Source organism: Acinetobacter sp. YH12255, from assembly GCF_013417355.1.
Lineage (GTDB): Bacteria > Pseudomonadota > Gammaproteobacteria > Pseudomonadales > Moraxellaceae > Acinetobacter > Acinetobacter pseudolwoffii.
The window spans coordinates 1-57,203 of record NZ_VPEC01000016.1 but is presented as its reverse complement, the minus strand read 5'-3'; the positions used below and the strand labels follow the sequence as shown (position 1 = coordinate 57,203).

Genomic DNA, 57,203 nt, shown 5'->3' with positions numbered 1-57,203 from the left:
GCCACTTAATACCGGCATGACCGTAATGTGCTGATGCTAGTTCATTAATGCGGTTACCAATATCTTGAGGTGCTATACCGTAGTTAATGCAATCAAATACGCCGTAGCCTTTACCTGCATCACTTGGAATATGTGCAAAGCGAAGCAACAAGCCTGCATCAAGCTCAATATTTCCACGGCGCAAATGCTCCTCAAGTGTTACTTCACCAGTAGAGGTATACATAAGGCTAAATTGCTTGGCATCTCGGTTTTTACCTGATTTTGTACTTCGTGCCTTTCCTTGTCCACCTGTCAGCATATAGACAATATCTGATACGGCTTTCGGCGCAGCTTGGCGTAGCTCATCAAGATTCAGAAAACTATCATTTCTTAATTCAGCTTCATTTTCTAAAGCGTTATCTGTAGTCCTCCAAGACCTGGATATATGCTTAGGACTTCCCCATACACTACAAGAAGCCTTGGTAATCGTACTTTTTCCATCGGTTGAGGATCCATAGATATGAAAGCCGCCACTTTCAGCACCTAAAGGCAAAACCAGTTGCCCTGAAAATGCACATGAAAATGCCAATACTGCTAATGCATGAGGTTCAATTAATCTACTAAGATCCTGCCACTCTCCAAAGCTTCCAGCAACTGTGTAAGGACTTGGACTTTCACTATGAAAAAGTAGTTCCTCACCTTCACTATTACCATAGGTTTTATTAGGTGTAGCAAAACAATATCCATGCCATCCGGCCCGATCTACACATCTAAAACGCTGTTCTATTGGATAGTCCTGAATATAGCTGATAAATACACTTTTCTTATGGGCTTGGCGCGGTGGCATCAATCCGTGACTGGCAATAATCTTGAACACTTCCTGCGCTTCACCCATAAAATGCTCGTAAGGAATAAGCAGGCGGTGCAACGTATTGTCTTTATCGTAGAATTGAATAACACGTTTCCAGTTATCATTATTCAAGCTTCGCGCTTCACCTAGAATAGTTACCGAATAACAGATAAATGTCCGTGTTTGTTTGAGTTCGCCGTTTTCATCTCTCTTTTCCTTTACAAGGTATAGGCCATTGTCCATGATGTGTAAAAATGAATCATCTTCCATCTTGAACGGTTTGGCTAAATGGCCTTTGGGTAGATTAGTCTTTTCTGGTAGGGCCTCAATAGCTAAATCAAGAAAATACAGCACATCACTTAAACTTTCATACTGTGTCAATTCAATCAGAAATTCACTTACACCAATTTTTAGATACTGGCTAAGCAATCTAACCGCCGTGTTTTGTTCCAATGCCTTGAATGACTCAAGGTTTATATGCTCAGGTCTGACAGGTAGATATAACTTTGTATAGCCTGCCTTCGATAGCTGATTAATCACAAACTGGATTTGCTCAAAATCAAATGGCTTGAGTTCTGTTTGATGTTTATTGCATAGGGTAGGTAGTAGCACCAATACAACGGCGTAACCAGTCTGTGCGACCTTAAAAAATGATTCTAGGTTGCAGGTAATAATGACAGGCTTAGCATGGTCAAAATCACCATACCTTGCAAAGCCTTTAGCTAATCCATCAGGCATGACAGTCACACGCTGACCATCCTGCATGACGGCGCACTGTACAAGCTCCAATTGCCCATCATAGATAGGCAGAATCAAAGGCTGTTCATAGGTAATGCCGTTTATATCCACACTGCCAGTATCAACATGGATTGGCTGTTCTGGGCTGCCAAAACGCTGTACTAAGGCATGTGATAAATAAGCATCATCAAACGATACAAGTTGCTCACAGTGCGCTAGAATGTCAGCAGGCTTATCGGAGTCTTGCTGCAAGTTTTGGGCGGTGTTATTCACAGTAACACCGCCTTTTTATTATCTAATAAATAAATACGTTCATTATGTTTCTTCTGCCATTTATCCCAAAATACACAAGAGACATTTTCCATTGCTTTGTCAGTATGCAAGGCTCCAGTAATAAAATCAAAATTAAGATCTGGGTATTTTAACTGAGCGGCATTCTTAAACTGATCGGCTTCCTCAAAAGAATAAAAAGGGATATTCCAATTACCTAAAGGATAAGCAATTTCACTATTTACAAGGCCAATAGCCACATAAGAGCAATAACTTCTGTCATCGGACATTACCTTAATCCATGTTTGTATTTTTTCTTTTGATTGGGATTCAAGATTAACAATCGATTCAGTATTGATTTGATTAGGCATGATTAATGCGCTCCTTGTGTTTGTTGAGGAGCTTTACCATTCACGACCAAGTGAGGGTGGCAAAGCTGAAAAGGGTTGGTCGACAGGTACACAAGAGACCTGCACACTCGAAGGTGTCCCTCTCCAGCTTCACCATAAAGATGCAGAAGCATAGAGATTTTACGCATAAAAAAAGTCCGAAGCGGACTGTATGCGCTTGTGTATTCATAGCCGACCAAAGCTAATTCAGTGATTTTGCACTGAACGGAATCAATATAGCCAAAGATTATTGATTTGAAAAGCCGTAGGGCGAAAATATTTTGAAGATTTATATTCACTCTCCAAACCTCTTAGCCAAGATTTGCATACCTTTTGGCAATATGAAGAACTCAGTCTGTGTGTAGCTATATGGCTGCCCCGAGGCTTTTACACCTTCTTTGAGTGAGTATTTGGTTTCACAGTACCCACGGTTTTCACTGTAATAAGTTGAAGCCCTGGCATTGTTTAGATAGCGGTCCCAATTATGTTTTCTAAGCCATTCAGCTAATACTTGTTGCTTAACATCCAAAATCTTACATGCCTGCTGGAACTTCACGCCATGTTCAGTATGAGTAATTGTTTCGATTGCCTTCGATAACACCATATTTTCAGTACTGAGCTGAATGTTTTGTTCAGCATAGCCCAGCAATAGGTTCCGCAATTGCGCTGGATTATTAAGATCCGGTAGTTGTGGCTGCGCTGTTACAGTATCAAAGGTGCGAATAACTTTGAGATGAAAGGCTGCACTAATCCACATGGCATATGCATAGACCAATTCTTTTACAACATATGTCCCTTGTTCTGAACCACCCCTAATTGTGGATACCGGCTCAATATTTACCGATGATGGATTTCCATCATCGACCAATTCAGCAATAAGTTCTTGTGTCTTGTCATTTTGTAGAAAATTAGATGGCTTGTTTTTTACGTCACCACCACTTGCCTTATGTAAATCATTCAGGCTGTAACGACCATATTGATCTTGGTGAATTAAAGCGCCGTCAATATTGATTTGATGTACAGAGGATCTGGTTAATAAATTTGCAGAAGCATTCATAATTAAGCCTCCAATCCTTTTGAAGCCATCCATGCTTCAATATCTTCAATGCGCCATGCGGTGATGCGCTCGGTTAGCTTGATCGGGGCAGGGAACTCGCCAGCACGTACTTTGTCCCAGATTGTTGTTTCTCCCATTGGGAGTAAGCCTTGACGCTCAGGACGTGCCTTGATTATTCGAGTTGTTCCATCTTTGGCAGTGTACTTGCGTTCCTTGCGTGGTGCAGTAGTCGCAAGGTGCGACATGCGGTAAAAACCTTTTGGTGCTGTAGTTTGTTGATGGGTAGACATAAAAAAACCTCTAACTATGTACCGTATTGCAACGGCGTTAGAGGTAGTTTGGTTTGGATTTTATTTGATTAGTATCAATGTTCTAGCTAACTTAAATATTTACTAGCTGTTTTTAATATCTGCTAGCAAAAATCATTTTTTTGATTTTATATAGCTTCTTAAATGGCTGTATACAGTGTTGTAAGGTAATTTAATTTCCTTCAAATTAAAAATATCCTCTGCACATTTGGAGGCTTTCCCCCATTTTTCTGTATCCCATAATTCTTCAATGTGCTTAAAGGCTTGCTCATTATCTTTCTTATAATTATCAGCTTTTGCCTTGCCTCCAGCAGAAGCCACATTCTTATGATATTTTTTTTGTAATTCTGGATTGCGAAGAAGCTTGTTTCTAATTGATTTTGAATCATTTAATAGGTCATGTAGATAACGAGTTAAATCAATGGATTGCTCTACCATTTCGAAAATTGCATTAATTGAACAGTACTTCCAAAACAACATATTCAGTCCCATTAAATCAAATCTCAGGCTAGAGTAATCTAATGTGGTTATACCATTCGTAAGTGAAGGGGGAATTATTCCTTTAATGAATCCTTCACACATCTCATCATAGAAGTTTTGATATTCTGCAAAATTAAAAGCATGTTTACCTCTCTCTTTAATATTAATTTTTGTGCTGTAATCAATCAAGAAACTAGACGTATAAAGCTTTTCTAAATCCTTAAAACTCTCTTTGTTTTTTAACTCAATTAAATTTGAATAATATAATAAATAAATTAAGTATTGTAATTCGCCAAAGGAGTCATGAACCCTCAGCATTCCTTTGATTTTTTTTCTTTCTTCATCTAAAGAATAATATTGAAAACACTTTTTTGTATATTTTTCTATTAATACATTTAATTCTTTTGGAGTTAATATCTCGAATTGACTATCTGGCTTGCACAAATGTGTATTCTTTCGGTTTGATGCTTTCGCAATACCAATAATTTCATTTAGAACTTGAGTCTTCAAAGAAAGATTATAGGTATATATTTGATTTAAATATTGCACTTTGCCTCCCACGGCGCACCCAGAAGCAGTCAGGTAAACAAGTTGGGTACTTGCTTGTCGGATGCCTCCTATACCTGACTATTCAATAATACCAAAAATTATGCTGTCTTGGCGTTCGGTTTGAATTGAATCAAATTTTCACCATCATTATTTGGCTTAAACCTTGATACATCTCCGCCTTGACGAAGTGTGTCCAGATAATCCGACCATAGCTGCATCATTTCGCGTCTACGGCGTAAAAACTTAGTGCGGTTGTAAGCTGTACCATTTGGGTCTTTAACCTTGTGTGCAAGCTGGTGTTCCACAATGTCGGTTCTGTATTCTATTTCCTCATCGAGCAGCGTTCTCGCCGTTGCTCTGAATCCATGTACTGTGTGCTGCCCTTTAAAACCTACTCGTTTTAATACTTGGGTCAGAGTGCCGTCACTCATGCACTCAGATGAAGTTTTGACGCTTGGAAATACATATTTTGAAGTCGTCCGCAGTTCCTCAAGTTCCTTGAGAATGTCATAAGCTTGAATTGATAGAGGCACTATGTGGTCTTGATTTGTTTTACTTGCTGCAAATGATAAGCATCTGTTTTCAAAATCTACCGATTCCCACAATAAGGTTCTGACTTCCCCTGGGCGCTGATAGATATATGCTGATAACTTTATTGCTAACTCGGTTCTGATCCGTGTACGTGGAAAGTCTTTGGTTAAGCGCCATGTTTTGCGAAGTAGATCGGCTAACTCTCTCTCGTCAGTCACAGCATTATGATTGCCCTTAGTTGGCTGAGGTAGGCTAATGTCGGGAGCAGGGTTATAAGTGATGATTCGGCGCTTTAATGGAAGTTTAAGTACCATATTTATAATTGACTTCACACGTCTAGCCGATTCAAGCGCACCACGTTCAACAAGTGCATCGGTCACATCACGCTCCAGTTGCTCAGTGGTTAGTTGTACTACTGGCAACTTACCAATAAAGGGGAGTATGTCTTTATCAAGTTTGCGTATTGTTTCACTGTCTACCTTTCCCTCACGTCTGCGAAGCTCTAACCATTCCGTAGCAAATTTATGAAAAGTGTTCTCTAAGGTTTCAAGCTGCTCGCGTTTTTTATTATTCCGTTGCTCGGCTGGGTCGATGCCATCTGCCAGCAGCTTTTTAAATTCTTCTCTCTTTATTCGAGCTTGTTCAAGGCTAATGGTTGGATAAGTACCAATTGCAAGGGTGTTATATTTTTGCGTCACTGGTCGACGGTAATCCATGCGCCAATACTTCGCTTCGGTATCATCAATCAATAAATACAGGCCACCGCCGTCTGGGTGTCTTTGCTTCTTTGCACCATTTACATCAAAGCTAAGGTTCTTAACCCCTTTAGCAGTCAGCTTATTAGACTGTTTTGCCATTCTGATTTCTCCTAGTTGTCGGTACAAAATCAGCATTTCTTTGGATTGATGGTCAAAATTTAGCTGAATTGAGTTTATACCGACAAATATACCGACAAAGTTGTCGGTATACTACCGTTATCCATCGTAGTGTATCGGGCATAAAAAAAGACTCAACCCCTTTGGAATCAAGTCTTTTACACTACGGCGGACTACCGTAAACATCGAATTTGGCGGTGAGAGAGGGATTCGAACCCTCGAAACGCTATAAACGTTTACACACTTTCCAGGCGTGCTCCTTCAGCCACTCGGACACCTCACCATAGGCCGAGGATAATAGCGAAAAAAACCAGCTGTGCCAAGCTGAAACAATTGATTTGCAGAAAAACTTTTAATGTGGTGCTATGATTCGCAAAAATGCTTGTTAAAAACGAAGACAATATATGCAAAGCACTGCACAAAAAGCAGCTCTCCCGGTGATTACACTGGCTGCGCTTGGGGTCGTTTTCGGAGATATTGGCACCAGTCCACTCTATGCACTGCGCCAATGCTTCCTCACTGCACATCTCGCCATTAGCGAGGCCTCTGTACTCGGGATCCTGTCGCTGATTTTCTGGTGCATGATGCTCACCATCAGCTTTAAATATGTCACGGTCATCATGCGTGCCGATAACAACAGCGAAGGCGGGATCATGTCATTATTGGCATTAAATCTGCGTACCACACGAATTGCCGATCAAAAGAAAATTTTCCTGATTGCCTTGGGTTTTATTGGTGCATCGCTATTCTTTGGTGACGGTATTATTACTCCGGCAATTTCTGTGCTGTCTGCCATTGAAGGCTTGAGTATTGCGACACCTATTTTCAATCAATGGCTGGTACCGCTATCGATTGGAATTCTGGCGGGGCTGTTTATGGTGCAGCGCCACGGTACAGCCACCATGGGGAAATTTTTCGGGCCTTTAACCATGCTCTGGTTCCTGTCCATTGGCGGTTTTGGTTTGTGGAGCATTATCCAGACCCCGTCTGTCCTCTGGATGGTGAATCCGTACTGGGCATATCACTTTGTGGTTGATCAGCCCTACGTGGCTTTCCTGACCATGGGCGCGGTGATTCTGACCATGACCGGGGGGGAAGCAATTTATGCCGATATGGGGCATTTCGGTCGTCTGCCAATTCGTCTGGCCTGGTTTATTATTGTCTTGCCCTGTTTATTGCTGAATTATGCCGGACAGGGCGCATTGTTGTTGCGCAGTCCAGAAGCGCTGGCCAATCCTTTCTATATGCTGCTGCCAGAATGGGCTTTATTCCCGATGATTGGACTGGCCACGGCTGCAGCGGTCATTGCCTCGCAGGCGGTGATTACCGGGGTATTTTCGATGGTCAATCAGGCCATTCAACTGCGTTATTTGCCGCGTCTATCGGTCAAGCATACCTCGGCAGTCGAACGTGGCCAGATTTATCTGCCCTTTATTAACTGGCTGCTGTTTATTTCGGTCTTGATCCTGATTTTACTGTTTGAAAATAGTGCCAATCTGGCCAGTGCTTATGGTGTTGCAGTGACCATGACCATGCTCTGCGGTACTATTCTGATCTCGATTCTGGCTTATGGTTTATGGCGTTGGCCGGTCTGGAAAGTGGCATTGTTTGCTGTGCCATTTTTGGCTCTGGATTTGGTCTTTGTAGCCTCAACTTCTTTAAAAATCACCTCGGGTGGCTGGGTGCCGATTCTGATTGGTGCCGTGCTGTTTACCATTTTGATGACCTGGAAAGATGGACGCGCTTTGGTTTTGAAGCGTCTGGAACAGGATGCCTTGCCGATTGATCTGTTTATTAAAAGTATCTCAATGGGGGAAGGTACCAAATATGTGCCAGGTGAGGCCATTTTCCTGACGGGTACACCGAATATTGTCCCGCATGCCATGCTGCATAATATCAAGCACAACAAAGTCTTGCATGAACGTAATATTATGCTCACGGTCATTACCCGTGATGTTCCCTTTGTAGCTAAGCAAGATCGGGTTGAACTGGAACAATTGAGTGAGCATTTTTATCGGGTATTTATCTATTATGGTTTTAAGGATCAGCCCAATATTCCAGTAGCTTTACAACAGGCTTATCGAAAATGGGGTTTTGAATATGATCTGATGCAGATCAGTTTCTTTATTTCACGTGAACGGATTATGCATACTGTGGGTGAGGGTATGGCACCGTGGCGGGAAAAACTGTTTATTTCCATGCAGCGCAATACCAGTCCGGTCAGTGATTTCTATCAGATTCCACCCAACCGTGTGGTCGAGCTGGGCACCCAGATTCAGATGTAAATAAAATTAAAAAGCATAAAAAACCAGAGACACACTCTGGTTTTTTATGGGAGAAACAGTAAATAACTGAGCTTCGGATTATTGCTCAAGTTCTACGGCAGCCGGCACTTCAGGTGCAGCATTCAAAGGCTGCTCCATCAGCACTGGTTCTGCATCGGCTTGAGCTGCAATTTCAGTTTGTGCATTCATTGCATTGGCTTCAACTACAGCAGCTTGCTGTTGCTCTTCAAGCACAGGCTGTTGTTCTGGCGCAGCCATAGATGTGGTTGCTTCGACTTCGGTACTGTTGGCCGGTTCAGCCAGATTGGCCGGCATGTCTGATTGATTCATACCCGGTTCTGCCACAGGAGGTTGTGGCGAAACCATGTCTGAATTACCTGGTGCCTGCATCATGGACGGATCATTTGGCATCGCTGGCTGGGTATTTGGCATTGATTGCTGTGGCGCTGCGGTACGCGGATCGACCAGGCGCACTTGACCAGAGTTGACGAGAGTTTCCAAAGACGCTTGCTGACCATTCACCGTGGTACTAATTTTAGCTTTAGACAAGCTTTCAAGTGTTTCACCCGGTTGAACCGGTGGCTCGGCAAATGCGCCTGCGCTGATTACACTTGTGAATAATCCTAAACCTAATATTTTAGAGAGTTTGGAATTCATGATTGACACCACTGCTAATAATTGTACGAATTGGGATAGGCGCTTAGCTTTACATACTCATCCGGCAGCTCCAATCAAAGCTACTCAAAGACTGCGAAACCTCATTTAAAATGAAATAAAAAATAGACAGTTTGTTACAGCTTTCGTGGCTTTTAAGCCATTATTGTTTATTTGTTAAGCGAATGGCGGGGTCAAGATATACTTCATATACACAGCTTGTTAAGCTCGGGAAAAATCGGTATTGATCTAAAAAGTACGTGTAATAATGGCCAAGAAGCAGCGTAAATCCAAGAACTCTCTTTTTCAGTTTTTAAGTAACAATAGTACTAAAGTCATTCTGGGTGTGGTGGCTTCGAGTAGTTTTGCCATCGCCTTTGGTCAGGAAAAAATCAGTCAATGGGTGTCTCTGCCATCTTCATCCGATTCCGCCTGTCTGACACAGTTTTATCGTGATGTTCCGCCGTATCTGATGAAAGACAGCCTGAAAAAAGACAGTTATTCACTGTGCTTTAATGGCTTTAACGTCGGTTATTCCGGTGTTTCGAAAACCCCACTTTGGGTGGCTGAAGCACTCACACCGGCACGCTTAAGCCAGAAAATTCCGCGTCAAGATAATTTTCATGAAGAGACCCAGGTTAAACCTGCGCATCGGGCGACGTTGGCGGATTATCGTGGTTCCGGTTATGATCGCGGGCATATGGCACCAAATGCGGATATGCCCAATAAGGCTGCACAGTCAGACAGTTTCTCACTGGCCAATATGGTGCCGCAAGCACCGAAAAACAATCAGCAGGTCTGGCGTGAACTGGAAGAAGCGACCCGTGCCATTGTAACCAAACAGAAGCAGGATGTTTATGTGGTTACCGGGCCGGTATTTGCGGCGAAAAAACTAAAAACCATTGGTAATGGCGTGATTGTACCGACGGCGGTGTATAAGGCAGTTTACCTGCCGAAAACCGGTGCGATTGGTGCTTATTATGCGCCGAATGATAATTCGCTCAAAGTGCGTATTGTTAGTGTCTGTTATCTGGAGGAACAGCTCGGAATTAACCTGTTCCCACAATTGACCGAAGAGCAGAAGCGCAATACCTATCGTTTGCCATTGACGGCCAAGGCGGTCAAAGCCAATCAGAAAATCGAATATTCTAACTGGGATGCAGAAAGCCAGTGTGCGGAAGACGTCTCTAAAGAAAACTTGCAGGCACTGCAACGTGAGTTTAAATCTTCAGGTTCAAATACCTCGACATCCTCAGCGACTGGTGGTGCAATCGATAACGACACCCAAAATACGATTGTAAAACAGCTGATAGATGCGCTATTGCAATATATTTTGCAGTTATTGAAATAAACTTGCTGAAAAAAGTGGGATTCGAGTAGCATCGATCTCGCCCATTATTGAAAATAACAAAGACAGGTGGAGAGGATATGTTTAAAGCATTTGAAAATGGCAGTGAATCCCACGCCATTCATGATCTGACCTTGGAAAATGATCTGGATTGCGTCAGCCTGTATGGAAACTTGCAGATCACCAAGGATCAGGAAGGTCTTAAGGCTGCCAAGGTTTTGCAGGCTTTTGTAAATGATGTGGTGCAGCAACTGGAAAATACTGTAGATCTGCCAGAAAAGCTGCAGCGGGATGATCTGGACGAAATTGAAAATCCATTTTTATAAGATTTTTTCATTTGTTGGAGAATGTTCCATCTGGAACCAGACACAAAGCCCAATATTCCTATTGGGCTTTTTACTGTTTTTAGTCTCAGCATTGCAGCGTCTCAAGCTGTCTGAGCCAAAGATTCTAAGCGCCATTGTTGTGGCGTCAGCTGGGTCCATTGCTTAAATGCCCGCTGAAATGCACTCTGCTCGGAGTAACCAAGCAGCATGGAAATTTCCTGTAAGTTTAAATGCGGATCTTTCAGATATTGCATTGCCATCATAGAGCGGATTTCCTGCATGCATTGCTGATAGGTTTTACCCTGCTTTTGCAAATGTCGTTGTAACTGACGGACAGAGAATTTTATTTGCTGGGCAATATGTTCAATCTGGAACTGGTTTTTTTGCAGGCCCACCAGAATCGCCTGCTGTAACTGCTGGTCAACTTGGGTGGAATTGGGGAATTTTTCCAGTAAAGCTTCAGCTTGTTGTTTCAGAAGCTTTTGTAGGGTCTGATCACCCTGTTTTAAAGGCGTAGACAGCTCGCTGACCGGCATCAGGACTTGAGTCTTGGCTTGACCGAAACGAACCTTGCAGCGGAAATACTGTTCATACAATGCTATATTTTTGGGTGTTGGATGCTGAAAATGCACTTCATGCAGATGCAGATGATTATTATCCAGAATATTCGATTTAATAAATTCGATCATGAGTGCAATCGCGATTTCATCGGTCAGTTGCGTACTCATCTTAAAAGGAACCTCACCCCAGGCAATCGAAAGATGATCTCCTTGCCCCTGGATTTGTAGCGGGCTACCATCATAGATCAGGCGATGGTAGTCATGATAGCGCATGAAGGCTTCACCCAGCGTGTCACTGGAAAGTGCCAGATAACCGATAATCCCGAGATGTTTAGTCTCGACCAGTTGCGCAATTTCCAGGCCCAAAGCCGGGCGCTGCAGCTGTTGATCAAGTGTTGTCAGCAGATCACGCCACAGAGTAAAATCAAAGCGTTCCAGATTTTGAATGGCCAATAATTTCTCAGGGACTTCGAGCTGTTTCAGCTGATAATAGTCCAAAAGTAAATGTCCTAAACCACCGTATATCGAGCCTACGTAGTTTTTTAGAACCAGCATTTTTTAATTCTTTTATTTTGTCGTATTTTGTCAATCATATTGAATATTTTGGTCAATATCTAGTCTTTTACTTAGCCTATATTGAAAAATAGACCAAGAGGTAAAAGATCATGTGGATAGGTTTTCTGGCAGGACTCGTCGTTGCCAATGGATTTGAATGGTTTGCGCATAAATATGTGTTACATGGAATTCACCGCCAAGGACAGAGCCGCTATAGTCCGGTTCCAGAAAGCATGTGTTCGCATTGGGAACATCACCGCATTGTGCGTAAAACGGAATTTTCCGATTTCGGTTATGTAGAAGGACTGAACAACTGGCGTACCCGCAATGAAATTGCTTCTCTTGCCGTGGTTGCTACAGTCTTTGGATTGACGTTTTATCCTTTTTCCAAAGGGATGACGCTGGCCGTATTATATAGTGCAGGCAATTATTATTATCGGCATCGTCGTGCCCATCTGGAGCCAGAATGGGCCAAAAAAAAGCTGCCTTGGCATTATGATCATCACATGAATAGTAATCAGGATGCCAACTGGTGTGTGACCAAACCCTGGTTCGACTATCTGCTGGGTACCCGGGTGATTTCCTCCGCAGATTTACAGGAGCAGAACCCTTTAGGTATGGTATTGCCTGCACCGATCTCGAAAAAACTGAACTATTGGGCAGACCGTTATTTTCCAGCCAAGTGGGCAGAAACTCCGGCTAAAATTGCTAAAAATCCTGCGACCAATCACTTAAATAGGCCATTAAATCGCTAAAACCCGGTTCTTGTCGTGATTTGTCAATAAAATGCAGATGTATTGTCAATATTGTCCTTTTGATTTGGCCTATATTCACGGTTGTTGGTGAGTGAAGCCACATACTTATATGTTTTAGGTGTAATGAATTATTTTGAATACCAAGCGCTGTGGTCTAATCTTGGTTTTTACAGGGAGTCGCGAGACTCCTTTTTTTTATTTAATTTTTACTTTTGAATATCGGTCAAAATAGAGCGATCTTGTTCATCCTCATACTGGGGTGAATATTGAAAGAAAATAACGTCCTTTATATTTAAGCTGCTCAGCACTGGAAAGCTTCGCCTTGTCCGGCGGCTATTGATCAATAACAATCCCTAAACATCATTTTGAACATACAAGTCCTTTTCTATTAACTCTTTTTTGTCGTGTTTGCTGTTCTACTTTAATCCACAGAACGATGGATATACTTTTTCAAAGCAGTCATCATTAGAGCAAACCCGGATGTACCACAGATGATGAGAATATTTTCCAAATGATTTATTGCCTAGGCTTATCCTGTAGAAATAAAAAAGAGCATCGTTGTGATGCTCTTTTTTTAAATAGGAATTCGTTTTTGAATTAAAGGCGCATTTCAATGCCTTGCGCTGCCATATAGGCTTTGGCTTCAGGAATGGTATGTTGACCAAAATGGAAAATTGACGCTGCCAGTACCGCATCAGCACCGCCATGAATAATCCCGTCTGCCAGATGTTGTAAATTTCCTACACCGCCAGAGGCAATAGTCGGTACAGTGACGCGGTCATTGATGGCACGCATCAGGGCGATGTCATAACCGGCTTTGGTGCCGTCAGCATCCATTGAGGTAATCAGGAGTTCACCTGCGCCGTAATTGGCCATTTGTTCTGCCCATTCCAAGGCGTCAATGCCGGTCGGTTTGCGGCCGCCGTGGGTGAAAATTTCCCATTTATCTTCGCCGGTTTTTTTGGCATCAATGGCGACCACGATACATTGTGCGCCAAAACGTTGTGATGCTTCCTGGACAAATTCCGGATTAAATACTGCTGCCGAGTTGATGCTGACTTTATCTGCACCAGCATTGAGCAGCAAACGGATATCTTCGACTTTACGCACACCGCCACCGACCGTCAGGGGGACGAAAACCGATTCAGCCATACGTTCTACAGTACGGTAAGTGGTGTCGCGTCCATGATGTGTAGCGGTAATATCAAGGAAAGTAATTTCATCGGCACCTTGTTCGTTATAACGACGTGCGACCTCAACTGGGTCACCTGCATCACGAATATTAAGGAATTGAACACCCTTGACCACACGACCATTATCAACGTCGAGGCAAGGAATAATACGTTTAGCTAGCATAAATTTTTCCAATTATTACAGCCGATTATGAAACTCACCCACGCAAGCGCTACACCTTGGCAGATGGAAACGGTATTCTAGCAAAATTATGTAAGTTTTTTCGCAGGTTTTCTATGTCGGTTTATACCACTTTGACTTTAAAGGAAGTTCAGGATTTTGCAGCGCCCTACGGTTTAAAGGCGGTTGATCTGATTCCGATTCAAGGCGGTATTCAAAATACCAACTATTTTTTGGTCTGCGAAGACGCACACTATGTGCTGACCGTGTTTGAGGATATGGATGAACAGGCGGCAGGGGAACTTGTGCCTGTATTACAACATTTGGGCAAAGCAGGCTTGGCCGTTCCGGTGCCTTTATCGCATTCAGGCAAGGCTATTCATAGTATTAAAGATAAACCGGCACAGATTGCACCGCGCCTATTGGGTGAGCATCCCATGCCATCGACCGTGGCACAAGTTGAAGCAATTGCAGTGGCGCAGGCAAAAATGCATGTGGCATTGCAGGACTTCAAATTAGAACGAAATTTCGTGCGTGATCATGCGTATTGGCTGGCCGTGTCCCAAGAAATCAAACCAAGTTTAAGTCCGGCCGATAAAGTGTTGCTCGGCAAGCTTTTAGGCCTGTATGACGCTTTAACAGCAGTCTATCCAGATCGTCCACGTGGCTTTATTCATTCCGATCTGTTCCGGGACAATACCTTATTTGAGGGTGATCAACTCAACGGTATTCTGGATTTTTATGAACTGAATAAAGATGAATTTTTATTTGATATCGCGATTACTTTAAATGACTTTTGCACCAACTATCCGGATGTCACTTTAAACGAAGAAAAAGCCATTGCCTTTTTAAATGCCTATGAATGCGTCCGCCCCTTAACAGCAGATGAAAAATCATGTTTAGAGTTGTACTTGGCCATGGCCGCAGGACGTTTCTGGATGATGCGTTTACAGGTGGCACAGCGTAACGCGGCACTGGGTCGTACTGGCGAAGATATTTTGCAAAAAAATCCAGTCGAGATGCGTAATATGTTGATTGAGCGATTAAAATTCGCTACAGCTTAAATATTTAAAATTTATAAAGACAAAAGGACAGGGGATATGCGCGATCAGGGACGTTTAGTAGAGTGGTTTGATGACAAGGGTTATGGCTTTATTCAGCCCAATGATTCGGCCAAAGATCGCGTATTTCTGCATATCAAGGACTTTGCCAAGCAAGGTCCGCGTCCGATCGTCGGCTGTGCCTTAGATTACACGGTCATTTTAGATGAGCGCGGACGATACAAAGCACAGCAGGTCATGTATCTGAAAGCATCGCAAACCAAAACGTCTCAGGCTAAATTCAAACCCTCCAAGCAACAGCAGTCACAGAAATTACAACCGATGCAGATTGCCTGTGTGGTTTATATTCTGTTGCTGACCGCATTGACTTTGGGCGGTCTGCTCAGCGGACTGGTCTTGTTGCTGATCAGTTTGATGAATGCATTGAGTTACTGGTTGTATGCGCAGGACAAGGAAGCGGCGCAATCGGGTAAGCAACGTATTCCGGAAAATACCCTGCATCTGGTGGCTTTTTTAGGTGGTTGGCCAGCAGCCTGGTTAGCCCAGCAAAAACTGCGACATAAAACACAAAAACAACCGTTCCGGCAGATATATTTTTGTACTATAGCCTTTAACATCATTTTGATTATATGGCTAATTTCCCCATTTAACAGTTTAAATATTTAGGGGAAAGATCAGGAGGGGACGTGAACTATTCCATTGATAAAGACCCAAATCGCACACTGACTTTTGCACTGTACATTTTATATATTGTGGCCATTTTTAGTGCTGGCCTCTTGGCTGTCGTGGCGTTGATCATTAACTATGTCAAACGTCGCGATGTGCGTGGTTCAATTTTTGAAAGCCACTTCACCTGGCAGATCCGCAGTTTCTGGTGGTATCTGGTCTGGAATATCATTGCCTTTATTCCATTTTTGTTTCTGTTCTTTACTGGCGAAGATCCGAACCTGTTTGCAGGCGTGGCATTTGGCGCATCCGCTTTCTGTTTGTTAGTGGTGTTTCTGGCCTGGATCTGGATTGTGTATCGGGCGATTCGTGGCATCATGCGCTTGAATGACAATCGACCGATGTATAAATCCTAAATTTTATTGTAGAAAAAGCAGCCAAAGTGCTGCTTTTTTATGCCTCATGCAATAGAACGGATTCCATCTGTCTGCATAGGCTGAAAAAATTACCAACTCGCACCACTTTTATTCAAGCTTGCTCCATTTTAGGGAGCAATTCTTATCATCATTGAACATAATGACGAACATTGCTAAACATTTTTAATTTTATAAATTTACATTTTTAATATTTAAACTTTACTTTTTTAATAAATATAATTTACGTTTTTAATAAAATAAACTTACATTAATGTACATTTATTTTTTTAAATTTAACAGGTCAAATTATTTTATTGTCGGGCTCATTTTTAACTTAAGAATAAAAGCGACCACGACGGCGACGCATGCCTAAAACATGAATAGCACGCACCAGAACCGCATAAGAAACTGCATAACCAAAGCGCTGTTCAAATATTGGAACCAAATCACTAATATTTTGAAATTTTACAGATCTTACAAACACTTGAAATTCATTCCAATCTTTAATATGGCCCGGTGCGCCGCGGTTTTTTACAGGTTTCTGGACCAAGTCGCCAGTTTCTTCTTCAAGGCGGATCCATGCATCCAGAGTCACCCGAGAGATGCCAAATTCTTTACAGACAGCCACCTTGTAATCGGTCTTTTTATACATCTGAATGGCTGCAATTCGAGTTTCTAAATTGTACTTTGGCATTTTCTATCCTCACTCAATTTATTTATATTTTTATTATATGGCATAGTCATTGCAATTGAACAAATAACGAAAATAAATAATGTTCAGGTGACATCAATGGAAAAAGCACAAGTTGCTTTCAAAAAAATGTCTTTGTGGCAGGTCGTGATCATTGGTGTGGCATATATGACCCCGATGGTTGTTTTTGATACCTTTGGGATTGTTTCCGGCATCACTGAGGGACGTGTTCCACTCGCGTATATCCTTGCCTTAGGTGCCATGCTGTTAACGGCATTCAGCTATGCGCGATTTAGTCGCCAGACAGAAAAACCGGGCTCGGCTTATACTTATACGGCGGAATCTTGCGGGCCGAAAGCCGGTTTCTTTGTTGGCTGGTGTGCCTTAATGGATTATATATTGCTGCCGCTCGTGAATGCTTTACTGGCCGGGATCTATTTGGAAGCTCTGATTCCAGGCGTGCCATATTGGGTGTGGGTCTGTATCTTTACCGGTTTGGTGACCCTGATTAACTGTTTCCGCATTAATATCTTGGCGAACTTAAGCCTGGTTTTTGTGGTGGCTCCCTTGATTTTAATGCTGCTGTTTATCTATCTGGTGATCAAGGGTATTGGTACGGAGCAAGGTTATCATCACGTCCTGACCATGACGCCATTATTGAACGGCGATAGCAGTATATTGCCGTTAATTACCGGGGCATCAATTTTATGTTTCTCGTTTCTGGGCTTTGATGCCGTGACGACGATGTCACACGAAACTAGAGACCCGAAAAAAAATATTCCACGTGCTGTAATGCTGACCACGTTGACAGGCGGGGTGATTTTCTTCTCGGCATCGTGGTTTATCCAGTTGTATTTCCCCAGCAATGTCCGCTTTAACAACCCCGATGAAGCATTGCCTGAAATTGTGATGTATGTCGGTGGGGCACTGTTTCAGGCGGTGTTCCTCTGCGCGCAAATCATGAATACCTTTGCTTCAGGTTTGGCGACTCATGCCAGTGCCTCGCGTTTAATCCATATCATGGGACGTGACGGAATTTTCCATAAAGGCACATTCGGTCAAGTGCATAACAAGTTGGGTACACCACTTTATGCCGTGCTGTTCATTGGCTTAACTTCACTCCTCGCCATCAGCCTTGATCTTGCGACAGTGGTGAGTATGGTGAGTTTTGGTGCCCTGATTGCCTTTACTGCAGTGAATTTCTCGGTATTTGTAAAATTCTTTGTTCAGGACAAACAGCGTCAAGGCTTAAAAAATATCTTCCTTAACTTGGTTTTGCCCCTGTTTTCGGTGGGCGTGATGTTGGGTTTATGGATCAACCTGGAAATGTCAGCCTTGATCTGTGGCTGTATTTGGCTCGCAGTAGGTGTGCTGCTCTATATGTATAAGCGTTTGCGTAAACAGAATATTGTGATTAGTAGTGCTTACTAAGATCGAATCAATTGTATTGAAGTAATAGTGAGAAGATGAAATGAATAAGCCAAAATTTATTGAAGATGTCGAGTTTAAAGCCAGTATTAATACACAGAGTGGCAAAGAGTGGAACTGGATTAATCCCAAACATGGCAATTTTGAACATCCTGCCAATTACTATGAAAGCTCACTCGAAACTGGGCATGCGTTTCCAGGTTTAAATGCCGATCTTGAATGTGATGTGGTGGTGATTGGTGGTGGGCTACTTGGAGCATCGACAGCACTCCATCTGTCTGAACATGGCATAGATACCATTTTGGTAGAAAAAAATCGCATTGGTGGCGCTGCTTCAGGACGTAATGGTGGACAGCTCACACCAGGGCTAGCGCGTTGGGAAGCGTCAGAAATGATTGAGCATTTCAGCTATGCAGATGCGAAAAAACTCTGGCACTTTAGCTCTACTGAAGCGATGTCTTTAATCGATGACATTGCAGCAAAATACCAACTTGAGCTACAGCGTAAACGTGGACATATTACCGCAGCAGTGCATGAAGGGCACTTGGTTGGTTTAACTCAAGGGGCAGATGCACGTAAATTTTTAGGTGAAGACCACACCAAAATTGTCGGTGAGCATGAGCTGAAACAGCATATTGCTTCAGAGAATTATTGTGGTGGTCTAATTGACTCGCTGGGGGGACATATCCATCCACTCGCACTGAACCGTGGACTGGTTTATGGCTTCTGCCAAAACGGTGGACAGGTGTTTGAGCAAACTGAAGTGGTGTCAGTAGAAGAGCGTGAAGATGGGATTTATGTCACGACCATAAGTGGCGTAATAAAAGCGCGTAAGAGTGTGGTCATGGGCGTACATCATGCTTCGTTTAAACTGCTGCAAAAGAACAATCGAACCACAATTCCATTTTATACTTATGTATGTACCACAGCGCCTTTAGAAGTAAATTTAAAAGAGCTATTGCCAACCGATGCGCCTGTCTACGACACCCAGTTCCAGATTGATTATTACCGGGGTGTGTCTCAAAACCGAATTTTATTTGGTGGTGAAGGGACAGGTTCGTGTTGGAGTCCTGAAAAAACCCATCAGTATTTGTTAGGTCGAATTCAGCATGTATTCCCACAATTAAAACAGGTTGAGCTGGATTTTGTCTGGAGTGGAACCACGGATCTGACCATGAATGGTGCAGCCGACAGCCGTAAATTTGGCCATAAATTCCCGATTTATGCCGTGCAAGGCTGGAGTGGGCATGGTGTGGCGCAAACGGTGCGTATCGGTAAAGCGATTGCAGATGATTTCTGTGGCAAGGCAGATGATTTCAATATGCTGACCACTATTTAGCATCAGGATATGTTGTTTGGTCGCACACTTGCCCCTGTGGTGATTCCAATTGCCAAAACTGCCTATGGACTGGGAGCATTGGTGAATCCGGGCAAGATGGTATCTTTCTAAAATTAAATATAAAAAATTCCCCTTTCTTAAAAGGGGAATTTAGGGGGGATTAAAAAGAGGAAATTAAGTGATTTGTTCTTTTACTTTCCGCTTTAAAAACTTCGGTTTCCATTCACTGGCAATTACGCCCAGTACCACCATCAATCCGCCCAACAGTGCCAGTGCAGGTAAGCGTTCTCCTGCAAGTCGGCCAAAAAGTGCTGCCCATACCGGTTCACCGGCATAGATAATTGCTGCCTGTGATGGATCTACCCTACGTTGTGCCCAGTTCATGACCAGTTGAATCATCGCACTGGCAATGCCTAAACCGACTAAAATGCCTGCCAGATGCCAGTGAAATTCAGGTAGCTGAGATTCACCTAAAACAGGTGCAATCATAAAGCAGAACAAGGACACAAAAATCAGTTGCAGCACTGTGACCCGGCGTACATTCACCTGCTCAGCAAAATAACTGATCAAAATAATCTCCAGGGCAATGGCAATGGAGCCAAGTAAAGTCAAAGTTTGTCCAAAACTGAGCTGAATTGCTGCAAAGCCATTACCAGTCAAAAACACTAACCCGATAAAGGCAAACAATGCCCCGATCCAGGTCATCACCTGTGGTTTTTGACCAAACAGCAGCCAGAGCAGGATTGGTACCAGTGGAACATACAAGGCGGTTAAAAAAGCAGACTCGCTGCTGCTAATCGTTTGCAATCCCACGGTTTGGGTGCCGTAACCGATGGCGATCATGATCCCAATCACCGCGCCGGCAATAATCTCCTTGAGGGTCATACCTTTTAAAGATTTTAATGAGATCAGGGTCACGGCAATGGCAGCTGCAGCAAAACGCAGCCCAACAAACATAATCGGACTGCTAAAATTCAGCCCGTATTGTACGGTAATAAAACTGCCGCCCCAGATCAGGGTAATCAGAATTAAAGCAAGCTGCGGAAGTTTGGCTGCCAGAGCGGGAGAGCGAAAAGTGGAGATGAGGGTCGACATATCAGGAGATCGGAAAATAACAAATAAAAAAGAGGCCCGAAGACCTCTTGTGCAGCAGGCTTAATTATAGCGCCTGTTGTTCATCTAGCAATAACTGCGCTTCACGCAGGCTTAATGTACCTTCGTAAATGGCACGACCAGTAATGGCACCTAGAATGCCCGGCTGATCTTTCAGGTTACGGACGTCATCCATATTGGTTACGCCGCCTGAAGCAATCACAGGTAAACCTGAATATTGTGCCAGATTTACGGTTTGCTCAATATTCACACCCTGCATCATGCCATCACGGGCAATATCAGTATAGACAATGCTGGATACACCTGCATCGGCAAAACGCTTGGCCAGATCTGTCGCTTTGACATCCGTCACATTGGCCCAGCCATCGGTTGCCACCATGCCATTCATGGCATCAATGCCGACAATGATATGACCCGCGAATTTTTTGCATGCTTCTTCTACAAATTCAGGATCCTGAACTGCTTTGGTACCAATAATCACAAAAGATACGCCTGCTTGCAGATAATGCTCGATGGTTTCCATCGAACGGATACCGCCGCCAATCTGGATCGGTAAATCTGGCTGCGCTCTGGCAATGGCTTCAACCACTGGCTTATGGATAGGCGTACCTGCGAAAGCACCGTTTAAATCCACTAAATGCAAGCGGCGAGCGCCTTCATTTACCCAATGCTGTGCTGTTGCGACCGGATCGTCAGAAAATACGGTATCGTCTTCCATACGACCTTGTTTTAAACGGACACATTTGCCATCTTTCAGGTCAATTGCAGGGATGATCAGCATGCTTTCGCTCCTTGCTTAATCTTTAGAATGAATTTGAGTGAGTTCATCTTAGCAAATAAAGTCGAAATTTCTAACTCTTAAACAGTATCAATAAAGAAAACCTGTCCGAAGACAGGTCGCAGTCAGGTAATTTATTTTTATCCTTTTAATGATTCAGCGACTGCGCATACGATCTGCTTTATTTTCACTGGCACACTGATTAGACATAGCTATAAGTTTGAGACAGATGGTCTAGTGAATTGACTTGGCCCAGCTGCGCTCCCAACTCATAAAGTCCCTGATTGACTGTACTGACAGTTTCACCCACTAAACCGACCACCGTACCTGCAACTGGCAGGCTGGTCGCGACGTCCGTGACCGGAACCAGGTCATTGAGCAGGGCATCCAGTGTGCCCGATACATCCTGAATTACGCCGCCGACACTGGCGACCGGATTTTCTAGGGTATTGTTAATCAGCTCAAGTGGATTGATTGCTGCCACATATTGTCCGGTTTCATCGACCAGACCACTTAGATTGCTGCCAGTCTGCCCAATCGCGGTCACCACATCACCCAGGATCGGTAAGTTAGCCAATGGAGCAGTCAATGGAGCCGTAGCGGCAAGCACACTGTCCAGAATGTCAGATACACCCCCTAGACCCTGACCCAGCAGATCAGTCGTACCATTCAAGGCAGTATTAACACCGCCTGCTAAGTCTCCTGCAATCCACTGGTCCGAGATGGCATGTACACCTGCGCTGACGCCACTGACCAGACCAGTGCTGACATTCAGGACGGTCGATAGCAGATCTCCGACAACGGGCAGTGCACCGAGCTGAGCGCTAAGAGGCGCAGTCAGATCCGATACGGTTGATACCACTTCATCTACCACGGTGATCACCGTTTTAGTCAGCACACCCAGTGCTGTCGTAATCCCTTGCAGTGCCAGACTCAGCACGCCACTGATTTTTTCATTCAATAAACTGAACATGTGTATTAACCCTCTAGAACATGCACATCCTGATCGGATGATGAATAAGATGGCTCATGTTTTAGCAAATTTTTTAATAAAAAACAGAACGGAGAAACTGCAAATAGATCATGAAAAATAAAGAAATTATAAAAAGTTGAATATATTCAAATTGCTAAGTTTGAAAATGGTTATTGTTTTAAAATGTAAATAAAATCAGTAAATTAATTTGAATTTTATGGTGCTTTTTGAGATTTTATGCCTCAAGATTGGGCATGATTCTATCTGAAGTTAAGTTCCAAGTTAAAGAGACGCTGAAAGTTGCTAAATTCACTTGGGATGGGCATTTAAGCAGTCTTAATATTGCCAACTTTTGGGGCAGAATCTGATTTACACAAAGTTACATTGTTGCGGTGTGCTGAAGACATTAAAGCCTTGACGAAGGGCGTAGACGTAATTTCAGTGATGTATTCGGAATCTCTTTGGGGAGTAGATTTCGGCGCAGCAATTCTTCAAATACCAACACTGGCGCATAGGCATCTGCAGCTGCATAGTCAATCTGGGCTGCACTTAAGTTTTTACTGGCCCAATTGGAAGTGCTAATCCGTTTCGATTTAGGGAAATTTAGTCCAAATAACAGGGCGATGGCATTTTTCAGTCCGACCGGATTTTTTAGACCAAAATGACCGAAGCATTTCGACAGCTCAATCACGCTATTCAGTTCTATGCCTCGTTTACGAAACAGATGCGCATCATTTTTCAGGCCAAAACCAACCTTGATCTGATCACGATTGGCAAAAATTGGTGCAAGAAAAGCCCAGATGGCCGGGTTCATTTGAAATAAATAGGCTTTGTCTAGAGTGGCCAGCTGAATTAGATGTGGCCCGGTAGAGATTTCACCGACTTTAAAGGTCGGTTTGGATTCAGAATCAAAGCCAAATAGTGCACAGCTTTTCAGCTCCTGTTCAACAGCCAGACATTGTTCTAGACTATGAATAAGTTGAATCTGCTGCATGGGAAGATTTTGAAATACAGGAAAGGCCTGGATCTGTTCTTTGCTCGGCAGTATTGTCGGCTGGAGCGCTTCCATAATTATCAATAGTTCACTGGGCTTGGGCACTCAGCTTAATTACTTTTCTACGTTTAAGCAAAAATAAAGCCTAGATTGACCAGCGGAATGAGGATCAGGAGCGACAAGGTCATCAGCATGTTCCAGCCAGATAAGACAGGCGGTCAAAACATCCATTTGGGTTTAAGGCTGATTCACGAGTGTGAGAGTATTGATACATTATTTTATTCCCATATGCTTTAATTATTGTTTAAATATAAGGGCTTGACTAAGCAGAATAATAATTCTAGTGACTAAAAAATAGTCATGATTCTGGTGGTAGATTAATCTGAACGAATAAAAAAGCCCGCAATCTGCGAGCTTTTTAAGTGAAAGGAAAATCAGATTTTCCAGTCCACAAAGTTTTTCAGTAATTGCAAACCTGCGGTATGGCTCTTTTCCGGATGGAACTGGGTCGCAAACAGGTTTTCTTTATGAATTGCGGTACAGAACTCGATGCCATAGGTACAGCTGGCAGCTACCAGCTCTGAATCTTGTGGCTCGACATAGTAGCTATGTACAAAGTAGAACCGCGCATCCTGTTCAATATTGTTCCACATCGGATGGTCTGGATTGGCCTGATGTACCTGATTCCAGCCCATATGTGGCACTTTTAGACCGGCCATTTCCGGGAAATGCTTGACCGCACCTTTGAAAATACCCAGCGCATTTGTGCCACCATTCTCTTCAGAATGCTGCATCAAGGCCTGCATACCGACACAGATTGCCAGTACCGGTTTGTTAAACACTGCATTGCGTACCACTTCATCGATACCTGCTTCATGCATACCTTGCATACAGTCACGCATGGCGCCTACACCCGGAAAGACAATTTTGTCTGCTTGCGCAATCAATTTGGGATCATTGGTCACATCAACCGTGGCACCGACATGTTCGAGTGCTTTTGCTGCAGAGTGCAAATTTCCCATGCCATAATCAAGAAGGGCAATACGGGTCATTACAGCGTTCCTTTGGTTGAAGCGACCGTGTTCGCAGCACGCGGATCCACTTCACAGGCCATACGCAGCGCACGCGCAAAAGCTTTAAATACGCTTTCGATCTGGTGATGGCTGTTTTTGCCTTTCAGGTTGTCGATATGCACGGTCATCAATGAATGATTGACAAAGCCCTGGAAGAATTCAGAGAATAAATCCACATCAAAACGGCCGATCATGGCACGGGTAAATGGAATATCCATAAACAGGCCTGGACGACCGGACAGATCCACCACAACACGGCTTAAAGATTCATCGAGTGGTGCATAAAAGTGACCGTAGCGTTTCAGGCCTTTTTTATCGCCCAGCGCTTGTGCAAAAGCCTGACCCAAGGTAATACCACAGTCTTCTACGGTATGATGGTCATCAATTTCCAGATCGCCTTCACAATGAATATCAATATCAAACAAACCATGACGCTTGATTTGATCAATCATATGGTCTAAAAATGGAATACCCGTGTTTAAGGTGCCTTGACCAGTACCGTCGAGATTCAAACGAACTCGAATTTTGGTTTCGTTGGTATTTCTTACCACTTCACTGATACGATCTGTCATAGACACGTTCCTCAAATACGTCAAAATGATTGATGTAGAAAATATTTTCGCCGTGACGACGTCACTGCATATTAGATTGCTCAGGAGGGTTTATCAATGCCTATTACCGTACATGCTTATACTTCTTTAGAAAATGATGAAGTGCGCAGCCAGCTTGAGCGACTGTATGACACTAGCCCTGAATTTAGCGATGGGGCAGATGCCATGGAACAACTAGAGCAAAACCTTACACAGTATACTTCAGTTTATAGTGCAGAATTTAATACCAAGATTATCGGGGCAATCTGGTGCACCGGACAGGGAGAAAGCCGGATTCTGGAAAATATCGTGGTGCATCCGGCCAACCGCGGGCGTGGCGTTGCAGAAAGGCTGGTCAGTGAAGTCTGCCGCATGGAAGAAGAAAAAGGGGTCAAGAATTTTGTGCCGGGGTGTGGTGCCATCCATCGTTGTCTGGCCAATCTGGAAAAAATCTAAAAATAGATCAAGCAGTCGCAGCCTTCGGGCTGCTTTTTTGTAAATAAGACCGCAGATTTGTTTTATTGGTGAAGTCTTTGGTAAAAACTGTTTAATTTATGACTCAAATTGATGCGAGTTGATGGAAAAGTAAACATTTGATGAAAATTATTCTCTGCGCTCTTGACGATTTAAAGCTGAAACTGTTTAATACGCGACATCGGCGTGATAGCTCAGTAGGTAGAGCAACGGATTGAAAATCCGTGTGTCCCCAGTTCGATCCTGGGTCTCGCCACCATATTTTAAAACATTTTAAAGTTTTCAATCCCTGATCCCATCAGGGATTTTTTTTAGACCAAAATTCAGTCATTCAATTATTTTTTTTATAATTTTGATTGACTAATGCAGCCAGATACGGCTTAATACACCGCATCGGCGTGATAGCTCAGTAGGTAGAGCAACGGATTGAAAATCCGTGTGTCCCCAGTTCGATCCTGGGTCTCGCCACCATATTCAAAAAACCTCAAACATTGTTTGAGGTTTTTTTTCGCCTGTCATTTTGTCTTTCAGCTGAAAACAGTGGTTTTGCCTCACTATTCGGCTTTCAGACGATGAGTCTGTGCTCTGCTATTTCCGGGATGATTCACATGAGTTGCCATTCATCTGAGCAAGCATGAGTTATCCAATTAATCAATGTAATCTAGTAGATAAGAATATTGAAAATAGACTGGATCATCGTCAGTTGCAGTATTTGGGCCATCAATAATAGGGGAAAGGCAAACCAATGAATATCATGAAAATGTCTATATTCGGACTCATGCTCGGTGTTTACAGCATCGGAGCGCAAGCCGAGGACGAGCAAGCGGTGGTGACGCTACCAACCCTGACCGTGATGGCTGAACCTGAAATGAGTAATGAAACCGGCTATGTACCTTTTGTACAGGAAGAAAAGAATCTGCGTGCCTTACAGCATCAGGTGATTCGTGGTACCCGGGATGCAGAGAATTTTATGGTCAATCCTGATGTGGTGGCAAACCTCGAGATCCAGCCCATAAAAGCACCTGATTTAGATTCATTGTCACCGGCACTACAGCAGTACGTGCTCACCATTGCCCAGGGACTGCAATCCAGTGATCCAACCCAAGGGCTGTATACCATTCTGGAGAATTTTGGCATTGATCGGAGTAACAGCCTGCAGCCAGATCGCAATATGAAAATCCAGATCAATCTGGACAAGGTGAATATCGACCTGCTTGAAAATCACCTTAATGTACCTGCTGTCATACAATTACCGAAACAGCCCTGAAATACTGTCCAATGCTACCTATCCATCCCCGCCAGTCGGGGATTTTTTATTGCTAAAATTTACGGTAAAAGGAGCATTAATTTCTAATCGCCCGCTTAAAACCAGCTCGAAATATGCGCCAGTGATCAGGCTGACATGACCGTGTATCAATCCTCACAGTAATACTGATCATATTTACACAAGTTTAAGGAACAATAAGGTATCTCCCCCTGAAATGAAGATGCGGAGGTTTTCCTTATGCGTCCCCTTAGCACAACTTTCCTTGTATTAATAAGCCTGTTTTCTGTGCTGCATCTGGTCAATGCACATGCCGCACCAGAATCTGTCACTTTACCGACACTGACCGTGATGGCAGACCGTGAATTGCGTGAAGAAACAGAGTTCATGCTTCCCCTGCAACAACAATCCAGCCAGAAAAAAGCGTTAAAGATGCGGATGCTGAAGATTGAACGCGAATTGCAGGACTACACGGTTAATGCTGATTTCGCGGGTGATCTCGACATTCTACCTAGCAGCAATCCGGCACGACTGGATAGCCTGCCACCGGGGCTGCAACAGTATGTGCAGGCGATTGCGGATGGTTTACGCTCTGCTGACCCACGTGATGGTATTTATCTGATGCTGGTGCCATTTGGTATTAACCGTAATGCAACTTCGGTTCAGGCTGCCCGAGAACAATTCAACCTGAATAATATTGACCGGACGCTGCTGAATGAATGGTGTGCTGCGAATGGTTGCTAGATAAAGTCAAACGATACAGCGCGAGCTTAAAACAGCAATGGTGATCAAATTTCCTTTTGGAACAGTCCGTGCCTTTGCAGAGGTTTTGTATAGAAGAATTGATTTTTGTTTAAAAAATAAGCATATTGATAAAAAGGAAATCTATACATAACCTGCAGCAGGAGAGCATGTGCATGCCGCGTGTTTTTATGATTTTAGCCGCTGTGACACTGGCAATTTTTATCGGGCTGTTTTATCAAAACTCTGCCCAGAAAAAACATCAGGCTGATTTGCTCGAATATGAAACTGTGCTTGAAGAAAAAACCGAGAGCATTGCGCAGCAAGCACAGGACTGGTCTAAGCCGATTGAGCTTGAGCTTGAAGATGACCGTCTGGATGGCGACTATGCCATCATGGCTGAATTCATGCTGGGTCAATTGCGCGACAGTGCCGAGGAGCGGAATCAGTACCTGCGTGATTTAAAAGCGGCCAACTGGCAGAATTTTCTGGATATCGACCGTCTGGCCAAAGATCAGGCACAAGACTATAAAGAAACTGAAGCCATGCTCAAGCAAGTGCATCAAATTGTGAACAGCTATCAGCAGCAAATTCAGCAGCGTGATGCCGAGCTGATCAATAAGGCACAGCAACTGGATATTAAAAACCGTTATCGCCAGCAGCTGACCGCGAACCTGCAAGCCGATCAACAGCAAAGTAATGCCCATGCGATCTTTGAGATTGAGAAACAAAGTCTGGCCAAGGCAGATGCCTTATTTGCCGTATTGAAAAAGCATAAATGGCAAAAGAAAAATAAAACTTTCATGTTTTATGAAGATAAAGCAGTGAAAGAGTTTAATGCGCTGTATAAAGAAATATTAAATCTGAATAAACAGATGCAACAGATTGCGACAGCAAACCAGAAAGCGGTTGAAAACAAGTTATAATCCTGTAGGCGATCACAGGATTGCCATAGGACTGTCATCTGCTGTTCAAACTCGCTTGCTAAGTTGGAGGGGTCGCACAGATCACGACATAACATTCAGGCAGGTGAGTCATGCAAACAATTCAGGTTTTTGCTGATATTCAGCAGATGTACGGTGAGTTTGTCGCAAATAAAACAGATCCAAAACTACAAAGTCTGAATAATGAGGGCAGGAGCCGATTTTTCTTGAATCAATATTTCAAGCTGATAGAAGACTGGCACTATACCGAACAGATTGTCATCCAGTTTAATCAGCAGTATTTCAGTCTGGATCTGGGAGGCGCGCCGGATTTTATGGATCAGGAAAATTATATGCGCTGGCTACAATCAGAACTACTGCATTAATCCAGTCACCCTATTCATTCTCTGGCTAAACTCAAGCTGTCGATCGAGGCAGCTTTTTTATTTTCCAGATTTGGTCTGCATCTTGCTGCTGTATTGGCACAGCGTAAATAAGCGCTGATTCCAATTCCGGCCTGAACCAGCTATGCTGAAATGAATAAAACCGTCGCTATAAGCATGACAGGCGGCGCATGCATGAGATGGAGGGCGATATTGATGCAAGAACTGATTTGTTATAAGCAACTTCCGGTCTGGACAGAAAAGAGTATTCCTCAGGGCTTCAAGAATCAGCACAATACCAAAGCAGGGACTTGGGCCAAACTGACGTTACTTAAAGGTGAGTTGCATTTTGCCATGCTGGAAGCATCCGGTGCGGTGCAATCTGAACATGTGTTTACACCAGCGCAGCAACCGCCATTTATTGAACCTGAGGCTTGGCACAAGATTGTTTCTGCCAGCGAGGATATCGAATGCCAGCTGCGTTTTTATTGCCGGCCTGAAGATTACTTCATCAAAAAATATCAGTTGAATCCTACCCATTCTGAAGTGCTGGCGGCCATGCCCTATTTAAAGGGTGGCCGTGCGCTGGACGTCGGTTGCGGTACAGGACGTAATGCACTGTATTTAAGTCAGAATGGTTTTAATGTCGAAGCCTGGGATGTCAATGAAAACAGTTTGCAGACCTTAAGACAGATTGTGCAGACGGAGCACATTGATCACGTGCAGATCCAGCGCCGTGATCTCAACACAGATACCAGTATTACAGGCCAGTATGACTTCATTTACTGCACCGTGGTGATGATGTTCCTCGAGGCCAAAACCATTGCACCCTTGATTGCGCAGATGCAGCAGGCCACCGTGCCGGGTGGTTATAACCTGATTGTCTGTGCGATGGATACGCCAGAGATTCCGGTACAGCCCGATTTTCCATTTAGCTTTAAGCCGGGCGAGTTACGGGCTTATTATGAGGACTGGAAGATTGTGAAATACAATGAAAATATTGGTGAGCTGCATCGGGTGGATGCGCAGGGCCAACGGATTAAACAGCATTTTGCGACCATGTTAGCGCAAAAGGTCGAATAAGTGCTTTAAGCTGCTGTTAAACTCTTGAATTAAAATGAGAGTGTTCAAAACAAAAAAAGATGTCAGGCTGACATCTTTTTTATGCTCAAAAAATCTTAAGCAGCTTTTTTGAACCAAGAGAACCAGCCTTTTTTCTCAGCTTTTACGTCTGCTTGAGCAGCTTCGGCTTTCTCAGTAGTCGCTTCTTTTACTTCAGCAGCAGTTTCAACAGTTGCTTCTTTTGCTTCTGCTACTTCTGTTTTTGCAGCTTCAACTTGTTGTTCTGCGGTTGCTTGTGCAGTTTCTACTTGAGCAGTTGTTTCAGCTTTTACTGTTTCAACTTTCGCTTCAGTTGCTTGTTTTGCATCTGTAGCAGTGGCTTGAGCAGCTTCAACTTTTGCTTGCACAGGCGCAACCGCTTCTGTAGCAACAGTTTGAACTGTAGTGGTTGTAGCAGCAGGTGCTACTTGAGCTTCAGTTGCCATTGCAGATGCAGAAGTTGCTACGATTGCAGTCGCAAGCATTGTTTTAAGCATGTTCATATAAACCCCTTAAGGAAGTAGGAAAAAAGAGGCTTGATCATACACAGATAAAATTTAAGCGATTCATAATTAAGATTTTAATGGTGGAAAAATAAACCAATTTTACAAAGGGATAACATTCTAGTTTAAATAAAAAAGCTCCGAAGAGCTTTAACTAATGACATAAAGTTTTGGTCGAGGTTTAGATTCTTCATATTTAATTAAAGAATCAAATGTTAGTTCATTAAAGTCTTTTTCAGATATACGAATTTCATCGAGCATTTTCTGCTTACTAAATTTTGGATCTGAAGCTAATGTTAAAATTAATTTAGGAAGCATTACGCTTTCATCACGGTGAGTTTCGTTAGGCTCATTAATGTGATAACCTAAGGTATTAATTTTCATAGAGTTACTTCGATAAAACCAATCTGTTATACGTTGCAATTTATGCGATTTATAATTTATAGCCTTTAAAGATGTTCGTCATACTTTCTTATAGTCGATCATATTTTCAATCGTTAAATAAGAAGGAACTGTACTTAAAAAACCTTCAGTAGGCATTAAAAATTCTGAAGCAAACTTATCTGCTTCAGTTTCTAAAATGCGATTGTCTACTTCATTGCGGACATATTTATTATGTGTGTGCATAACGGTGTGGCCTAATTCATGCGCACAATCGAATCTTACCCGTTCGGCAGATTTTGTATCATTCAAAAAAATAAACGGTGAGCCTGATTCATCATCAAAAAAAGAAAGGGCATCAATTTCTTTTTTTTGTATAAAAAAACCCCGCACTAAGCGGGGTTTATTTTTATCTGAGTATTTAAGAATTAAACACGTTCGATAATTGTCGCAATACCTTGACCCAAACCAATACACATGGTCGCAAGACCAATTTGCGTATCTTGCTGTTCCATCACGTTAAGCAAAGACGTGGTAATACGCGCACCAGAACAACCGAGTGGGTGACCCAACGCAATCGCACCACCGTTATGGTTTACGATGTCCTGTTTGTCATAAATGCCTAAGCCTTTAAGAACAGACAGACCTTGTGCAGCAAAGGCTTCGTTCAATTCAAAAGTCTGAATATCAGAAATGGCAAGGCCAGCACGTTTCAAGGCTTTTTGCGTTGCCGGAACCGGGCCATAACCCATGATCGCAGCATCACAACCTGCAACTGCCATAGAGCGGATCACGGCACGTGGCTTAAGACCTAAGGCTTGTGCACGCTCATAAGACATGAGCAACATTGCAGAAGCACCATCAGACAAGGCTGAAGAGGTTGCCGCAGTCACTGTACCGCCTTTCGGATCGAACACTGGACGTAAAGCACGGAATGATTCGATGTTGGCATCCGGACGGATCACTTCATCTACGTCGCATAGGATTTTAAAACCGTTTGCATCGTGACCTTCAACACCAATAATTTCGTTTTTGAAACGACCTTCTTGCGTTGCAGCCCAAGCGCGGCGATGTGATTCCACACCAAACGCATCTTGTTCTTCACGCGTAATGCCGTTCATACGACCCAACATTTCAGCAGTTAAGCCCATCATGTTAGACGCTTTGGCATAATGCTTAGATGCTTCTGGGTTGAGGTCGATGCCGTGCATCATTCCTACGTGGCCCATGTGCTCTACACCACCAATGATGAAGATATCACCTTGGTTAGTCGCAATTTGCGCCGCAGCAGTATGAATAGACTGCATAGATGAACCACAAAGACGGTTAACAGTTTGACCAGCCACAGTTTTCGGCAAGTCCGCCAGTAATGCGATATTACGGGCAATGTTCATCCCTTGTTCCAGGGTCTGATTCACACAGCCCCAGATCACGTCTTCAACTTCATTCGGGTCGAATTCGTTACGTACCATCAGGGCACGGACAAGTTCAGCAGACAGGCTGTCCGCACGTACATTGCGGAACATACCGTTTTTGGTTTTACCCATTGCTGAACGTACGCCATCGACGATGACAACGTCACGTGGATTTAAAGTAGCCATTCACGTTGCTCCTTAACCGTAGAATTTTTTGTTGTTAGCAGCCATTTCACGCAACATTTCTGGCGCTTCATAAGCTTTACCAAGGTGCGCATACTTATTGCAAAGCGCAACATACTCAGCTACACCGGTTTGATCGATGTAACGGCATGGACCACCACGGAATGGAGGGAAACCGACACCCATGATCATTGCCATATCTGCTTCAGAAGCAGTCGCGACAATGTTGTCTTCCAGGCAACGAACCGTTTCGTTACAGAAAGCCAGCATCATACGGTCAATGATTTCCTGAGCGTCAAATTCACGTTTTTCCACAGTTGCAACAGAGGCCACAAGCTCATATGCAGTTGGATCAACCACTTTGGCTTTTTTGCCTTTACGGTCAAGTTCATACTTGTAGAAACCCACGTCGTTCTTTTGACCCAGACGTTTGTTTTCATACATGGTTTGAATCGAACCTTTGAAGTCCGGTTTCATACGATCCGGGAAGCCTTCAGCCATCACTTCTGCACCATGCACGCCAGTATCAATACCGACCACGTCCATCAGGTAAGCAGGGCCCATCGGCCAGCCGAATTTTTCCATCACTTTATCGATTTGCTGGAAATCAGCGCCATCTTTAAGCAATAGGTCAAATGCACCGAAGTAAGGGAACAATACGCGGTTGACCAGGAAGCCCGGGCAGTCATTCACCACGATTGGTGTTTTACCCATTTTCTGAGCAAGTACCACAGTCGTTGCAATGGCTTCGTCAGAGGTCTTCGCGCCACGGATCACTTCAACCAAAGGCATCATATGTACCGGGTTAAAGAAGTGCATCCCCACGAAGTTCTCAGGACGTTGCAGGCTTTCAGCCAGACGCGTGATCGAAATCGTAGACGTATTTGAAGCAATGATGGTGTTCTCACGTACTGATTTTTCAGTATCAGCAAGTACAGCAGCTTTGATTTTAGGGTTTTCAGTTACCGCTTCAATCACGATATCCACTTCTTTAAACTCTTCCAGGCTTAAAGTCGGACGGATACGTGCAAGCGTTTCACCCATTTTCGCTGGTGTCATTTTTTTGCGTTCAACCTGTTTGGTCAACAGTTTGTTCGCTTCAGACATACCCAATGCAAGCTGTGGATTACCAATATCTTTCATGATGATTGGTGTGCCTTTGCTCGCCGCCTGATAAGCAATACCACCACCCATGATCCCAGCGCCAAGTACCGCCGCCTGGTTTACCGGATGCGCACCTTTTTCGTAGCGCTTCGAGGTTTTTTTCACGATCTGATCGTTCAGGAACAAACCGATCAATGCACCTGCTTGTGGCGTAACTGCAGCTTTGGCAAAGCCTTCAGCTTCAACTTTTAACGCGTCATCACGATGCAGGCTCGCACCGGCCTGTAATGAATCAAGCAGTAATTTTGGCGCCGGATATTGAGCCGGATTGGCCTTGGCCAAAACCATGCCTTTCGATGAGTTAAACGCCATCATCTGTTCAATCGGGCTGAGTTTAACCGGATCCAGTTTTTCCTGACGCTTGGTTCTCCAGTCTAAACGGCCATGAATCGCCTGTTTGACCAGATCAAGTGCAGCATCTTTAAGTTTGTCAGCAGCAACCACTGCATCTACAGCACCGTCTTTTAGTGCAGCAGCAGGCTTTTTCGGGTTGGCCATGGCCATCCATTCTACGGCGTTGTCGATACCGATCAGACGGCTTAAACGCACTGTACCACCGAAGCCCGGGAAAATGCCCAGCTTGATTTCAGGCAGACCGACTTGCGCCTGTTCTGACATGACACGGTAGTCACACACCAGACACATTTCAAAACCACCACCCAGTGCCATACCATTAATGGCCGCCACTTTAGGAATGTCGAGATCTTCGAAGCTGTTGAAAATTTCATGTACCGGCATCGCCCAGTCAACAATCGCTTGTTCACCCTGAGCAAAGTTATCGCCGAATTCTGTGATATCGGCACCGACAATAAATGTAGATTTGCCTGAAGTGACAATCAGACCTTGAATATCGGCATGGGAGACGGCTTCAATAGCAGCCTTGAAATCTTCAATCGTTGCACGGTTGAATTTGTTAACGGACTCACCTTGTAAGTCAAAGCGGAATTCTGCAATCCCGTCCTCTAGCATTTGGACGGTAATGGCATTGCCAGCGTGGATCATGCCCTGATCTCCTTTATTTTGGAGGACTTCTAAGTTGATGTTGTGAAGCAAATGCGCATATCCCGCGCACTTTTAGACTTCGCTAATCTTACGATAACTATATCCAAAAAGAACATAACAAGTTGTATCAAGCCGTGACGCAAGGGTCATCAATTTTTGCCGAATCGATTCCATCTGCGCTGTATTTTTGTTGCCGTTTTTGACCACAGCCTGAACTAAAGATTCTGTTTCAATTCATTATTTTTTATCGATTAGCCTGATTGATATGGAGCAGGGTGGACAATATTCAAGGGCAGGCTTTGCTGCTATTTGGTCAATTCAGTCAATTATCGGCCTGTGGAACAAGGAAAATCAGGGCTGAATCTCGCTCAGTACATGGCGTGCAGGCATGTATAGATATTTTCGGATCAGCCGCAATAAAACTGCAGTTGATTGTTTTAGTCGAGGGTTTTCTGAGGATTTCAGCCCCAGCATGCCTATGTTGATGCTAGGCCTGAAATAACAGTGCTTCTGTTGAATATGACCTCTGTCATCTGGCACAGAATTGTTTATGATGATCAGGCACATAGATATGGGGATCTCGATGCAGGTATTTCGTTCCAAAAAAGACTGGTGGCTGGTCGCTTTTCTGATCTGTATGAGTGGCCTGTTACTGCAACTGCTGCTGACCATGCAGGCCAAAGGTACCCTGCAGCAATATCCACTGCACACCGCCATCTACATTCTGACCATTATTATTCTGTGGTGGCCGCTGTGGAGTACGCGCTATGTGCTGGAAAATGGAGTGCTGAGTATTAAAAGCCTGTGGTTGAGCTGGCAGATTCCGTTGAGCGCCATCCAGTCCATCCAGCCGACAGATCACTCTATCATTGCACCGGCCTTGTCCTTAAAGCGTCTGCGGATTGACTATAGGGAAGACGGCGTGCAGAAATTTGTATTGGTTTCACCTACAGATCCGACCGCTTTTAGACAGGCAATTCAAGCAAATAAAACGGATAGTGAGTCTGCATGATTTAAGCTTTTGCTTGCTCAGGCAGAACCACAAATTGTCCATCGACACAGTCCAGATGCAGACTGAACTGCTCGGGCTGGCTTAAAAAATACAGCGCCAGAACCGGTTCCAGTTCGGTACGCAGCTTGCGGCCCAAATGCCGGGCGCCGTAACGAATATCATAGCCCTGATAGAAATAGGCTTTGGCTGCATCCGATAAATGTACTTGTCGGTTTTGATGTTGCAGGCGTTTATTGAGTTTTTCCAGTTCAATTTCGACCAGACGTGGCAGGGCATCATGCTGTACCGCCTGATAATGCAGGCTGCGGTCAATCCGGTTTAGAAATTCAGGATCGAATTTACGCTGCATGACTTTTTCAATAATGCGCTGGGTGGGTACATGTTTCAGGCACAGTGCCTGTATTTGCTGTGGCAGGTAGCTGAGTTTTTCCAGATATTGCTGTGCCGCCTGTGCGCCGACATTACTGGTCATAAAGATCATGCAGTTACGGAAATCAATAGTTTTGGTTCCAGCTGTCAGGGTCAATCTGCCAGTATCCAGCACATTCATCAAACCACGAATCACCTCGTTACTGGCTTTTTCCAGTTCATCAAACAGCATGATGCCGGGACGGGTATGGCTGCCGGCAATCGCCGTTTCATCAAACAGGCTGTGACCTTCTTTAGAACCGACATAACCTGGCGGCGCACCGGTGAGTGCCGCGGCATAATGTTCCTGTGCCAGAGTGTTCATGTCAATCCGGCAGAAAGCATCCGGACGACCATAAATCGCTTCGGCAATCAGACGCACGGTTTCAGTTTTACCCACGCCGGTTGGGCCGAGCATCAAGGTGACCGAGAGTGGACGCTCCGGACTGGAGAAATCGGCCTTGACCACATGCAGCATTTTTTCAATTTCATTCAGTGCGGCATCCTGTCCAATCATCCGTTCACGCAGCAATTGCATCACGTGATTCGGCTCGAAATGAAAACGCGGTTTGCCAATCCGGCGATCACGCTCAGAGGGGTGATGGGTGGAGCTGGATGGTTGAACAATATGGATGCCCGATTGCTGCATGGTCATGCGAATCATCTCAAAACTAGACCCTTCGAGCATAGCAAAGTTAAAGGTTGAAATTTAGAGCTTTTAGCAATCAGATCATGCGGAGAAAGCTATAGATTGCAAAGATGGCTGAGCTATAGTTTTAAATTGGGTGTCAAGTTGAGGGGAATTTTGTGTTTTCGCTTGAAAATAACCGAATAATCATCACATATATCTGCAGATTGCATGTAAAAAATAGGCTTTAGGTGAACGAAAACGCACGTCCTCATATCGAGAAAATTCTGGCCAATATGACCAGCCTGCCCGGGGTCTACCGGATGTATGGCAAAGACGGCGAACTGTTGTATGTGGGGAAAGCCAAAAATCTAAAAAACCGGGTCTCCAGCTATTTTGTCAAAACGCTGGATCATCCCAAAACCCAGGCCTTGGTGGCGCGGATTTATGATATTCAGACCTTGGTGGTGCGCTCTGAAACCGAAGCCTTGTTGCTGGAACAGAACCTGATCAAGCTGCATCATCCGCCGTATAACATTATGCTGCGCGATGATAAATCTTATGTCTATATCTTTGTTTCCGCAGATAAACCTTATCCACGACTGGCCAGTGGGCGCGGCAAGGGCAAGCATCAGGTCGGCAAGTTTTTTGGGCCTTATCCGAGTGCCTATACCGCCCGGGATACCTTGGTGGTGCTGCAAAAACTGTTTAATGTGCGTTCCTGTGAAAATAGCTTTTTTGCCAACCGAACCCGTCCCTGTCTGCAATACCAGATCAAGCGCTGTTCGGCGCCCTGTGTCGGATTTATCTCTCCGGAAGACTACAAAGCAGATGTGGATAACTCGATTCGCTTTTTGCAGGGCGATACCAAGGAGCTGAATCAGGAACTGATCGCAAAAATGGAAGCGGCAGCCGAAGCTTTGGAATTTGAAAAGGCCGTGTTCTACCGCGACCGGATGGCACTGCTAAGAGATGTGCAGTCACAGCAGGCGATTTATAAGCTCAAAGGCGAAGCCGATATTTTGTCGATTGCTTATCAGGCCGGGGTGACCTGTGTGCAGATCATGCATGTGCGCAACGGTAAAATGCTTGGCGGAAAAAGCTATTTTCCGGATATGCTCAGTGATGATCTGGGGCAGATGCTGGCCGATTTTATTGCCAATTTCTATTTTCAGGTGGCGGATGAAATTCCGGCCGAGCTGATTGTCAATGTCGAAGTGGCCGATCGCAAGGAACTGGAAGCTGCCCTGTCGCAGCATTTTGATAAAAAAATCCAGATCAAGTCCAAGGTACGAGAAACCCGCGCGGAATGGCTGGAACTGGCACAAATGAATGTACAGCATGCGATTCAGGGCAAGCTGGCCAATCATTTTGAACTGAATGACCGTTTCCATCAGCTGGAACAGGTGGTCGGCCGCCCGGTGGACCGGATCGAATGTTTTGATATTTCGCATACCATGGGTGAAGACACTATCGCGTCTTGTGTGGTATTTGATAGTGGTGGGGTACGTAAACGTGATTATCGTCAGTTTTCCATCCATGACATTCAGGCGGGCGATGACTATGCCGCCATGCGTCAGGCTTTGACCCGTCGTTATAAAAAAGCCATGCTGCCAGATTTACTCCTGATTGATGGCGGCAAGGGGCAACTGCATATGGCGATGGAAGTGATGCAGGAACTAGGGCTGGAGGCCTTTATGGTCGGTGTGTCCAAAGGCGAGGGGCGTAAACCCGGTCTGGAAACCCTGCACTTTACCGATGGTCGCAAGATTCAGTTGCCAGAAGATCATAAGGCACTCCATTTGATTCAGCAGGTGCGGGATGAAGCGCATCGCTTTGCGATTACCAAGCACCGCGCCAAACGCGATAAAAAACGCGGTTCATCGGTACTAGAAGTCATTCCGGGCCTTGGGCCAAAACGCCGTCGTGACCTGTTGACCCATTTTGGCGGGATTCAGGGGGTACTGAAAGCCTCAGAAAGAGATCTGCAACTGGTGCCGGGATTGGGTTCAGTCATGGCACGGATGATCTATAAAGTGCTGCATGAATAATTATCAAGCCCAATGCAAGGGCAAAAGAGCACATTGACGCACGGGTCATTGATCATTCACAGCAGAGCAAGCTTGACTCAATATACTGAGGATCAAGACTCACTGAGGGATCAACATGTCTTTGCAGGCGCTTTATGCACAAATTTCCGAACAGGAATGGGTGGAATTTCCATCAGGGTGGTTACAGGGGCGCACCCTGTATGGTGGTCTGGCTGCAGCAATGATGATGCAAAAAGCGGTTATTCAGATCAATGATCCGGCCAAACATCTGCTCAGTTGCAGCGTCACCTTTGTTGGGCCGATCCAACAGGCGAAAGTGCGACTGAGTGCTGAAATTTTGCGGGAAGGTAAGTCGGTCACCACCATCGAAGTACGTCTATGGCAAGACGAGGTAGTACAAAGTATTCTGATTGCCAGTTTTGGTATCTCGCGTGACTCGGAAATTCAGGTGCAGCAAGAAGAACAGGCACCTGACTATGCTGCACCAGAGCAGCTGTTGCAGATTCCTGCGGGTTATGGCCTGCCAGAATGTTATGACCATTTTGAAATCGCCTGGGCGGACGTCAATCTGCCTTGTAGTGCCAGCTCACGTCCGGACTTTGGCGGCTGGTGCCGTTTTCATCCTGAAAAGCATAGCAATCGTGAATTCCTGATCGCTGACCTGATGGCAATTTTCGACATCTGGCCACCTGGTGTACTGCCGATGTTTAAAAGTATGGCACCTGCGAGTAGTCTGACCTGGAGCGTGACCTATGTGCATCCGCTTCAGCATCAACTGCATGATTGGTTTAAATATAAAGTATTTACGGATCATGCTGCGGATGGTTATGCAACCGAGCATGCCTATCTCTGGGATGCAGAAAATCGCCTGATTGCGATGGCAAGACAAACAGTGACGGTGTTTGCCTAGTGACACTGACAGCCAATTCGTATAAAGTGAAGCCTATTAATGATGGATCAAACCTCTAAAAAAGTGTGCATTTTCATCGTACATGAGGGGAACAATTGGCGGTGTCTATGACTACAGGTCGTATCCTGAATATTCCAAATATCTTGACCTTGGCGCGTATCGCTCTTATTCCGGTATTTTTATTGGTGGCTTACTGGCCGCCTGCAATGGGCTTTGAAGCCAACCATTCTGACATGACACGGCATATTATTTTGACCACGATTTTTGTAGTGGCTGCAGTGACGGACTGGTTTGATGGCTATCTGGCTCGAACTTTAAACCAGACCTCTGCTTTTGGCCGTTTTCTCGATCCGGTCGCAGATAAATTGATGGTCGCAGCTGCGCTGATTGTATTGGTGCAATGGCAACCTTCGATGTCGATGGCTTTTGCTGCGATTGTGATTATTTCACGTGAAATTACTGTTTCAGCATTACGTGAATGGATGGCAGAACTGGGTGCACGAACCAATGTTGCAGTATCAACCGTGGGTAAGTACAAAACCGCTTTTCAGATGATTGCGATTACCGTGTTTTTGCTGAACTGGCCACCGCTAGAAATGCTGGCGTATGCCTTGCTATACACCGCAGTGGTACTCACTTTATGGTCGATGTTCATTTATCTGAAAGCGGCTTGGCCATATCTGAAACAGCCTTAATCGAAATGAAAAGAGAAGCTCCTTGAAAGGGGGCTTTTTTTATGCGCTTAAATTATCAAGCCAATCGGCAAATTGCAGGCAAAAAAATACCCAGCCTTTGGGGGAAGAACTGGGATGAAATCGGGGTATTTGTTGCTTATTATTATAGTTATTCAAAGATATCTCATCTTCTTAGAGCTCATTATAGAGAGACCATTTTACAAAATCATATGACTTCTTGTAGCAGATTGTTGTGTTTTGTGATCGGTTTGTATGTAGGATTTACAATCTATAATTTTGATACAAATATGAATGTTTTTCAGCAGGATAGTGGCTGACTATTGGCGGGGGATAGGCTAGGTAAAAATGCTTTTTAATCCTTCAACTTTTGTCTAAAAAGTACAGAATACCGGCCGCCGCCCAATCAAAACCCTGAATTCAAGACATCAATAACTTAGCTTGCTGCTATTACTCTGTTCTTGAAATTCGAAAGCGCTATTGGGGAGAAAGATTTATAATTTCAGAAATGAAAAAGAGCCTCAAAAGAGACTCTTTGCAGATTAAAGCCTACGTGCAGCATAGCTGCTTGTCTTGCGTTCGGGTGGAGCAGCGCTCCACTAATCCTCACTCAGGCTTTAGCCCTTCAGCTTTTTCCAAAGTTTCGTCATTGCTAAAGAACTTTTCACGTTGTTCTTCTAGAAACTTTTTCGCGTCCGGTTCAAATACGTTTAAACGCTTTTCATTAATCAGCGTAGTCTGGTGTTTGAGCCATTCCTGCCAAGCCTGTTTAGACACATGGTCAAACAGTTCCTGACCCTTGGGGCCTGGGAAGGGTGCAAAGTCCAGGCCTTCCATTTCTTGTTGATACTTACGGCAAAATACTTGTCGAGACATATCAATACTCCGAATTTAAGCTAAAAAAGTTAAGCGTAAAGATTTTCTAAGCGAGTATAAGCACGGGCAATAGCAGATTCGACTTGCGCAGGTGCAGTTCCACCAATATGGTTACGTGCATTCACAGATGCTTCAAGTGTTAACGCTTTTTCAAATACATCGGCTTGAATCAGGTCAGAGAACTGTTGAAGTTGTTCAAGTGTCAGCTCAGACAAATCTTTCGACTCTGCAACACCCAGTGCTACAGCTTTGCCGACAATTTCGTGCGCATCACGGAATGCAACGCCATTTTTCACCAGGTAATCTGCCAGATCAGTCGCAGTAGAGAAACCACGTAGCGCTGCTTCGCGCATTTCAGCAATGTTTGGAACCAGTGCAGGAATCATGTCGGCAAATGCCATCAATGAACCACGTACCGTATCGATCGCATCAAACAAGGGTTCTTTGTCTTCCTGATTGTCTTTGTTGTACGCCAGCGGCTGGCCTTTCATCAGGGTCAGCAGGCTCATCAGGTCGCCATAGACACGGCCGGTTTTACCACGTACCAGTTCAGGCACATCCGGGTTTTTCTTCTGTGGCATGATTGAAGAGCCTGTACAGAAACGATCTGGAATATTCACGAATTTGAACTGCGCTGAAGTCCATAGAATCAGTTCTTCAGACATACGAGACAAGTGCATCATAATTAACGATGCAGCGGCATTAAATTCAATTGCAAAATCACGATCCGATACTGCGTCTAAAGAGTTTTCAGCAACGGCTTCAAAACCTAACAGCTCAGCGGTGTAAGCACGCTCAATCGGGTAGGTGGTTCCTGCAAGTGCAGCAGAACCCAGTGGCATACGGTTGACACGTTTACGGCAATCAATCAGACGCTCAGAGTCGCGTACCAGCATTTCAAACCAGGCCATTAAGTGATGACCAAAAGTCACCGGCTGAGCGGTTTGTAAATGGGTGAAGCCCGGCATGATGGTATCGGTATTTTTAGCCGCCAAGCTTAAAATACCTTTTTGTAATTTTTCGAGTAATTTTAAAATCGCATCAATTTCATCACGTACATAAAGACGAATGTCAGTTGCGACCTGATCATTACGGCTACGGCCAGTGTGTAATTTCTTGCCTGTGATGCCAATACGCTGAGTCAGGCGCGACTCAATGTTCATGTGCACATCTTCTAGGTCAATGCGCCATTCGAACTTACCTGCTTCAATATCGGCTTGAATGGCAGTCAGACCTTCGATGATGTCATCGCGTTCCTGTGCCGTCAGTACGCCTACTTTGGCCAGCATGGTTGCATGGGCAATCGAGCCTGCAATATCCTGTTTATAAAAACGTTGGTCAAATTGAACAGATGCTGTAAATTCAGCAACAAAAGCATCAGTCGCTTCAGAGAAACGACCACCCCACATACCCGAAGTCTGGGCTTGTGATGGATTAGAGGAATTAGAAGATGTGGTCATGTCGGCTCAATCAGATTAAAAGCAGTAGAACGAAAAAGAGTATAACAAATTCAAAGCCTATTGCCGAAGTCACATCTGCTCAATCTTTCGCATCGATAAACAGGCAAACACAAAGTTCCTATTTTTTTAGCCAGATTGGCAATCTTCGCTATTTGCTGGAACTGTTTGTCGGCGGCAATATTCTGGCCATGATTCTAGCGCTCGCAGAAGCACAGTCGTGGCAAGCTTTAAATGCGATGCATCTGCTGCAATATATGCTGTATATCAACTGGGTACTGTTATGTTTTGCAGCACTGGTGGAATTATTCCATCAGGCCTTTCAGCATATGGGGATTAAGCTGGCGCTCATTTCCGGTTTTTTGCTACTACAGGCCATTGTGGTGCTGACCACCATCAGTCTGAATGTTGTGATACATTTTGGAATGAATTTTAATTTTCAGGGCTTAAACCTGGCAATTGCCCTGGATCAGGTTGGGTTACATCTCAGTTTGGGTGTTTTGCTCGGTATGTTTTGTTTTCGCTACCTGTATTTGCGTGAACAATGGGAACAGCAGCAGCATAGTGAACTGAATGCCCGGATTCAGGCCATGCAAGCGCGGATTCAACCGCATTTTCTGTTCAATAGTATGAACAGTGTGATTAGCCTGATCAGCATCGATCCGGATAAAGCCGAACAGATGCTGCTGAATCTGTCCCGCTTATTTCGTGCCAGTTTTCAGGAATTGAAACTGGTCAGTCTGCAAGAGGAAATTGATCTGTGCCAGCGCTATCTGGAGATTGAGCAGATCCGTTTGGGTGAACGCCTGCAAATCGAATGGAAGTTAGAAAACAAAGACTTATACTCACAAGTACAAATCCCATTATTAACTTTACAACCCTTGTTAGAAAATAGTATTTTCCATGGAGTTGAAAAAATTCTCACAAAGAGTACGATAAGCATATTGGTTGAAATATTGCAAAATCAAATTAATATCATTATTACTAACCCTTATACGCAGGATAATAAAACTTTAAAAAAGGGGCATGGTATTGCAATAGAAAATGTCAGACAGCGTCTGCAAGCTTATTACGGACCCAGTATGACCTTTCAAACCTTTGCCGGCGAAGGGATGTTTACGACGGTAGTGCGATATCAATATAAATAAAAATAAATCAAAGAAATCGCAGTTAGCTTTATCATGTATTTGATCATGTTAACTGGGTAAGGAGGAGCAATGGACATCCTGATTTGTGATGATGAGCCTTTGGCTGTCGAGCGATTATCACGTTTGGTCTCTCAGCTGGGGCATGATGTGGTGGCGACTGCAAGTCATGGTCGTCAAGCGATTGATCTGGCTCACCAATACGAACCCGATGTCATACTATTAGATATTCAAATGCCTGAAATGAATGGTCTCGCTTGTGCGCAGTATTTGCGTCAGCTGGACCCGATGCCGGCAATTATCTTTTGTACGGCCTATGACCAACATGCGCTGGATGCATTTAAATCAAATGCCGAAGGCTACTTGCTTAAACCCGTGATGCAACAGGAATTGGCACAGGTTTTGGAGCACTTAACTAAACTTACCCAAGCTCAGATGAGCCAACTAAAACAAAAAGAAAATATGGACGAAATCAATATCAGCCGCCAGCAGATTGCGGCAAAGACCTATCGTGGTGTCGAATTGGTGCCAGTTGAAAATATCTATTATTTTCTGGCGGATCAGAAATATGTCACTGTACGTCATAAAAACGGCAGTGTACTGATTGATGAAACCTTAAAGGAGCTAGAGCAGGAGTTTGGGAACCAGTTTATCCGGATTCACCGTAATGCCTTGATCTCGGTGAATTATCTGGATGGTCTGGAAGTGGTCAGTTCAGGTCAGTATCAGGTGCGTTGTCGTGAGCTGGACGACCGTTTAGCGGTCAGTCGGCGACATTTGCCATTTTTAAGGGATCGGATTCAAAAGCTATAGCAGGAATCAATGAGAGCATTCAGTTGAAACTTGTATAAATTCACTTGCATTTTAAAGTGAGCAGGTTAAGTTTAGACTATTGTTCTCATTTACTGTTATTGAAATTTATGAAGACCCTAAAAATTGCAACTCGACAAAGTCCACTTGCGCTTTGGCAAGCGGAACATATCCGTGCGCGCCTACAAGATTTGCACGCTGGTTTGCAGGTCGAGTTAGTCACTTTTGTTACACAGGGCGATAAAATCCTAGATACGCCGCTGGCCAAAATTGGTGGTAAAGGTCTATTTGTAAAAGAATTAGAAGCTGCTTTACTCGATGGCCGTGCCGATCTGGCCGTACATTCCATGAAGGATGTACCGATGGCATTGCCGGAAGGGCTGAGCCTTGCGGTGATCTGTGAGCGTGAAGATCCACTGGATGCCTTTGTCTCGAATACCTATGCCAGCTTTGATGAATTGCCACAGGGCGCCAAAGTGGGCACTTCCAGTTTGCGCCGTAAAACCCAGATTTTAAAACAGCGTCCTGATCTCGAAATCATTGATTTGCGCGGTAATGTCGGTACACGTTTGTCCAAGCTGGATGCCGGTCAGTATGATGCGATTATTCTGGCCAGTGCCGGTTTGAAACGTTTAGGTCTGGCAGAACGTATTCGTCATACTCTGACTCCTGAAATCAGTCTACCGGCCGTAGGTCAAGGTGCACTGGGGCTGGAATGCCGTACCCATGATCAGGCGGTACTGGACTTGATTCAGCCATTATTACATGCAGAAACGGATGCCTGCGTGCGTGCTGAGCGTGCCTTTAATGCCTATCTGGAAGGCGGATGTCAGGTGCCGATTGCCGGCTATGCCACGCTCCAGAATGATGCGATTTCAATCGAAGGTCGCGTTGGCAGTGTTGATGGAACGGTTTTGCTGCGTGCACAGCACACTGGAAAAATTGCAGAAGCTGAACAGTTAGGGGTGGAATTGGCCAAAAATTTACTCGATCAAGGTGCAGGCGAGTTGCTGAAAGCACTTTATTCAAACTGATGTTACTGATTAATACCCGTCCGAGTGAGCGTGCTGCGAGTTTGACTCAGCAGTTACAGGCAGCGCAGATTTCTGTACTAGAATTGCCTTTGCTGGAATTGCATGCACAGCCTTATTCCGACGAGCTGTTACGCTTGTATCGCCAGCTGGATCAGGCCAAAATCATTGTGGTGGTCAGTCCGACTGCCGCCCAGATTGGCATGCAATATTTACAGCAAGCGGAAATTATCTTATCGCGCTTGGCAGATGTGCAATGGGTGGCGGTGGGTAAAGCCACTGAGCAGGCGCTGGCTGGTTATGGTATTCAAAGTCATGTGCCTGAACTTGAAACTTCGGAAGGCATGTTGCAATTACCCGTGTTAAGGCAACTGCCTGCTGGCTCAGCTGTGGCCTTCTGGCGCGGAGAAGGCGGCCGTCAATTTATGATGGATCATCTGCGCGCAAATAATATCAAAATTTTGAATTTTATTTTATATCGGCGGCAATGCCCCGCAAGCACAGCAATGATTTTGGCAGAAAACCTGGCATTGCTTGAGACGCAGCAGCGCTTTGCCGTGCTAATCAGCAGTGAAGCAAGCTGGTTAAACTGGCTGACATTAATGCAGGATAATTCGGATTTAATGCATCAGGCCCGTTATTTGGTTTTGGGGCCGCGTTTGGCCACTCTTCTTGGGGAATATCAACAACAGCATCAGGCAGGGTTTGAATTTGTGCAAATTGATGATTTAGAGGCGAATACGATCTTGCAAAAAATGAGACTGATACTAGGGAACGCATGAAGAAACTATTTATTGTATTTTTCATTTTGAGTGTGGTGTGGCTCATCAAACTCAGCTATGACCTTTATGTTCTCAATGCAGCGCAGACTGGACTTCATCAAGGTGTTAAACAGTTGCAGCAGCAAAATGCCAATCTCAATGATCAGTTTGTGGCATTAAAACGCCAGTTTACCGCCCAGCAGCAAAATGCAGGCACTCCCTCAGCTCAGGCAGCAGCTGCAGTGCTAACTGCTGACATGCAGAATGATATTGCTCTCGTACAACAGCAGCTGGATCTGATTGAATTTGCACTGCAACAGCAACAATATGCCACCGCCATTGAAAAACTAAACCACCTGCAGAATGAGTTGGATGAGTATGTCTTGGCGCCTGCCTTGGTCAGTAGTCTGCAGCAAGTAATTGCGAAAGATCAGGACATGCTGAAAAAATTCGTCAATAGTCGCTTGGTGCAGCAAAATAAATTAAAAGAAGTATTGATGCAGATGGATGCTGAAATTGAAAAAGAAATTCAGGCTCCGCATCTTCAAAGTTTGGAAACTCAACGCTCTTTCTGGCAGCGCTGGATTCAGATCGAAGCTGCAGAGCAGCCGAGTACCGTATTAATGCAACGGCATCTGGTATTGAAAGAAGCTCAGTTGCGCTTGCTCATTGCACAAAATACGTTGCAGCAAGATCAATCTGTCGCCTTTCAGCAAGCGTTGAATGCGGTGATTGATGTCTTGGAACAATTGCCGGATGCACGTAGTCAGCACTGGATTCAGCAGTTGCATCAAATCAAGGCCACACCGGTCACTCCGACGCCTTTATTAAATACACGCACCTTAGTTGGCTAATTGCTTATGAAACAGATTTTGCTGGCCTATTTATTTATCTGCCTACTGGGTATAGCGGGGCTGAGCATCCTGAGTTATGGGCATGGGGCCGGCTATGTCTATTTATATTGGCGTGAGTGGCAGTTACAAACTAGCCTGTGGTTTTTGGCGGCCTCACTGGTCACGTTCAGTTTTCTGATTCATTGCCTCTGGTACGCGATCAAACAGTATCGCAGCCGTGAACAGCGTAAAAATGAAACCGTATTTAGTTTTGCCCATTTACATCCTTATGAACAACTGGCTGTGATCTGGTTATTAAATGCGGCTCAGGATCAACGGGATTTTATTCAGCAGTCTTTTAGCAAGTCGGGCTTACTCAAACATATTATTGATGCACGATTATCTTGGGGGCAACAGCAATATACAGATGCCTTGACTGCTTTAAATCAGTCTAACCCGATGGCATTTGAGTTGGCAGAATTGCAGCGAATTGAAATTTATTTATCGCAACAGCACGGTGAGCAAGCACTGACTCATTTAGAATTTTTAAATCAGCATGAATTATCACCATGGTTAATACAGGTGAAACCAGCCTATGAACAGCGACTCACCACATTATGGGGTGTATTTGCCCTACAGTTTCCCTGGTTATATTTACGCTCGACTAAATATGGACATTTAGAACAAGAAGTAAAAAAAATATGGCTTGAACAATTATTATTAGCCTATGATCAGGCCACACAAGATGATTTAATTTATTTACAACAGCGTTATTTAGATTTAAAAAAGCAAGTATTTGATCGTGACTATACAGTCAAGTTATTATGGTTGAAATTATTATTCAGAATACCTGAAATGAGTGCCGAACATGAAACAATGGCAATTCATTTATTAGAGCAACAATTTAATCAGGACGTATTTTATTTGTGGTTTCAACAGCAATTGTTACGGCAGAACCCGGATTATGATCATATTGCACAGCAGATTTCGCATTGGGAAACCAAGTATCCGGCATTACCGATTTTGAGTTTTGCAAAATGGCATGTGTTACAGGCCACCGGTTATACAGAGGAAGCCCAGCATTTGCTTGACTTATATCCTGATGATATTCGTATGAGTTATTTGAGAATTAAAGCGGCCTTACAAGACCGTGAAGACTTGCTCCAGCAGTTAAATGCAGTATTTGAGTCCAATGTAAACTTTATCGAAATTAAAATTTGAGAATCATCATGTCAGAATTACAACAATATCCAGTGGTTTATGCACAGAGTGTGGCATGGGGAGACATGGATGCATTGGGTCATGTGAATAATGCCATGTATTATCGTTACATAGAAAATGCACGTCTGGCTTATCTGAATGCATTGGATTTACTGAATGAATCGGTCTCTACGGTGGTCTCTTCAAATCAGTGCCGTTATTTAAAACCGGTGGTTTTTCCAGATCATTTAAAAATTGCAGCACGTATTGAAGAGATTCGAAATAGTGCATTCCGCATGCATTATTTATTATGGAGTGAAAAACAGCAAAGTATAGTGGCAACTTCTGAAGCGGTTATTGTTTGTATTGATCAAAAAACCCTGCAGAAAACTCAAATTCCAGAATATATCCGAAAGAAAATCGAAGCACTTGAATTAACAGCCGGACATGAAATCTAAAAAATGAATTGATTATTTAATTTTGTCATTATTTCTAAACTTTATTGTTATTGATTTAAATATTTATATTGAATGTTTTATTTAATATAAATATGATGGGGTATTATTTAACAAAACAAATAATATTATTTAATCGGAGAGCATTATGCCAGATATTACTCATTTATCAGTAGAAGAGTTAAAGCGTTTACAAGCCGAAGCAGAATCACTGATTGCTTCAAAAAAAGACCAAGAGATCGAAGATGCTTATCAGCAAATCTTGGCCGTTGCTGACAAAGTAGGTATGACGGTTGAACAGTTACTTGAATTTGGCGCGTCTAAACGCAAGAAATCATCACGTAAATCAGTGGAGCCACGTTATCGTAGCAAAAGCAACCCAGATGATACCTGGACGGGTCGTGGCAAGCAGCCGCGCTGGTTGGTGGCAGAGCTGGACAAAGGTGCCAAGCTTGAAGATTTCTTGATCTAAGCCTCGATTTGATCTCGTCATTAGGCTGTCATACAGACAGTCTAAGATTGCTGAACCAAGCATGATTGCTTGGTTTTTTTATATCTATGAATTGGCGTTGGGAAAAAAGTGTGCATAATGTGTCTGTATAAGGAAAACATTATAAATGGGGATTTAGACTTGAGATATTGGTCGTGGTGGGATGAGCAATAAACCTAAAACTTTAAAATGGTTCATCCTTGCTCTTGTGGCGTTTTTTATCTTTGTGATCCTGCAAGTGCCAGCTGCCTGGTTGATTTCAAAATTTTATAAAAATAATCAGGCCTTGCACAATGTAAACGGGAATATCTGGCAGGGCAGTGCTGACTGGAAAAAAGGTAATTTGCGGGGCAGCCTGAACTGGAAAGTACGGCCATTGGACTTGCTGTTGCTGCGAGTTGGGGCAGATGTTGAATTGCATAGCGGCAATACTCAGCTTTCAGGGATCATGGGCTATGGGCTGAATAAAGCCTTGATCGTCAAAAATCTTGAGGGTCAGCTCGCGCCGGAAACCTTAAAAAAAGTGGCAGACTGGCAATGGCCAGCGACTGCTATTCAGTTTAAAGAGCTGGATTTTAAATATAAACAGGAACAAGGCTTCAGTCAGGTGACCGGGCAAATGCAATGGGCGGGTGGTGAGCTGATTTATAGCTTTGCCCAGCGTCAGGAACGTATGAATGTACCGGCCATGACCGGACAACTGGCAGATGAGAGCGGACAGCTCTTACTCGACGTTCGGGATAACCGAGAGCAACGTATGCTGAATATAAAGCTTGATCCCAGTCTGATGCTCGATATCCAGCTTACCCAGCGCTTTTTAATGAATGCACCCTCCTATGAAGGTAAAGCTGGCCTGGATACTTATGTGATTAGTACCCGCCAACCCCTAATGGGAGGCTTGAACTAATGGCCATTTCTCTTGGCGATCTAAAAAATATCGATCTGAAACAGGCCAATCGTGTTGCGCCTGTCGTGTTGCTGTTGTTGATTCTATATTTATGCTGGAAACTGGCGGCCATGTTCTGGTTGCTGATTGCACCACCTCAAGCTATGCAGCTGGATCGGGTGGAACTGGGTTCACAACAGGCGCAAATCCCCAATATCAGTGCATTTTCGCTGTTTCAGGAAAGTGGACAAACAGCAGCAGGAGCAGAAGCTGCCAATATTCTTTTGCAAGGCGTGGTGGTTGCCAGTCCAAGCTATAACTCTTCTGCGGTGCTGAAAGTCAATGATCAGGTGGATCGTTATCGCGTTGGAGAAATGCTGGGCAACAGTGGTTTTGAGCTGGCTGAGGTCTATTGGGATCGGGTCATTCTGCGCAGAGCAACCGGTGCCACTCAGGAAGTGTTATTCAAGGGTCTGGAAAATGGCTTGAATCAGCCGCTCGTGCCGGAAACTCCAGCATCTAATACGATGTCTGCTCCATCTTCGGCTATGAATAGCGCAGCTGAAGCACAAAATCTGCCTTCAGCTCAAAATGAAATCGGTCGGGCAATCCAGCAGATGCAGGAAAACAAGGATCAGTATTTACAGAATATGGGGGTCAGCGCGTCGGATGGGGGCTTTGAAATCACTTCCCGGACGCCGGCTGCACTGCGTAATCGACTCGGTTTAAGACCGGGAGACCGGATTTTATCTTTAAACGGCCAGACGCTAAGCCAAGGACAAACCGAGGCGCAATTACTGGAACAGGCTCGACGTGAAGGTCAGGTCAAACTCGAAATAAAACGTGGTGATCAGACGATGACCATACAACAAGATTTGAAGTGATGTGTCATCACGCATAGGGTTAGGAAACACAAAAGTTTATGGCTTTATTTAATAATAATCGATCAGCATGGGCATGCTGTGTGGCCGCCCCGCTCGTAGCAATGATCAGTACGGCGGGTTATGCGCAAACCTGGAAAATCAACCTGCGGGATGCTGACCTCACCGCATTCATTAATGAAGTGGCTGACATTACCGGCAAGAACTTCGCAGTCGATCCGCGGGTGCGTGGTAATGTTACCGTTATTTCCAATAAAGCACTGAATAAAAATGAAGTCTATGACCTGTTTTTAGGTGTGCTCAATGTCAATGGTGTGGTGGCGATTCCTTCGGGCAATACCATCAAGCTGGTACCGGACAGCAATGTCAAAAGCTCGGGCATTCCCTATGATGCCAGAAGCCGTGCCAGTGGTGACCAGATCGTGACTCGGGTATTGTGGCTGGAAAATACCAATCCGAATGATCTGATTCCAGCACTGCGCCCTTTGATGCCGCAATTTGCCCATCTGGCAGCAGTGCCGGGCACCAATGCGCTGATCGTATCAGATCGGGCCAATAATATTTATCAGCTGGAAACCATCATTCGTAATCTGGATGGCACCGGTCAAAATGATATGGAAGCGGTCAGTCTACAATCGAGTCAGGCCGAGGAAATGATCGAGCTGATCGAGTCCATGACAGCCACGGGTGCAGCCAAAGATGTGCGTGGTTCGCGGGTACGTGTCATCGCAGATACCCGCACCAATCGGATTATCATTAAAGGTGATCCGACGACGCGTAAGCGGCTGCGTCAAATGATTGAAACCCTGGATGTGCCGGCGGCAGACCGTCTGGGCGGCTTGAAAGTCTTTCGTTTGAAATATGCCAGTGCCAAGAATCTGGCAGAGATCTTGCAGGGACTGGTGACAGGGCAGGCGGTGAACAGTAGTTCAAATTCCACTGGTACGTCTTCGGGTTCATCTTCCCTGAGTTCGAATAACAGTTTAAGCAATAACAACAGTAGCAACACCAGCGGAAATAATACTTCCTCCGCTATTCAGTTGAATACCGGCATGAACGCCGAGCAGGGTGGAATTAGCAGCTTTAGCGCAAACGGGGTGAGTATTATTGCCGATGCCACGCAAAACTCTTTGGTGGTTAAGGCCGATCCACAATTGATGCGGGAAATCGAATCAGCAATTAATCAGCTGGATATTCGCCGTCAACAGGTACTGATTGAAGCTGCCATTATCGAAGTAGAAGGTACAGATGCCGATCAGCTTGGGGTGCAATGGGCCTTGGGAGATATCAGTAGCGGTATCGGGCTGATTAACTTTGATAATTTTGGTACCAGCCTAAAAAATGTGGCAGCCGGTTATCTCACCGGCGGTGGTGCAGGTGCTGCAAGTACCGTGGGAGCTGGGACTTCGTTGGTGCTCGGCGATTATCGTGAAGGCAGTGATGGTTCACGCCGTCTGTATGGTGCGCTGATTCAGGCCTTAAAAGAAAGCACCAAGTCCAATCTGTTGTCTACGCCATCCATTGTGACTATGGACAACGAAGAAGCCTATATTGTGGTCGGTGAAAACGTACCCTTTGTGACAGGCTCGGTTTCAACTGGCGCTGCTGGGGTGGCCAATCCCTATACCACGATTGAACGTAAAGATGTCGGGGTCACTTTAAAAGTGGTGCCGCATATTGGTGAAGATGGTACGGTGCGTCTGGAAGTGGAGCAGGAAGTATCGGCTGTTAATCGGGATCGTGGACAAGCGCAGGATCTGGTGACCAGCAAGCGTGCGATTAAAACTTCGATTCTGGCTGAAAATGGGCAAACCATTGTGCTGGGTGGTCTGATTTCGGATAACACCAGTTATGGCCGTCAGGCAGTTCCGGGTCTGGGCGCAATCCCTGGTCTTGGGCGTTTATTCCGTTCTGAAGGTAAATCTAATCAGAAACGTAATCTGCTGATCTTCATCCATCCAACGATTGTGGGGGATAAAAATGAAGTCAGTAAACTGACCCAGCAACGTTATAGCCAACTGTATAGTCTGCAACTGGCCCTGGATGCTGATGGTAATTTTGCCAAGCTGCCGGAACAGGTCAGTGATGTCTATCAACAGCGTATTCCGGTTTCGAAAACACCTTTACAAAATTCGTCTTATCAAACTGTGCCGACTGCTCCGGTGCCGACTCAGCCAGCTGCTGTGGTAGTCACGCCTGTCGCGATTGAGCCTGTGTTGCAGTCACAACCCGGACAACACGTCGAAAAGCGTAAGAATACCGTGACCACCACAACACTTAGACCGAAAAGCTAAGTGATGTAGCATGAACAAACAGCATGTTATGATAATGTCAAAGAGAAAAGAGAAGTAAATTCATGACTTGGAAAATACACGCGATTACAGGTGACTTGACAGGGCAAGAGATTAGCATTGACCGTGATATGCTGGTGGGACGTCATCAGGCCGCAGACATTGTGTTGCAGGCCGCAGAGATCTCGCGCAAACATGCTGCTTTCTTGCTCAAAGATGATGCGCTCTGGGTACAGGACTTAGGATCATCGAATGGCACTTTCGTCAATGATGTGCAGATTGCACAGGAAACGTTATTAAAACAGGATGATATCGTTCAGTTTGCCAGCCTGAAATTTTCCGTGTTGGCGCCTGTGGCTGCGGTAGAAGTTCCAGCAGAAATAGAAGCCACGGCAGAAAAAGTCGTGGCACAGGTTGAAGTGACTGAACCAACGCCAGCACAACAAATGAATGAGCAGGGTATACCGGAACTGACACAGCGAGATGCCTCAGTCCAGCTGACCCGAGATGGCATGCCAACCCATGTCGGGATTCCAAAACCAGCGCCGATTCCTGAAGGCGTCGATCTTGCTGCAGTGAAACCAGAACCTACGCCAATGCCGGTTGAGCAGCCTGTGTCACGGGTAGAGCAGGAAAAAGAAACCCAGAAAAATGTGTCTGTTGGTTTGATTTCAGTGATTGTATTGATTATTTTGGCAATTATGGCTTGGGTAATGTTTAAATAAGCCGATGATTGGTTACAATCAAGGCATGCACAGCGCATGCCTTTTTTGTGGCTGCGAATAATATAAAAGAGGGTCGGGATGTCTATTGCACAATTAGAACAGCGTGAACTGATCTTGTTTGATCTGGATGGTACTTTGGTTGATTCGGCGCATGACCTGTATCGTGCCATGAATATGAGCCTGAATGTGTTGCAATTGCCTTTGGTCACGGAAGAGCAGGTTCGTACCTGGGTGGGCAAGGGCACCTCGATATTTTGTGAAAGTGTATTGCTACATCTGGTCGGTGAAGTTACACCCGCACAGCATCAGGAGCTGCTGAATACTTTTCTGGATATTTATAATGTTGATCCTTGTGTCGACACGGTTCCATTTCCCGGAATTCTGAAGTTTCTCGACTGGGCCAAAGCGCAGGGCAAAACCCTGATCTGCGTCACCAATAAGCCGGAGCTTCCTGCTTGTGCTATTTTAGAGACATTGGATATGGCACATTATTTTGCCGAGACCATTGGTGGCGACCGTTTTAGCGAACGTAAACCGCATCCGCGTCAATTATTGCACTGTGTCGAACAGTATGGTGTAAATAAAGAACAGGTGTTACTGATCGGGGATTCTTCCAATGATGTGGAGGCTGCACGTCGCGCCGGGATTGATTGTATTGTGGTGAGCTACGGCTATAATCACGGTGAAAATATAGCAGACTGTCATCCTCAAGAAATTGTAGATGATCTACGTGAATTGCTTGCTTAATTAGGGTGTTAGGAAAATAAAATGAATAGTGATCAGGTTTTTCGATGGCGTCGCTCAGTTCAAGTCTATTTATACACTGAGTAAACCCAATTTAAAGAGAAAAACCGCATGACCACACAAGCACAATTCCAGCAACTTGCTGCACAAGGCTATAACCTGATTCCAGTGTACCGTCAGCGTCTGGCCGATACGGATACCCCACTTTCTATTTTCGCGCGTCTTAGGCAGCATCAGCAGGCTTATCTGTTTGAATCTGTCGAAGGTGGAGAAAACTGGGCACGCTATTCGATTATTGGGCTGGGCGAATCTACGGTATTTTCCTGTAATGCCGGTGAACTGACGGTACAGCATGCGGACGGCTCAATTGAAAAGCAGCACTGTGCAGATCCTTTTCACTATATTCGTGACTTTCAGGCTCAGTTTAAAGTGCCGACCCAACAGGACTTGCCTGCATTGCCAAGCTTCACTGGCGGTCTGGTGGGCTACTTTGGTTATGATGCCGTGCGTTATATTGAACCCAAACTCAAAAATGTGCCTGAAGCAGATCCGGTTGGCTTGCCTGATATCTGGATGATGTTGTCTAAAACCGTCATTGTCTTTGATAATTTAAAAGATACCTTATTTCTGATTGTGCATGCCGATGCAGCTGACCCGATTGCTTATGAAAAAGCACATGAACAATTGAATGAATTGGAAAATATTCTGGCAACACCGATTAGCCTGAAAGCTGAAAAACATAGTCCGCCACATTTTGAATCTCTAACCGGACATGACAACTTTATTGCCTCGGTTGAAAAGGTCAAAGAATATATTCGTGCCGGCGATGTGATGCAGGTGGTGCCAGGGCATCGTATGGTGTCAGATTTCGATGGCGATCCCTTACAGGTCTATCGTGCGCTACGTCATCTGAATCCTTCGCCGTATCTGTTTCTGGTACAAGGGCAAACCTTGGAAAACAATACACCGTTCCATATTGTCGGTTCATCACCAGAAATTTTATCGCGTCTGGAAAATGGCATTGCCACAGTGCGTCCTTTAGCAGGTACCCGACCACGTGGTAAAACCAAAGAAGAAGATTTAGCCCTTGAGCAAGACTTGCTCTCTGATGAAAAAGAAATTGCCGAGCATGTCATGCTGATTGACTTGGGTCGCAATGACGTCGGACGCATTGCAAAAATTGGTAAAGTTCAAGTGACTGATCAAATGGTGATCGAGCGTTATTCACATGTCATGCATATTGTCTCGAATGTACAGGGTGAAGTGCGTGACGATGTCGATGCTTTGGATGTTTTTAAGGCAACTTTCCCTGCCGGTACGCTTTCAGGTGCACCAAAAATTCGTGCCATGGAAATTATTGACGAAGTTGAGCCGGTAAAACGCGGAATTTTTGGTGGCGCTGTCGGTTATTTAGGCTGGCATGGTGAAATGGACATGTCGATTGCGATTCGTACCTGTGTGATCCGTGAAAATAAGGTCTATGTTCAGGCCGGAGCAGGGCTGGTTGCCGACTCAAATCCCGAATCTGAATGGAATGAAACCCAAATAAAAGCTCGCGCAGTGATCAAAGCGGTTGAATTATCATCAAATGGTTTGATTTTATGAGTTTTTGGGGTTTTTTTTGAAAAAAACACTTGCATGGTTTGTGAGTTTTGCTAAACTGCACACCGTTCCGATACGAAACGTACGAAACACTAAGAAACGCCGGCATAGCTCAGTTGGTAGAGCAACTGACTTGTAATCAGTAGGTCCACAGTTCGAATCCGTGTGCCGGCACCATCTTAGAGAGTTTCAAGGGTTGAGTAAAGAACAGCACTGATGTAAGTGTAAAATGGTGAGGTTCCCGAGCGGTCAAAGGGGGCGGACTGTAACTCCGCTACGAAAGTTTCGAAGGTTCGAATCCTTCCCTCACCACCAATTTTAATACTTCAATAAGTGGTTTGTACCAACATCGTGCGGGAGTAGCTCAGTTGGTAGAGCGGTAGCCTTCCAAGCTGCATGTCGCGAGTTCGACCCTCGTCTCCCGCTCCATTGAAGTGCTAATATTTGCTCTTATAGCTCAGTGGTAGAGCACTCCCTTGGTAAGGGAGAGGTCTCGAGTTCAAATCTCGATAAGAGCTCCAGATTACAGTTTAGCAATTTTTATTGCACAATATTCCAGAAGCAGGCTATTTAGTCTGCTTTTCAAGTATTTGGTATTTGGTTTTTTAAAACGACATGTCGGAACTGGGTTTTACTCAGAATTGTGTTCGACGTAAACGAGGAGTATTAACATGGCTAAGGCTAAGTTTGAACGTAATAAGCCACACGTTAACGTGGGCACAATTGGTCACGTCGACCATGGTAAAACAACTTTAACAGCTGCGATTGCAACTGTATGTGCGAAAAAATTCGGTGGC

General features: G+C 44.5%; 56 protein-coding genes, 7 tRNA genes and 2 pseudogenes (1 of these 65 running past the window's edge). 41 read left to right on the top strand and 24 right to left on the bottom strand.

Annotated features, from left to right (window positions below; genetic code table 11):
• From FTV30_RS08705 to FTV30_RS08670, 7 genes are all read right to left on the bottom strand, one after another.
• Positions 1-1,840 carry the 5' portion of a DUF927 domain-containing protein gene (locus tag FTV30_RS08705; protein ID WP_180001426.1) on the bottom strand. It extends 632 nt beyond the left edge of the window, so the window shows 1,840 of its 2,472 coding nt (coding positions 1-1,840); its start codon is at positions 1,838-1,840; its stop codon lies beyond the left edge, outside the window.
• Complete coding sequence (locus FTV30_RS08700) at positions 1,837-2,208, bottom strand: hypothetical protein (protein ID WP_164542868.1); 372 nt, start codon at positions 2,206-2,208, stop codon at positions 1,837-1,839. The genes FTV30_RS08705 and FTV30_RS08700 overlap by 4 nt, the downstream gene beginning before the upstream one ends.
• A gap of 313 nt (positions 2,209-2,521) precedes the next feature.
• Positions 2,522-3,283: a KilA-N domain-containing protein gene (locus tag FTV30_RS16315; protein ID WP_228277086.1), complete on the bottom strand. Its 762-nt coding sequence runs from the start codon at positions 3,281-3,283 to the stop codon at positions 2,522-2,524.
• Positions 3,284-3,285: 2 nt separating this feature from the next.
• Complete coding sequence (locus FTV30_RS08685) at positions 3,286-3,573, bottom strand: AlpA family transcriptional regulator (RefSeq protein ID WP_164542867.1); 288 nt, start codon at positions 3,571-3,573, stop codon at positions 3,286-3,288.
• 132 nt (positions 3,574-3,705) lie between these two features.
• Positions 3,706-4,620 (bottom strand): hypothetical protein, encoded by a 915-nt coding sequence (locus tag FTV30_RS08680; protein ID WP_164542866.1) that lies wholly within the window; start codon positions 4,618-4,620, stop codon positions 3,706-3,708.
• A 98-nt stretch (positions 4,621-4,718) separates the two neighbouring features.
• Positions 4,719-6,008, bottom strand: coding sequence for an integrase arm-type DNA-binding domain-containing protein (locus tag FTV30_RS08675; RefSeq protein ID WP_180001425.1), 1,290 nt, complete (start codon positions 6,006-6,008; stop codon positions 4,719-4,721).
• Positions 6,009-6,218: 210 nt separating this feature from the next.
• Positions 6,219-6,309 (bottom strand) — tRNA-Ser (locus FTV30_RS08670).
• 121 nt (positions 6,310-6,430) lie between these two features.
• Between FTV30_RS08670 and FTV30_RS08665 the strand changes: the two genes are divergently transcribed.
• On the top strand, positions 6,431-8,311 hold the full coding sequence (locus tag FTV30_RS08665; RefSeq protein WP_180001424.1) for a potassium transporter Kup: 1,881 nt from the start codon (positions 6,431-6,433) through the stop codon (positions 8,309-8,311).
• A gap of 78 nt (positions 8,312-8,389) precedes the next feature.
• On the opposite strand, the gene FTV30_RS08660 is transcribed toward FTV30_RS08665, so the two are convergent.
• Positions 8,390-8,968, bottom strand: a complete 579-nt coding sequence (locus FTV30_RS08660; RefSeq protein WP_180001423.1) for a hypothetical protein — start codon at positions 8,966-8,968, stop codon at positions 8,390-8,392.
• 265 nt (positions 8,969-9,233) lie between these two features.
• Between FTV30_RS08660 and FTV30_RS08655 the strand changes: the two genes are divergently transcribed.
• Positions 9,234-10,316, top strand: coding sequence for a DNA/RNA non-specific endonuclease (locus tag FTV30_RS08655; protein WP_180001422.1), 1,083 nt, complete (start codon positions 9,234-9,236; stop codon positions 10,314-10,316).
• Between the two features lie 77 nt (positions 10,317-10,393).
• Positions 10,394-10,639: a hypothetical protein gene (locus FTV30_RS08650; protein WP_005095167.1), complete on the top strand. Its 246-nt coding sequence runs from the start codon at positions 10,394-10,396 to the stop codon at positions 10,637-10,639.
• A gap of 101 nt (positions 10,640-10,740) precedes the next feature.
• On the opposite strand, the gene FTV30_RS08645 is transcribed toward FTV30_RS08650, so the two are convergent.
• Positions 10,741-11,754, bottom strand: coding sequence for an AraC family transcriptional regulator (locus FTV30_RS08645; RefSeq protein ID WP_180001421.1), 1,014 nt, complete (start codon positions 11,752-11,754; stop codon positions 10,741-10,743).
• 110 nt (positions 11,755-11,864) lie between these two features.
• On the opposite strand from FTV30_RS08645, the gene FTV30_RS08640 reads away from it, so the two are divergent.
• Positions 11,865-12,509, top strand: coding sequence for a hypothetical protein (locus FTV30_RS08640; protein WP_180001420.1), 645 nt, complete (start codon positions 11,865-11,867; stop codon positions 12,507-12,509).
• A gap of 597 nt (positions 12,510-13,106) precedes the next feature.
• On the opposite strand, the gene hisF is transcribed toward FTV30_RS08640, so the two are convergent.
• Positions 13,107-13,865, bottom strand: a complete 759-nt coding sequence (gene hisF, locus FTV30_RS08635) for an imidazole glycerol phosphate synthase subunit HisF (RefSeq protein WP_180001419.1) — start codon at positions 13,863-13,865, stop codon at positions 13,107-13,109.
• A 113-nt stretch (positions 13,866-13,978) separates the two neighbouring features.
• Between hisF and FTV30_RS08630 the strand changes: the two genes are divergently transcribed.
• The 3 genes from FTV30_RS08630 to FTV30_RS08620 are packed head-to-tail and all read left to right on the top strand — an operon-like array spanning position 13,979 to position 16,005.
• On the top strand, positions 13,979-14,926 hold the full coding sequence (locus FTV30_RS08630; protein WP_180001418.1) for a homoserine kinase: 948 nt from the start codon (positions 13,979-13,981) through the stop codon (positions 14,924-14,926).
• Positions 14,927-14,962: 36 nt separating this feature from the next.
• A complete protein-coding gene (locus tag FTV30_RS08625; protein ID WP_100329475.1) occupies positions 14,963-15,589 on the top strand; it encodes a DUF1294 domain-containing protein in 627 nt (208 codons plus the stop codon).
• A gap of 20 nt (positions 15,590-15,609) precedes the next feature.
• Positions 15,610-16,005: a hypothetical protein gene (locus FTV30_RS08620; RefSeq protein WP_005095179.1), complete on the top strand. Its 396-nt coding sequence runs from the start codon at positions 15,610-15,612 to the stop codon at positions 16,003-16,005.
• A gap of 334 nt (positions 16,006-16,339) precedes the next feature.
• Here the strand turns inward: FTV30_RS08620 and FTV30_RS08615 are convergent, their stop codons facing one another.
• The gene (locus FTV30_RS08615) at positions 16,340-16,699 is read right to left on the bottom strand and encodes a helix-turn-helix domain-containing protein (RefSeq protein WP_074383902.1); all 360 of its coding nucleotides are present in this window, start codon (positions 16,697-16,699) and stop codon (positions 16,340-16,342) included.
• A 96-nt stretch (positions 16,700-16,795) separates the two neighbouring features.
• On the opposite strand from FTV30_RS08615, the gene FTV30_RS08610 reads away from it, so the two are divergent.
• Positions 16,796-18,127, top strand: a complete 1,332-nt coding sequence (locus FTV30_RS08610; RefSeq protein WP_074383903.1) for an APC family permease — start codon at positions 16,796-16,798, stop codon at positions 18,125-18,127.
• A gap of 40 nt (positions 18,128-18,167) precedes the next feature.
• Positions 18,168-19,574, top strand: a pseudogene (locus FTV30_RS08605) (NAD(P)/FAD-dependent oxidoreductase).
• Positions 19,575-19,637: 63 nt separating this feature from the next.
• On the opposite strand, the gene FTV30_RS08600 reads toward FTV30_RS08605, so the two are convergent.
• The 6 genes from FTV30_RS08600 to hisB form a co-directional block, all read right to left on the bottom strand.
• Complete coding sequence (locus FTV30_RS08600; RefSeq protein WP_180001417.1) at positions 19,638-20,558, bottom strand: DMT family transporter; 921 nt, start codon at positions 20,556-20,558, stop codon at positions 19,638-19,640.
• A 64-nt stretch (positions 20,559-20,622) separates the two neighbouring features.
• On the bottom strand, positions 20,623-21,357 hold the full coding sequence (gene hisA / locus FTV30_RS08595; protein ID WP_074383906.1) for a 1-(5-phosphoribosyl)-5-[(5-phosphoribosylamino)methylideneamino]imidazole-4-carboxamide isomerase: 735 nt from the start codon (positions 21,355-21,357) through the stop codon (positions 20,623-20,625).
• Positions 21,358-21,556: 199 nt separating this feature from the next.
• Positions 21,557-22,327: a hypothetical protein gene (locus tag FTV30_RS08590; RefSeq protein ID WP_074383907.1), complete on the bottom strand. Its 771-nt coding sequence runs from the start codon at positions 22,325-22,327 to the stop codon at positions 21,557-21,559.
• Between the two features lie 406 nt (positions 22,328-22,733).
• Entirely contained in the window at positions 22,734-23,396 is a 663-nt protein-coding gene (locus FTV30_RS08585; RefSeq protein WP_074383908.1) for a 3'-5' exonuclease, read from the bottom strand.
• A gap of 359 nt (positions 23,397-23,755) precedes the next feature.
• A complete protein-coding gene (gene hisH / locus FTV30_RS08580; RefSeq protein ID WP_180001416.1) occupies positions 23,756-24,373 on the bottom strand; it encodes an imidazole glycerol phosphate synthase subunit HisH in 618 nt (205 codons plus the stop codon).
• On the bottom strand, positions 24,373-24,966 hold the full coding sequence (gene hisB / locus FTV30_RS08575; RefSeq protein WP_005095198.1) for an imidazoleglycerol-phosphate dehydratase HisB: 594 nt from the start codon (positions 24,964-24,966) through the stop codon (positions 24,373-24,375). The genes hisH and hisB overlap by 1 nt, the downstream gene beginning before the upstream one ends.
• A 96-nt stretch (positions 24,967-25,062) precedes the next feature.
• Between hisB and FTV30_RS08570 the strand changes: the two genes are divergently transcribed.
• The 8 genes from FTV30_RS08570 to tehB all read left to right on the top strand — a co-directional run bounded on the left by FTV30_RS08570 (position 25,063) and on the right by tehB (position 29,852).
• Positions 25,063-25,440 (top strand): GNAT family N-acetyltransferase, encoded by a 378-nt coding sequence (locus FTV30_RS08570; protein WP_005095200.1) that lies wholly within the window; start codon positions 25,063-25,065, stop codon positions 25,438-25,440.
• Positions 25,441-25,641: 201 nt separating this feature from the next.
• A tRNA-Phe gene (locus FTV30_RS08565) sits at positions 25,642-25,717 on the top strand.
• A gap of 136 nt (positions 25,718-25,853) precedes the next feature.
• Positions 25,854-25,929: transfer RNA gene (locus tag FTV30_RS08560), tRNA-Phe, on the top strand.
• A gap of 283 nt (positions 25,930-26,212) precedes the next feature.
• Entirely contained in the window at positions 26,213-26,725 is a 513-nt protein-coding gene (locus FTV30_RS08555; RefSeq protein WP_225553284.1) for a hypothetical protein, read from the top strand.
• Between the two features lie 237 nt (positions 26,726-26,962).
• The gene (locus FTV30_RS08550; protein WP_074383911.1) at positions 26,963-27,466 is read left to right on the top strand and encodes a hypothetical protein; all 504 of its coding nucleotides are present in this window, start codon (positions 26,963-26,965) and stop codon (positions 27,464-27,466) included.
• 173 nt (positions 27,467-27,639) lie between these two features.
• Entirely contained in the window at positions 27,640-28,389 is a 750-nt protein-coding gene (locus FTV30_RS08545) for a hypothetical protein (RefSeq protein ID WP_074383912.1), read from the top strand.
• A gap of 110 nt (positions 28,390-28,499) precedes the next feature.
• Positions 28,500-28,772, top strand: a complete 273-nt coding sequence (locus FTV30_RS08540) for a hypothetical protein (RefSeq protein ID WP_180001415.1) — start codon at positions 28,500-28,502, stop codon at positions 28,770-28,772.
• A gap of 213 nt (positions 28,773-28,985) precedes the next feature.
• The gene (gene tehB / locus FTV30_RS08535; protein WP_180001414.1) at positions 28,986-29,852 is read left to right on the top strand and encodes an SAM-dependent methyltransferase TehB; all 867 of its coding nucleotides are present in this window, start codon (positions 28,986-28,988) and stop codon (positions 29,850-29,852) included.
• Positions 29,853-29,947: 95 nt separating this feature from the next.
• On the opposite strand, the gene FTV30_RS08530 is transcribed toward tehB, so the two are convergent.
• From FTV30_RS08530 to fadB, 4 genes and pseudogenes are all read right to left on the bottom strand, one after another.
• The gene (locus FTV30_RS08530; protein ID WP_180001413.1) at positions 29,948-30,373 is read right to left on the bottom strand and encodes a hypothetical protein; all 426 of its coding nucleotides are present in this window, start codon (positions 30,371-30,373) and stop codon (positions 29,948-29,950) included.
• A 150-nt stretch (positions 30,374-30,523) separates the two neighbouring features.
• Positions 30,524-31,123, bottom strand: a pseudogene (locus FTV30_RS16445) (ImmA/IrrE family metallo-endopeptidase); the annotation flags it as partial.
• 59 nt (positions 31,124-31,182) lie between these two features.
• On the bottom strand, positions 31,183-32,355 hold the full coding sequence (gene fadA / locus FTV30_RS08520) for an acetyl-CoA C-acyltransferase FadA (protein WP_180001412.1): 1,173 nt from the start codon (positions 32,353-32,355) through the stop codon (positions 31,183-31,185).
• A 12-nt stretch (positions 32,356-32,367) separates the two neighbouring features.
• Positions 32,368-34,518 carry a fatty acid oxidation complex subunit alpha FadB gene (fadB, locus tag FTV30_RS08515; RefSeq protein WP_005173108.1) on the bottom strand — a complete coding sequence of 717 codons (2,151 nt, stop codon included), beginning with the start codon at positions 34,516-34,518 and terminating at the stop codon, positions 32,368-32,370.
• Between the two features lie 583 nt (positions 34,519-35,101).
• Between fadB and FTV30_RS08510 the strand changes: the two genes are divergently transcribed.
• Complete coding sequence (locus tag FTV30_RS08510; RefSeq protein WP_100534748.1) at positions 35,102-35,530, top strand: PH domain-containing protein; 429 nt, start codon at positions 35,102-35,104, stop codon at positions 35,528-35,530.
• A gap of 1 nt (position 35,531) precedes the next feature.
• Here the strand turns inward: FTV30_RS08510 and FTV30_RS08505 are convergent, their stop codons facing one another.
• Complete coding sequence (locus FTV30_RS08505; protein ID WP_100534497.1) at positions 35,532-36,593, bottom strand: AAA family ATPase; 1,062 nt, start codon at positions 36,591-36,593, stop codon at positions 35,532-35,534.
• A 224-nt stretch (positions 36,594-36,817) separates the two neighbouring features.
• Here FTV30_RS08505 and uvrC point away from each other — a divergent pair, with 224 nt between their 5' ends.
• From uvrC to FTV30_RS08485, 4 genes are all read left to right on the top strand, one after another.
• Complete coding sequence (gene uvrC, locus FTV30_RS08500) at positions 36,818-38,617, top strand: excinuclease ABC subunit UvrC (RefSeq protein ID WP_005173083.1); 1,800 nt, start codon at positions 36,818-36,820, stop codon at positions 38,615-38,617.
• A gap of 115 nt (positions 38,618-38,732) precedes the next feature.
• Complete coding sequence (locus FTV30_RS08495) at positions 38,733-39,527, top strand: thioesterase family protein (RefSeq protein WP_005095227.1); 795 nt, start codon at positions 38,733-38,735, stop codon at positions 39,525-39,527.
• A 107-nt stretch (positions 39,528-39,634) separates the two neighbouring features.
• On the top strand, positions 39,635-40,222 hold the full coding sequence (gene pgsA / locus FTV30_RS08490) for a CDP-diacylglycerol--glycerol-3-phosphate 3-phosphatidyltransferase (protein ID WP_180001411.1): 588 nt from the start codon (positions 39,635-39,637) through the stop codon (positions 40,220-40,222).
• 41 nt (positions 40,223-40,263) lie between these two features.
• Positions 40,264-40,539 carry a hypothetical protein gene (locus FTV30_RS08485; protein WP_100329464.1) on the top strand — a complete coding sequence of 92 codons (276 nt, stop codon included), beginning with the start codon at positions 40,264-40,266 and terminating at the stop codon, positions 40,537-40,539.
• Between the two features lie 286 nt (positions 40,540-40,825).
• Here the strand turns inward: FTV30_RS08485 and FTV30_RS08480 are convergent, their stop codons facing one another.
• Together FTV30_RS08480 and argH are read right to left on the bottom strand one after the other, a co-directional pair.
• Positions 40,826-41,095: an oxidative damage protection protein gene (locus tag FTV30_RS08480; RefSeq protein WP_005095230.1), complete on the bottom strand. Its 270-nt coding sequence runs from the start codon at positions 41,093-41,095 to the stop codon at positions 40,826-40,828.
• A gap of 29 nt (positions 41,096-41,124) precedes the next feature.
• Positions 41,125-42,555, bottom strand: a complete 1,431-nt coding sequence (gene argH / locus FTV30_RS08475; protein ID WP_180001410.1) for an argininosuccinate lyase — start codon at positions 42,553-42,555, stop codon at positions 41,125-41,127.
• On the opposite strand from argH, the gene FTV30_RS08470 reads away from it, so the two are divergent.
• The 19 genes from FTV30_RS08470 to FTV30_RS08380 all read left to right on the top strand — a co-directional run.
• Complete coding sequence (locus FTV30_RS08470) at positions 42,546-43,700, top strand: sensor histidine kinase (RefSeq protein ID WP_159138353.1); 1,155 nt, start codon at positions 42,546-42,548, stop codon at positions 43,698-43,700. The genes argH and FTV30_RS08470 overlap by 10 nt on opposite strands.
• Positions 43,701-43,769: 69 nt before the next feature.
• Positions 43,770-44,510, top strand: coding sequence for a LytTR family DNA-binding domain-containing protein (locus tag FTV30_RS08465; RefSeq protein ID WP_005095238.1), 741 nt, complete (start codon positions 43,770-43,772; stop codon positions 44,508-44,510).
• 107 nt (positions 44,511-44,617) lie between these two features.
• A complete protein-coding gene (gene hemC, locus FTV30_RS08460; protein WP_100354892.1) occupies positions 44,618-45,541 on the top strand; it encodes a hydroxymethylbilane synthase in 924 nt (307 codons plus the stop codon).
• Positions 45,541-46,320: a uroporphyrinogen-III synthase gene (locus tag FTV30_RS08455; protein ID WP_180001409.1), complete on the top strand. Its 780-nt coding sequence runs from the start codon at positions 45,541-45,543 to the stop codon at positions 46,318-46,320. The genes hemC and FTV30_RS08455 overlap by 1 nt, the downstream gene beginning before the upstream one ends.
• Positions 46,317-47,153: a hypothetical protein gene (locus FTV30_RS08450; RefSeq protein WP_100329461.1), complete on the top strand. Its 837-nt coding sequence runs from the start codon at positions 46,317-46,319 to the stop codon at positions 47,151-47,153. Before FTV30_RS08455 ends, FTV30_RS08450 begins: the two co-directional genes overlap by 4 nt.
• A 6-nt stretch (positions 47,154-47,159) precedes the next feature.
• The gene (locus tag FTV30_RS08445) at positions 47,160-48,353 is read left to right on the top strand and encodes a heme biosynthesis protein HemY (RefSeq protein WP_159138350.1); all 1,194 of its coding nucleotides are present in this window, start codon (positions 47,160-47,162) and stop codon (positions 48,351-48,353) included.
• 8 nt (positions 48,354-48,361) lie between these two features.
• Positions 48,362-48,790 (top strand): thioesterase family protein, encoded by a 429-nt coding sequence (locus tag FTV30_RS08440; protein WP_100329459.1) that lies wholly within the window; start codon positions 48,362-48,364, stop codon positions 48,788-48,790.
• A gap of 142 nt (positions 48,791-48,932) precedes the next feature.
• A complete protein-coding gene (locus FTV30_RS08435) occupies positions 48,933-49,259 on the top strand; it encodes an H-NS family nucleoid-associated regulatory protein (protein ID WP_167381258.1) in 327 nt (108 codons plus the stop codon).
• A gap of 181 nt (positions 49,260-49,440) precedes the next feature.
• Positions 49,441-50,184 carry a type II secretion system protein N gene (gspN, locus tag FTV30_RS08430; RefSeq protein WP_180001408.1) on the top strand — a complete coding sequence of 248 codons (744 nt, stop codon included), beginning with the start codon at positions 49,441-49,443 and terminating at the stop codon, positions 50,182-50,184.
• Entirely contained in the window at positions 50,184-51,047 is an 864-nt protein-coding gene (locus FTV30_RS08425) for a type II secretion system protein N (RefSeq protein WP_180001407.1), read from the top strand. The genes gspN and FTV30_RS08425 overlap by 1 nt, the downstream gene beginning before the upstream one ends.
• A gap of 38 nt (positions 51,048-51,085) precedes the next feature.
• Positions 51,086-53,338, top strand: coding sequence for a type II secretion system secretin GspD (gspD, locus tag FTV30_RS08420; protein ID WP_100354885.1), 2,253 nt, complete (start codon positions 51,086-51,088; stop codon positions 53,336-53,338).
• 62 nt (positions 53,339-53,400) lie between these two features.
• A complete protein-coding gene (locus tag FTV30_RS08415; protein WP_005095259.1) occupies positions 53,401-54,060 on the top strand; it encodes an FHA domain-containing protein in 660 nt (219 codons plus the stop codon).
• A 78-nt stretch (positions 54,061-54,138) separates the two neighbouring features.
• A complete protein-coding gene (gph, locus tag FTV30_RS08410) occupies positions 54,139-54,807 on the top strand; it encodes a phosphoglycolate phosphatase (protein WP_180001406.1) in 669 nt (222 codons plus the stop codon).
• A gap of 108 nt (positions 54,808-54,915) precedes the next feature.
• On the top strand, positions 54,916-56,409 hold the full coding sequence (trpE, locus tag FTV30_RS08405) for an anthranilate synthase component I (protein WP_159138347.1): 1,494 nt from the start codon (positions 54,916-54,918) through the stop codon (positions 56,407-56,409).
• A gap of 98 nt (positions 56,410-56,507) precedes the next feature.
• A tRNA-Thr gene (locus FTV30_RS08400) sits at positions 56,508-56,583 on the top strand.
• 54 nt (positions 56,584-56,637) lie between these two features.
• Positions 56,638-56,721 (top strand) — tRNA-Tyr (locus tag FTV30_RS08395).
• A gap of 38 nt (positions 56,722-56,759) precedes the next feature.
• Positions 56,760-56,835 (top strand) — tRNA-Gly (locus FTV30_RS08390).
• 17 nt (positions 56,836-56,852) lie between these two features.
• A tRNA-Thr gene (locus FTV30_RS08385) sits at positions 56,853-56,927 on the top strand.
• Between the two features lie 150 nt (positions 56,928-57,077).
• Positions 57,078-57,203 (top strand): GTP-binding protein (locus tag FTV30_RS08380; protein WP_227518531.1); only part of this gene is annotated, 126 nt, incomplete at its 3' end.

Bases quoted from the DNA above. Each gene is read 5' to 3' on its own strand.
- FTV30_RS08455 (WP_180001409.1), top strand. From the start codon at position 45,541: ATGTTACTGATTAATACCCGTCCGAGTGAGCGTGCTGCGAGTTTGACT.
- FTV30_RS08665 (WP_180001424.1), top strand. From the start codon at position 6,431: ATGCAAAGCACTGCACAAAAAGCAGCTCTCCCGGTGATTACACTGGCT.
- FTV30_RS08445 (WP_159138350.1), top strand. From the start codon at position 47,160: ATGAAACAGATTTTGCTGGCCTATTTATTTATCTGCCTACTGGGTATA.
- FTV30_RS08440 (WP_100329459.1), top strand. From the start codon at position 48,362: ATGTCAGAATTACAACAATATCCAGTGGTTTATGCACAGAGTGTGGCA.
- trpE (WP_159138347.1), top strand. From the start codon at position 54,916: ATGACCACACAAGCACAATTCCAGCAACTTGCTGCACAAGGCTATAAC.
- fadA (WP_180001412.1), bottom strand. From the start codon at position 32,355: ATGGCTACTTTAAATCCACGTGACGTTGTCATCGTCGATGGCGTACGT.
- FTV30_RS08585 (WP_074383908.1), bottom strand. From the start codon at position 23,396: ATGGAAGCGCTCCAGCCGACAATACTGCCGAGCAAAGAACAGATCCAG.
- FTV30_RS08645 (WP_180001421.1), bottom strand. From the start codon at position 11,754: ATGCTGGTTCTAAAAAACTACGTAGGCTCGATATACGGTGGTTTAGGA.
- FTV30_RS08465 (WP_005095238.1), top strand. From the start codon at position 43,770: ATGGACATCCTGATTTGTGATGATGAGCCTTTGGCTGTCGAGCGATTA.
- FTV30_RS08660 (WP_180001423.1), bottom strand. From the start codon at position 8,968: ATGAATTCCAAACTCTCTAAAATATTAGGTTTAGGATTATTCACAAGT.
- fadB (WP_005173108.1), bottom strand. From the start codon at position 34,518: ATGATCCACGCTGGCAATGCCATTACCGTCCAAATGCTAGAGGACGGG.
- FTV30_RS08540 (WP_180001415.1), top strand. From the start codon at position 28,500: ATGCAAACAATTCAGGTTTTTGCTGATATTCAGCAGATGTACGGTGAG.
- FTV30_RS08470 (WP_159138353.1), top strand. From the start codon at position 42,546: ATGTGGTCATGTCGGCTCAATCAGATTAAAAGCAGTAGAACGAAAAAG.
- FTV30_RS08485 (WP_100329464.1), top strand. From the start codon at position 40,264: ATGCGCTTAAATTATCAAGCCAATCGGCAAATTGCAGGCAAAAAAATA.
- FTV30_RS08650 (WP_005095167.1), top strand. From the start codon at position 10,394: ATGTTTAAAGCATTTGAAAATGGCAGTGAATCCCACGCCATTCATGAT.
- FTV30_RS08555 (WP_225553284.1), top strand. From the start codon at position 26,213: ATGAAAATGTCTATATTCGGACTCATGCTCGGTGTTTACAGCATCGGA.
- FTV30_RS08610 (WP_074383903.1), top strand. From the start codon at position 16,796: ATGGAAAAAGCACAAGTTGCTTTCAAAAAAATGTCTTTGTGGCAGGTC.
- FTV30_RS08530 (WP_180001413.1), bottom strand. From the start codon at position 30,373: ATGAACATGCTTAAAACAATGCTTGCGACTGCAATCGTAGCAACTTCT.
- FTV30_RS08510 (WP_100534748.1), top strand. From the start codon at position 35,102: ATGCAGGTATTTCGTTCCAAAAAAGACTGGTGGCTGGTCGCTTTTCTG.
- FTV30_RS08675 (WP_180001425.1), bottom strand. From the start codon at position 6,008: ATGGCAAAACAGTCTAATAAGCTGACTGCTAAAGGGGTTAAGAACCTT.
- FTV30_RS08505 (WP_100534497.1), bottom strand. From the start codon at position 36,593: ATGACCATGCAGCAATCGGGCATCCATATTGTTCAACCATCCAGCTCC.
- pgsA (WP_180001411.1), top strand. From the start codon at position 39,635: ATGACTACAGGTCGTATCCTGAATATTCCAAATATCTTGACCTTGGCG.
- FTV30_RS08625 (WP_100329475.1), top strand. From the start codon at position 14,963: ATGCGCGATCAGGGACGTTTAGTAGAGTGGTTTGATGACAAGGGTTAT.
- hisH (WP_180001416.1), bottom strand. From the start codon at position 24,373: ATGACCCGTATTGCCCTTCTTGATTATGGCATGGGAAATTTGCACTCT.
- gspN (WP_180001408.1), top strand. From the start codon at position 49,441: ATGAGCAATAAACCTAAAACTTTAAAATGGTTCATCCTTGCTCTTGTG.
- hisB (WP_005095198.1), bottom strand. From the start codon at position 24,966: ATGACAGATCGTATCAGTGAAGTGGTAAGAAATACCAACGAAACCAAA.
- FTV30_RS08550 (WP_074383911.1), top strand. From the start codon at position 26,963: ATGCGTCCCCTTAGCACAACTTTCCTTGTATTAATAAGCCTGTTTTCT.
- FTV30_RS08700 (WP_164542868.1), bottom strand. From the start codon at position 2,208: ATGCCTAATCAAATCAATACTGAATCGATTGTTAATCTTGAATCCCAA.
- FTV30_RS08600 (WP_180001417.1), bottom strand. From the start codon at position 20,558: ATGTCGACCCTCATCTCCACTTTTCGCTCTCCCGCTCTGGCAGCCAAA.
- argH (WP_180001410.1), bottom strand. From the start codon at position 42,555: ATGACCACATCTTCTAATTCCTCTAATCCATCACAAGCCCAGACTTCG.
- FTV30_RS08570 (WP_005095200.1), top strand. From the start codon at position 25,063: ATGCCTATTACCGTACATGCTTATACTTCTTTAGAAAATGATGAAGTG.
- FTV30_RS08480 (WP_005095230.1), bottom strand. From the start codon at position 41,095: ATGTCTCGACAAGTATTTTGCCGTAAGTATCAACAAGAAATGGAAGGC.
- FTV30_RS08615 (WP_074383902.1), bottom strand. From the start codon at position 16,699: ATGCCAAAGTACAATTTAGAAACTCGAATTGCAGCCATTCAGATGTAT.
- FTV30_RS08590 (WP_074383907.1), bottom strand. From the start codon at position 22,327: ATGTTCAGTTTATTGAATGAAAAAATCAGTGGCGTGCTGAGTCTGGCA.
- gspD (WP_100354885.1), top strand. From the start codon at position 51,086: ATGGCTTTATTTAATAATAATCGATCAGCATGGGCATGCTGTGTGGCC.
- FTV30_RS08685 (WP_164542867.1), bottom strand. From the start codon at position 3,573: ATGTCTACCCATCAACAAACTACAGCACCAAAAGGTTTTTACCGCATG.
- FTV30_RS08630 (WP_180001418.1), top strand. From the start codon at position 13,979: ATGTCGGTTTATACCACTTTGACTTTAAAGGAAGTTCAGGATTTTGCA.
- FTV30_RS08640 (WP_180001420.1), top strand. From the start codon at position 11,865: ATGTGGATAGGTTTTCTGGCAGGACTCGTCGTTGCCAATGGATTTGAA.
- hemC (WP_100354892.1), top strand. From the start codon at position 44,618: ATGAAGACCCTAAAAATTGCAACTCGACAAAGTCCACTTGCGCTTTGG.
- FTV30_RS08450 (WP_100329461.1), top strand. From the start codon at position 46,317: ATGAAGAAACTATTTATTGTATTTTTCATTTTGAGTGTGGTGTGGCTC.
- FTV30_RS08495 (WP_005095227.1), top strand. From the start codon at position 38,733: ATGTCTTTGCAGGCGCTTTATGCACAAATTTCCGAACAGGAATGGGTG.
- FTV30_RS16315 (WP_228277086.1), bottom strand. From the start codon at position 3,283: ATGAATGCTTCTGCAAATTTATTAACCAGATCCTCTGTACATCAAATC.
- FTV30_RS08415 (WP_005095259.1), top strand. From the start codon at position 53,401: ATGACTTGGAAAATACACGCGATTACAGGTGACTTGACAGGGCAAGAG.
- hisF (WP_180001419.1), bottom strand. From the start codon at position 13,865: ATGCTAGCTAAACGTATTATTCCTTGCCTCGACGTTGATAATGGTCGT.
- FTV30_RS08545 (WP_074383912.1), top strand. From the start codon at position 27,640: ATGCCGCGTGTTTTTATGATTTTAGCCGCTGTGACACTGGCAATTTTT.
- FTV30_RS08425 (WP_180001407.1), top strand. From the start codon at position 50,184: ATGGCCATTTCTCTTGGCGATCTAAAAAATATCGATCTGAAACAGGCC.
- tehB (WP_180001414.1), top strand. From the start codon at position 28,986: ATGCAAGAACTGATTTGTTATAAGCAACTTCCGGTCTGGACAGAAAAG.
- hisA (WP_074383906.1), bottom strand. From the start codon at position 21,357: ATGCTGATCATCCCTGCAATTGACCTGAAAGATGGCAAATGTGTCCGT.
- FTV30_RS08655 (WP_180001422.1), top strand. From the start codon at position 9,234: ATGGCCAAGAAGCAGCGTAAATCCAAGAACTCTCTTTTTCAGTTTTTA.
- gph (WP_180001406.1), top strand. From the start codon at position 54,139: ATGTCTATTGCACAATTAGAACAGCGTGAACTGATCTTGTTTGATCTG.